This window comes from Providencia sp. NPDC089933, assembly GCF_049545585.1.
GTDB lineage: Bacteria > Pseudomonadota > Gammaproteobacteria > Enterobacterales > Enterobacteriaceae > Providencia > Providencia huashanensis.
Genome location: NZ_JBMWDT010000013.1, coordinates 1 through 57671, shown reverse-complemented (window position 1 = coordinate 57671; position 57671 = coordinate 1). Strand labels below are relative to the sequence as shown.

General features: G+C 37.9%; 57 protein-coding genes and 2 pseudogenes (1 of these 59 running past the window's edge). 37 read left to right on the top strand and 22 right to left on the bottom strand.

What is annotated here, in order from left to right:
- Positions 1–129 carry the 5' portion of a YjjW family glycine radical enzyme activase gene (locus ACPEH5_RS17520; RefSeq protein WP_210814381.1) on the bottom strand. Its footprint begins 738 nt before the window's first position, so 129 of the gene's 867 nt are visible here — the first part of the coding sequence; its start codon is at positions 127–129; the stop codon falls past the left edge of the window.
- Complete coding sequence (locus ACPEH5_RS17515; protein WP_094301208.1) at positions 101–1657, bottom strand: YjjI family glycine radical enzyme; 1557 nt, start codon at positions 1655–1657, stop codon at positions 101–103. Before ACPEH5_RS17515 ends, ACPEH5_RS17520 begins: the two co-directional genes overlap by 29 nt.
- Before the next feature lie 690 nt (positions 1658–2347).
- Between ACPEH5_RS17515 and pagP the strand changes: the two genes are divergently transcribed.
- The gene (gene pagP / locus ACPEH5_RS17510; protein WP_042843516.1) at positions 2348–2923 is read left to right on the top strand and encodes a lipid IV(A) palmitoyltransferase PagP; all 576 of its coding nucleotides are present in this window, start codon (positions 2348–2350) and stop codon (positions 2921–2923) included.
- Between the two features lie 86 nt (positions 2924–3009).
- Here the strand turns inward: pagP and ACPEH5_RS17505 are convergent, their stop codons facing one another.
- Both ACPEH5_RS17505 and mgrB read right to left on the bottom strand, forming a co-directional pair.
- Positions 3010–4392 carry an amino acid permease gene (locus tag ACPEH5_RS17505; protein WP_042843515.1) on the bottom strand — a complete coding sequence of 461 codons (1383 nt, stop codon included), beginning with the start codon at positions 4390–4392 and terminating at the stop codon, positions 3010–3012.
- A gap of 230 nt (positions 4393–4622) precedes the next feature.
- Positions 4623–4754, bottom strand: coding sequence for a PhoP/PhoQ regulator MgrB (gene mgrB, locus ACPEH5_RS17500; protein ID WP_370661207.1), 132 nt, complete (start codon positions 4752–4754; stop codon positions 4623–4625).
- A gap of 348 nt (positions 4755–5102) precedes the next feature.
- Here mgrB and ACPEH5_RS17495 point away from each other — a divergent pair, with 348 nt between their 5' ends.
- Both ACPEH5_RS17495 and yidA read left to right on the top strand, forming a co-directional pair.
- On the top strand, positions 5103–5486 hold the full coding sequence (locus ACPEH5_RS17495; protein WP_042843512.1) for a helix-turn-helix domain-containing protein: 384 nt from the start codon (positions 5103–5105) through the stop codon (positions 5484–5486).
- A 235-nt stretch (positions 5487–5721) separates the two neighbouring features.
- Entirely contained in the window at positions 5722–6534 is an 813-nt protein-coding gene (gene yidA / locus ACPEH5_RS17490) for a sugar-phosphatase (protein WP_166686898.1), read from the top strand.
- Positions 6535–6597: 63 nt separating this feature from the next.
- Here yidA and yddG read toward each other — a convergent pair whose 3' ends face one another.
- Positions 6598–7491 carry an aromatic amino acid DMT transporter YddG gene (gene yddG / locus ACPEH5_RS17485; RefSeq protein ID WP_129465996.1) on the bottom strand — a complete coding sequence of 298 codons (894 nt, stop codon included), beginning with the start codon at positions 7489–7491 and terminating at the stop codon, positions 6598–6600.
- A 183-nt stretch (positions 7492–7674) separates the two neighbouring features.
- Positions 7675–9135 (bottom strand): alanine/glycine:cation symporter family protein, encoded by a 1461-nt coding sequence (locus tag ACPEH5_RS17480; RefSeq protein WP_042843507.1) that lies wholly within the window; start codon positions 9133–9135, stop codon positions 7675–7677.
- A 584-nt stretch (positions 9136–9719) separates the two neighbouring features.
- On the opposite strand from ACPEH5_RS17480, the gene ACPEH5_RS17475 reads away from it, so the two are divergent.
- Both ACPEH5_RS17475 and ACPEH5_RS17470 read left to right on the top strand, forming a co-directional pair.
- Positions 9720–9968, top strand: coding sequence for a DinI-like family protein (locus ACPEH5_RS17475; RefSeq protein ID WP_042843506.1), 249 nt, complete (start codon positions 9720–9722; stop codon positions 9966–9968).
- Between the two features lie 387 nt (positions 9969–10355).
- Entirely contained in the window at positions 10356–10727 is a 372-nt protein-coding gene (locus ACPEH5_RS17470; protein WP_042843505.1) for a hypothetical protein, read from the top strand.
- 50 nt (positions 10728–10777) lie between these two features.
- Here ACPEH5_RS17470 and ACPEH5_RS17465 read toward each other — a convergent pair whose 3' ends face one another.
- Positions 10778–11155 carry a hypothetical protein gene (locus tag ACPEH5_RS17465; RefSeq protein ID WP_272663681.1) on the bottom strand — a complete coding sequence of 126 codons (378 nt, stop codon included), beginning with the start codon at positions 11153–11155 and terminating at the stop codon, positions 10778–10780.
- A gap of 293 nt (positions 11156–11448) precedes the next feature.
- On the opposite strand from ACPEH5_RS17465, the gene ACPEH5_RS17460 reads away from it, so the two are divergent.
- The 3 genes from ACPEH5_RS17460 to ACPEH5_RS17450 all read left to right on the top strand — a co-directional run bounded on the left by ACPEH5_RS17460 (position 11449) and on the right by ACPEH5_RS17450 (position 13673).
- Positions 11449–11673, top strand: a complete 225-nt coding sequence (locus ACPEH5_RS17460; RefSeq protein ID WP_042844310.1) for a HEAT repeat domain-containing protein — start codon at positions 11449–11451, stop codon at positions 11671–11673.
- A 197-nt stretch (positions 11674–11870) separates the two neighbouring features.
- On the top strand, positions 11871–12215 hold the full coding sequence (locus tag ACPEH5_RS17455; RefSeq protein WP_042843503.1) for a hypothetical protein: 345 nt from the start codon (positions 11871–11873) through the stop codon (positions 12213–12215).
- A 306-nt stretch (positions 12216–12521) separates the two neighbouring features.
- A complete protein-coding gene (locus ACPEH5_RS17450) occupies positions 12522–13673 on the top strand; it encodes a pyridoxal phosphate-dependent aminotransferase (RefSeq protein ID WP_048607374.1) in 1152 nt (383 codons plus the stop codon).
- A gap of 48 nt (positions 13674–13721) precedes the next feature.
- Here ACPEH5_RS17450 and ACPEH5_RS17445 read toward each other — a convergent pair whose 3' ends face one another.
- Positions 13722–14066, bottom strand: a complete 345-nt coding sequence (locus tag ACPEH5_RS17445) for a DMT family protein (protein WP_042843501.1) — start codon at positions 14064–14066, stop codon at positions 13722–13724.
- 127 nt (positions 14067–14193) lie between these two features.
- Between ACPEH5_RS17445 and ACPEH5_RS17440 the strand changes: the two genes are divergently transcribed.
- Positions 14194–14685, top strand: coding sequence for a hypothetical protein (locus ACPEH5_RS17440; protein ID WP_042843500.1), 492 nt, complete (start codon positions 14194–14196; stop codon positions 14683–14685).
- 87 nt (positions 14686–14772) lie between these two features.
- Positions 14773–15555, top strand: a complete 783-nt coding sequence (locus ACPEH5_RS17435) for a class I SAM-dependent methyltransferase (RefSeq protein ID WP_129465998.1) — start codon at positions 14773–14775, stop codon at positions 15553–15555.
- A 44-nt stretch (positions 15556–15599) separates the two neighbouring features.
- Here the strand turns inward: ACPEH5_RS17435 and ACPEH5_RS17430 are convergent, their stop codons facing one another.
- Both ACPEH5_RS17430 and ACPEH5_RS17425 read right to left on the bottom strand, forming a co-directional pair.
- Positions 15600–15998, bottom strand: a complete 399-nt coding sequence (locus ACPEH5_RS17430) for a hypothetical protein (RefSeq protein ID WP_042843498.1) — start codon at positions 15996–15998, stop codon at positions 15600–15602.
- A gap of 163 nt (positions 15999–16161) precedes the next feature.
- On the bottom strand, positions 16162–16500 hold the full coding sequence (locus tag ACPEH5_RS17425) for a GlpM family protein (protein ID WP_129465999.1): 339 nt from the start codon (positions 16498–16500) through the stop codon (positions 16162–16164).
- 366 nt (positions 16501–16866) lie between these two features.
- On the opposite strand from ACPEH5_RS17425, the gene ACPEH5_RS17420 reads away from it, so the two are divergent.
- Positions 16867–18519, top strand: coding sequence for a methyl-accepting chemotaxis protein (locus ACPEH5_RS17420; protein WP_042843496.1), 1653 nt, complete (start codon positions 16867–16869; stop codon positions 18517–18519).
- A 201-nt stretch (positions 18520–18720) separates the two neighbouring features.
- Positions 18721–19564: pseudogene (locus ACPEH5_RS17415) on the top strand (MBL fold metallo-hydrolase).
- A 68-nt stretch (positions 19565–19632) separates the two neighbouring features.
- On the opposite strand, the gene ACPEH5_RS17410 reads toward ACPEH5_RS17415, so the two are convergent.
- Positions 19633–20022 (bottom strand): limonene-1,2-epoxide hydrolase family protein, encoded by a 390-nt coding sequence (locus ACPEH5_RS17410; protein ID WP_042843492.1) that lies wholly within the window; start codon positions 20020–20022, stop codon positions 19633–19635.
- A 928-nt stretch (positions 20023–20950) separates the two neighbouring features.
- On the opposite strand from ACPEH5_RS17410, the gene ACPEH5_RS17405 reads away from it, so the two are divergent.
- Entirely contained in the window at positions 20951–21160 is a 210-nt protein-coding gene (locus ACPEH5_RS17405) for a hypothetical protein (RefSeq protein WP_042843491.1), read from the top strand.
- Positions 21161–21406: 246 nt separating this feature from the next.
- Positions 21407–21721, top strand: a complete 315-nt coding sequence (locus ACPEH5_RS17400) for a BON domain-containing protein (RefSeq protein WP_042843490.1) — start codon at positions 21407–21409, stop codon at positions 21719–21721.
- A 743-nt stretch (positions 21722–22464) separates the two neighbouring features.
- Here ACPEH5_RS17400 and ACPEH5_RS17395 read toward each other — a convergent pair.
- The gene (locus ACPEH5_RS17395; protein ID WP_042843488.1) at positions 22465–22881 is read right to left on the bottom strand and encodes a hypothetical protein; all 417 of its coding nucleotides are present in this window, start codon (positions 22879–22881) and stop codon (positions 22465–22467) included.
- A gap of 750 nt (positions 22882–23631) precedes the next feature.
- On the opposite strand from ACPEH5_RS17395, the gene ACPEH5_RS17390 reads away from it, so the two are divergent.
- The 6 genes from ACPEH5_RS17390 (at position 23632) to ACPEH5_RS17365 (ending at position 29367) form a co-directional block, all read left to right on the top strand.
- Positions 23632–24330: an N-acetylmannosamine-6-phosphate 2-epimerase gene (locus ACPEH5_RS17390; protein ID WP_042843486.1), complete on the top strand. Its 699-nt coding sequence runs from the start codon at positions 23632–23634 to the stop codon at positions 24328–24330.
- Positions 24327–25196: an N-acetylmannosamine kinase gene (nanK, locus tag ACPEH5_RS17385; protein ID WP_042843485.1), complete on the top strand. Its 870-nt coding sequence runs from the start codon at positions 24327–24329 to the stop codon at positions 25194–25196. Before ACPEH5_RS17390 ends, nanK begins: the two co-directional genes overlap by 4 nt.
- 51 nt (positions 25197–25247) lie before the next feature.
- Positions 25248–26738 (top strand): sodium:solute symporter, encoded by a 1491-nt coding sequence (locus ACPEH5_RS17380; protein ID WP_281111192.1) that lies wholly within the window; start codon positions 25248–25250, stop codon positions 26736–26738.
- A 12-nt stretch (positions 26739–26750) separates the two neighbouring features.
- A complete protein-coding gene (gene nanQ / locus ACPEH5_RS17375; RefSeq protein ID WP_206227017.1) occupies positions 26751–27224 on the top strand; it encodes an N-acetylneuraminate anomerase in 474 nt (157 codons plus the stop codon).
- 192 nt (positions 27225–27416) lie between these two features.
- Positions 27417–28304 (top strand): MurR/RpiR family transcriptional regulator, encoded by an 888-nt coding sequence (locus tag ACPEH5_RS17370; protein WP_042843482.1) that lies wholly within the window; start codon positions 27417–27419, stop codon positions 28302–28304.
- Positions 28305–28476: 172 nt separating this feature from the next.
- A complete protein-coding gene (locus ACPEH5_RS17365) occupies positions 28477–29367 on the top strand; it encodes a dihydrodipicolinate synthase family protein (protein ID WP_281111191.1) in 891 nt (296 codons plus the stop codon).
- 112 nt (positions 29368–29479) lie between these two features.
- Here the strand turns inward: ACPEH5_RS17365 and ACPEH5_RS17360 are convergent, their stop codons facing one another.
- Positions 29480–29938 carry an Hsp20 family protein gene (locus ACPEH5_RS17360; RefSeq protein WP_042843480.1) on the bottom strand — a complete coding sequence of 153 codons (459 nt, stop codon included), beginning with the start codon at positions 29936–29938 and terminating at the stop codon, positions 29480–29482.
- Positions 29939–31096: 1158 nt separating this feature from the next.
- Here ACPEH5_RS17360 and ACPEH5_RS17355 point away from each other — a divergent pair.
- A complete protein-coding gene (locus ACPEH5_RS17355) occupies positions 31097–32089 on the top strand; it encodes an acetyltransferase (RefSeq protein ID WP_230233500.1) in 993 nt (330 codons plus the stop codon).
- 168 nt (positions 32090–32257) lie between these two features.
- On the opposite strand, the gene ACPEH5_RS17350 is transcribed toward ACPEH5_RS17355, so the two are convergent.
- Positions 32258–32473 carry a hypothetical protein gene (locus ACPEH5_RS17350; protein ID WP_166686884.1) on the bottom strand — a complete coding sequence of 72 codons (216 nt, stop codon included), beginning with the start codon at positions 32471–32473 and terminating at the stop codon, positions 32258–32260.
- Positions 32474–32871: 398 nt separating this feature from the next.
- On the opposite strand from ACPEH5_RS17350, the gene ACPEH5_RS17345 reads away from it, so the two are divergent.
- Together ACPEH5_RS17345 and ACPEH5_RS17340 are read left to right on the top strand one after the other, a co-directional pair.
- Positions 32872–33000 carry a hypothetical protein gene (locus ACPEH5_RS17345; protein ID WP_259672072.1) on the top strand — a complete coding sequence of 43 codons (129 nt, stop codon included), beginning with the start codon at positions 32872–32874 and terminating at the stop codon, positions 32998–33000.
- 4 nt (positions 33001–33004) lie between these two features.
- Positions 33005–33253: a tetratricopeptide repeat protein gene (locus ACPEH5_RS17340; protein ID WP_165568286.1), complete on the top strand. Its 249-nt coding sequence runs from the start codon at positions 33005–33007 to the stop codon at positions 33251–33253.
- 80 nt (positions 33254–33333) lie between these two features.
- On the opposite strand, the gene ACPEH5_RS17335 is transcribed toward ACPEH5_RS17340, so the two are convergent.
- Positions 33334–33495: an antitermination protein gene (locus tag ACPEH5_RS17335; RefSeq protein ID WP_307862899.1), complete on the bottom strand. Its 162-nt coding sequence runs from the start codon at positions 33493–33495 to the stop codon at positions 33334–33336.
- A gap of 6 nt (positions 33496–33501) precedes the next feature.
- Here ACPEH5_RS17335 and ACPEH5_RS17330 point away from each other — a divergent pair.
- Positions 33502–33630, top strand: a pseudogene (locus ACPEH5_RS17330) (integrase); the annotation flags it as partial.
- A 182-nt stretch (positions 33631–33812) separates the two neighbouring features.
- On the opposite strand, the gene icd reads toward ACPEH5_RS17330, so the two are convergent.
- On the bottom strand, positions 33813–35066 hold the full coding sequence (gene icd, locus ACPEH5_RS17325) for an NADP-dependent isocitrate dehydrogenase (RefSeq protein ID WP_105881093.1): 1254 nt from the start codon (positions 35064–35066) through the stop codon (positions 33813–33815).
- A 543-nt stretch (positions 35067–35609) separates the two neighbouring features.
- Between icd and rluE the strand changes: the two genes are divergently transcribed.
- The 9 genes from rluE (at position 35610) to ACPEH5_RS17280 (ending at position 44686) form a co-directional block, all read left to right on the top strand.
- Positions 35610–36269 (top strand): 23S rRNA pseudouridine(2457) synthase RluE, encoded by a 660-nt coding sequence (gene rluE, locus ACPEH5_RS17320; RefSeq protein WP_181468562.1) that lies wholly within the window; start codon positions 35610–35612, stop codon positions 36267–36269.
- Positions 36262–36711, top strand: coding sequence for an NUDIX domain-containing protein (locus ACPEH5_RS17315; RefSeq protein WP_042844307.1), 450 nt, complete (start codon positions 36262–36264; stop codon positions 36709–36711). Before rluE ends, ACPEH5_RS17315 begins: the two co-directional genes overlap by 8 nt.
- Positions 36712–36851: 140 nt before the next feature.
- Entirely contained in the window at positions 36852–37955 is a 1104-nt protein-coding gene (gene mnmA / locus ACPEH5_RS17310; RefSeq protein WP_042844306.1) for a tRNA 2-thiouridine(34) synthase MnmA, read from the top strand.
- 2 nt (positions 37956–37957) lie between these two features.
- Positions 37958–38584, top strand: a complete 627-nt coding sequence (gene hflD, locus ACPEH5_RS17305; RefSeq protein WP_042843472.1) for a high frequency lysogenization protein HflD — start codon at positions 37958–37960, stop codon at positions 38582–38584.
- Between the two features lie 17 nt (positions 38585–38601).
- Positions 38602–39972, top strand: coding sequence for an adenylosuccinate lyase (gene purB, locus ACPEH5_RS17300; RefSeq protein WP_042843471.1), 1371 nt, complete (start codon positions 38602–38604; stop codon positions 39970–39972).
- Positions 39973–40223: 251 nt separating this feature from the next.
- The gene (phoP, locus tag ACPEH5_RS17295) at positions 40224–40898 is read left to right on the top strand and encodes a two-component system response regulator PhoP (RefSeq protein WP_048607402.1); all 675 of its coding nucleotides are present in this window, start codon (positions 40224–40226) and stop codon (positions 40896–40898) included.
- A 1-nt stretch (position 40899) separates the two neighbouring features.
- The gene (gene phoQ / locus ACPEH5_RS17290; protein WP_173424794.1) at positions 40900–42357 is read left to right on the top strand and encodes a two-component system sensor histidine kinase PhoQ; all 1458 of its coding nucleotides are present in this window, start codon (positions 40900–40902) and stop codon (positions 42355–42357) included.
- Positions 42358–42619: 262 nt separating this feature from the next.
- Positions 42620–43744, top strand: a complete 1125-nt coding sequence (locus tag ACPEH5_RS17285) for a cupin domain-containing protein (RefSeq protein WP_166686903.1) — start codon at positions 42620–42622, stop codon at positions 43742–43744.
- A gap of 342 nt (positions 43745–44086) precedes the next feature.
- A complete protein-coding gene (locus ACPEH5_RS17280) occupies positions 44087–44686 on the top strand; it encodes a LysE family translocator (protein ID WP_042843467.1) in 600 nt (199 codons plus the stop codon).
- 93 nt (positions 44687–44779) lie between these two features.
- On the opposite strand, the gene pepT is transcribed toward ACPEH5_RS17280, so the two are convergent.
- Positions 44780–46015 (bottom strand): peptidase T, encoded by a 1236-nt coding sequence (gene pepT / locus ACPEH5_RS17275; RefSeq protein WP_042843466.1) that lies wholly within the window; start codon positions 46013–46015, stop codon positions 44780–44782.
- A 386-nt stretch (positions 46016–46401) separates the two neighbouring features.
- On the opposite strand from pepT, the gene ACPEH5_RS17270 reads away from it, so the two are divergent.
- Positions 46402–47112 (top strand): SDR family oxidoreductase, encoded by a 711-nt coding sequence (locus tag ACPEH5_RS17270; protein WP_281111337.1) that lies wholly within the window; start codon positions 46402–46404, stop codon positions 47110–47112.
- Between the two features lie 48 nt (positions 47113–47160).
- Here ACPEH5_RS17270 and cobB read toward each other — a convergent pair whose 3' ends face one another.
- Positions 47161–47994 carry a Sir2 family NAD+-dependent deacetylase gene (gene cobB / locus ACPEH5_RS17265; protein ID WP_042844305.1) on the bottom strand — a complete coding sequence of 278 codons (834 nt, stop codon included), beginning with the start codon at positions 47992–47994 and terminating at the stop codon, positions 47161–47163.
- Between the two features lie 411 nt (positions 47995–48405).
- Here cobB and ACPEH5_RS17260 point away from each other — a divergent pair, with 411 nt between their 5' ends.
- Both ACPEH5_RS17260 and ACPEH5_RS17255 read left to right on the top strand, forming a co-directional pair.
- Positions 48406–48894 (top strand): TIGR00645 family protein, encoded by a 489-nt coding sequence (locus ACPEH5_RS17260; protein WP_042843464.1) that lies wholly within the window; start codon positions 48406–48408, stop codon positions 48892–48894.
- 168 nt (positions 48895–49062) lie between these two features.
- The gene (locus tag ACPEH5_RS17255) at positions 49063–49614 is read left to right on the top strand and encodes a class IV adenylate cyclase (protein ID WP_281111336.1); all 552 of its coding nucleotides are present in this window, start codon (positions 49063–49065) and stop codon (positions 49612–49614) included.
- Between the two features lie 55 nt (positions 49615–49669).
- Here the strand turns inward: ACPEH5_RS17255 and lolE are convergent, their stop codons facing one another.
- The 3 genes from lolE to lolC are packed head-to-tail and all read right to left on the bottom strand — an operon-like array spanning position 49670 to position 52813.
- Positions 49670–50917 carry a lipoprotein-releasing ABC transporter permease subunit LolE gene (gene lolE / locus ACPEH5_RS17250; protein ID WP_042843462.1) on the bottom strand — a complete coding sequence of 416 codons (1248 nt, stop codon included), beginning with the start codon at positions 50915–50917 and terminating at the stop codon, positions 49670–49672.
- On the bottom strand, positions 50917–51618 hold the full coding sequence (lolD, locus tag ACPEH5_RS17245; protein ID WP_042843461.1) for a lipoprotein-releasing ABC transporter ATP-binding protein LolD: 702 nt from the start codon (positions 51616–51618) through the stop codon (positions 50917–50919). The genes lolE and lolD overlap by 1 nt, the downstream gene beginning before the upstream one ends.
- The gene (lolC, locus tag ACPEH5_RS17240; RefSeq protein ID WP_071548157.1) at positions 51611–52813 is read right to left on the bottom strand and encodes a lipoprotein-releasing ABC transporter permease subunit LolC; all 1203 of its coding nucleotides are present in this window, start codon (positions 52811–52813) and stop codon (positions 51611–51613) included. Before lolC ends, lolD begins: the two co-directional genes overlap by 8 nt.
- 277 nt (positions 52814–53090) lie before the next feature.
- Here lolC and mfd point away from each other — a divergent pair, with 277 nt between their 5' ends.
- Positions 53091–56534: a transcription-repair coupling factor gene (gene mfd / locus ACPEH5_RS17235; protein WP_048607409.1), complete on the top strand. Its 3444-nt coding sequence runs from the start codon at positions 53091–53093 to the stop codon at positions 56532–56534.
- A gap of 74 nt (positions 56535–56608) precedes the next feature.
- Here mfd and umoD read toward each other — a convergent pair whose 3' ends face one another.
- The gene (gene umoD / locus ACPEH5_RS17230) at positions 56609–57205 is read right to left on the bottom strand and encodes a UmoD family flagellar biogenesis regulator (protein WP_042843457.1); all 597 of its coding nucleotides are present in this window, start codon (positions 57203–57205) and stop codon (positions 56609–56611) included.
- Positions 57206–57671: the final 466 nt, after the last annotated feature.

The window sequence follows — 57671 nt, the reverse complement described above, 5'->3', positions numbered from 1 at the left end:
GGTATAGGGGTTATGGCAGTTTAAGCACCGTAAATTACACCCTTGCAAAAATATGACTTGCCGATTACCGGGGCCATCCACGCAAGAAAAAGGAATAACCTTATTCAGTATAGCGCATCGATTGTTCATGGCTAATCACTCGTTGCTGACGGGCGGTAATATTACAATTCTTAGTCGCTTCTTCCCCTAACCACGTTGTATTACTTCTAGAGCCTTCCGTTTTATACTTTTCAATATCAGATAAACGCACCATGTACCCGGTGACACGGACTAAATCATTACTTGCTACGTTTGCGGTAAATTCACGCATTCCGCAGCTAAATGCCCCTTTGCATAGTTGTAATAGTGCTTGTGGATTTTGTTTGATAGTTTCATCGATAGTCAAAATATCGCTGATGCCAGATAAATAGTATTTGTGATGAGGTGCCACCGTTTGGATATGTGAAACTGGGTCTGGCTCTTCCCCATATGGAATACGCGCCCCAGGTGTGGTTCCAGTATCAGAGCTAATCCCTGATTGCGCATGCAGCATTGCTCGGTTTTTATAACCATATTTTACGGGGGTCGTTTCAACGAAATCCGCCAGTTGCTCACTAATTTGATAAGCTAGCGGTAATGCAGGGGAATCTGGTGCGTAATGCCCTTGAATTCCGTCTTTTTCCATCAAAATATTAACGGCTTCTGCTAATCCATAAATCCCAAACATCGGGGTAAAACGCTGCGGCTCAATTAACCCTTCATGCACAAGAAAACTGGTTTGGAAGAAATTAGATCCTTCAAATAAAAATGCACTACGCGTTTCGATTAACTCCATTTGCAATTCACAGTACTTTTTCAACTGGACAGTTAAAAAATCTGCCGCATTTTGGCTACGTAATGCAACTTCCCGTAAATTTAGCCGTACTAAAGTGCTACCACCACCCGCTATCGGTAGTGAGTTATAACAACTGACAATACCATAACCTAGGCCATCAAATGCCGCACTATGAATAATATCATTCGCAATATGTGGCTTACTACATTCACAAATATTTTCAATTACTTGAAGGAAAAGTGGTTCAGGGGTGCGCTGCGGGTGGTACACAAATGTTAAGTTCGGTGCAACTTGTTTTAACTCTGCGTCAATACGTAGAATCAAACGACAAATTAGGTTGTCATCTGGCCCAATATTCGCATGCATAAACGCATCCGGCAAAGTCCGGTCTAGCTGTATCCAAAATCGTTTTAATTTTGGATACAGCTGTTCCTCAGTAAGCTCGCCAACATAAGGCATCAATAGTTGGTCTAAATACCCAAGAAATACAGGGAAATTTGTTACCGACGGGACGTGATGATACACAATCATCAAGTGGTTTAATGCATCATCAAAATCCGCAGCAGGAGGAAGCTCTAAATAATCGGAACCTTGCTTAAGGTACTTAGCGTAATCAGGTAATACATAGCGAGGTTTATACGGCGCATTCCCTTCATACATATCGCAAATCACACCATTTTCTAATGCATCAGCTAAGGCTTGGCTGGTTGCTAGGTAAGGAATATGGCTATCCGCTTCTATCGCTAAAAAATTCGATTTTTGTTTAGGTGATAATATTTTATCCGTCGTAATCGCCAAACATTTGGCTTGATATTCAGTAAGTTGTTTCTGGCGCTTCATCATAGTGATGGTCCTCATTATTTAAGGCACTGATGGTTTTCCCTGCTACGTTCCAGAAATGATTACCACTAAAATGGTTAAAAATTACTATTTTATGAGACTCATCATCTGAAAAATCAAAGGAAAATCAGCCCTATCATCATTCACCTATTTGGCAGTTTGTATTTCCTATTTATAACTTCCATTTCATCCCATTGCGCCTACTGATTATTTGACATTCATCATGCTTTTTTGATTTGTTTACATCGTTTTTTCTATAAATGTCTACGCCATCTACATTATTAGCTGTATTCACTTATTTTCTTGAGATTACAAGTTGTTACTCACTCGCATTACGGGTGTCTCCTGCATTTTTTATCCCGTTTTCTACCACTTCTATCACTTGATACTTCGTCAATAGAATATCTATACTTAGTATTGATGCTTTTTTTAGGAAAATTGGACTCTTGGAATGGTTGTTTTATAAGCTAGAATTATACTTCATGTTAAATACCTATGGTTTTGGACCTTCAAAATTAAACCGTTTTGATATGGCTATTGAGTTATTCCCCTTAACAAGGCAATAAATACTATGATATTGCGTATATCTTAATTAAAATAATTAGGCTCAAAATTATTATAATAATGCTAGTTTTATGATTATTAGCGAGCTAATTGTCATTATTATATCTGCGATACAAAACTGGATTTACAATGAGAGTTTATAAAAATATACAATTTATGGTAAGCGCATCATTCGTTATAGGCGCTGCAATCAGCATACCATCGCCCGCGATTGCCGACGGTCAATCAACAAACTTATGGAACAAGTTTACCAACAACGTGAGTAACACATGGGACTCCGATAAATATGAACTCTATGTTCCTGCTGTCACGTGGCATAACCGTGCAATGTATGACAAAAAGAAAACAGACGAATACAACGAAAGGCCTTGGGGGTTTGGTCTGGGTAAGTATCGTTATGATGAGGATAATGATTGGCATGCTCTCTACGCAATGGCATTCAAAGATTCACATAATGACTGGGAACCGATTGCTGGATATGCATTTCAAAAAATGTGGGTTCCTGGAGACATAGATGGTTTTCGCATGGGGGCTGGTTTTACCTTGAGTGTCACTGCGCGTCGGGACATGTTTTATATTCCCATCCCAGCGCCACTTCCCTTAGTGTCAGTGGAATATGACAAGCTCTCACTGCAAGCTACTTATATCCCAGGGACCTATAATAACGGGAACGTCTTATTTGCTTGGTTACGTTGGCAATGGTAATTAACCCTTTTTAGTGACCTGATGAGATACCATAAAAAATGGCCGGAGATTTTTATCTGCCGGCCATTTATATATAAATCAATTAACTAAGCTTGCTCTGTTTGTTGTTTTTTAGCAAGCCCCTGCTTTTTAGCCCCAGAGAATTGGTAACCGACCCATAGAACGGCTATCCACAACGGAATAATTAATACCGAAATACGTAAGCCATCCATCGTCAAAATAATCCCTAGAATCAACAGCAAAAAGGCTAGGCACAGGTAATTACCAAATGGATACCAAATACTTTTGAACTTCGTTTCAATGCCCTGTTTATTCATTGCAGCTCTAAACTTCAAGTTTGACACACAAATCATAATCCAGTTAAGAACCAATGTGGTTACCACCAGAGACATCAATAATTCAAAAGCCTTACCTTCCATCAGGAAGTTAATTAAGATCCCACCTGAAGTTGCAATACCAGAAACAAGTAGAGCCATAACAGGGACACCACCCTTATTCACTTTTGAAAGGAATTTTGGCGCATTGTTTTGCTGCGCTAAGCCATACAACATACGGCTAGTCGCATATGCTCCACTGTTATACACGGAGAGTGCAGCTATTAAAATAACGACATTCAACGAGTTTGCGACCAGTAAATCACCTAACTCGTGGAAAATTAACACAAATGGGCTAGTCTTTCCGTCAAGGTCAACCCAAGGGTATAACGCTAACAACACCGCTAATGACCCAATATAGAAAATCAATATACGGTAAACCACTTGATTGATCGCTTTGGGTATACTTTTATCTGGGTTTTCTGCTTCAGCAGCCGTAATACCCACCAATTCCAAGCCACCAAACGAAAACATGATAATCGCAAGAGCCATAATTAGCCCATTAAAGCCATTCGCGAAGAAACCACCGTACTCCCACAAGTTACTGACTTTCGCCTGTGGCCCACCATGACCGCTTAATAATAAATAACAACCAAAGATGATCATGGCAATAACAGCAATAACTTTAATTAACGCAAACCAGAACTCTGTTTCACCATAAGAACGCACATTCACTAAATTGATGGCATTTACTGCGATAAAAAATACTGCGGCTGACACCCAAATAGGTAATTCAGGCCACCAATGTTGCATATATTTCCCTGCGGCAGTCAGTTCAGTCATCCCAACGAGGATAAACATCACCCAATAATTCCACCCAGACAGAAAGCCTGCAAAACCGCCCCAATATTTAAATGCGAAATGACTAAATGAACCTGCCACAGGCTCCTGAACTATCATTTCGCCCAACTGACGCATAATGAGAAAAGCAATAAACCCACATAATGCATAACCAAGTAAAACAGATGGCCCTGCCATTTGAATTGTTGTTGCAATCCCGAGGAATAACCCTGTACCAACAGCGCCTCCCAAAGCAATCAACTGGATATGCCTATTTTTTAATCCCCGCTTTAGCGTCTGTTGCTGTTGCGCCATAACTTTACCCTTTCGTCCTATTACTTGCTTTTTATCGTCCAAAATTATGATAATCGTACAAGTTTATTTGAATTTTCTTATTAACACTACATTCTTCTGGCTCTGTTTCACATTAATACAGCCCATCAGGAGGTGTTATTAGTTGTTTTTATTTTTCATCGTATTACATAACGATACTGGCAGAAAATTATCCCGACTCAATATCAAGTATTGTGCATTAAAAAGCAAATTCAAAATGGTAACAAGTCAGTTACACCGCAAATACCAAAAATAAAGTTTTCTCCCCCTTGATCGCAAAGGCTGTCCATCGCTAAAAGATAGAGAAAAAGGCAACTTAAGATGACGATAATAGCAATAAATATTTTACGACCAAACACCTAACATTCCTTCAAATATCAATGATGATTTTATTTTTCAAATGATTACAATGGTAAGGCGCGGTCGCTTTATCATTGACTGTGCTAATTACATTAGCTGCAATACATTCGCAGAATGAATACTACTCTAATTTGCGGTCACAAATTTGAGGAAAATAAGCAATTAACCTGTTTTTACAAAAATCTTGCTCATTTTAAGTACTATTGCCCGTTAACTTATTCTGATTGTGCTTTTTTTGCCCAAAAAATGAGAAATACCGCACAAGCAGCCTTTGTCATGGTGAAATGAAGTTGTGTATACTTCTGCTACCGTAAAACTAGAAATAATATAAGATGCCACAAGATAACCACTTAGCTCTTGTTTATGCTTTGAGTAAATGGATAGAAGAACACTTAGGACGCGTGATCCACTTAGAAGAACTCGCGGCTTACTCTGGCTATTCACTTTGGCATATGCAAAAAATTTTCAAAGAAGTCACCGGGATTTCACTAGGTAAATACATACGCCAACGCCGCCTTGCTGGTGCGGTTAACTTACTACGTAACAGCAACCAATCAATCTTCGATATCGCTTTGGATTTCGGTTTTGGTTCACAATCCCATTTTACGTACATGTTCCGTAAAGAGTATGGCATTACGCCGTTTGATTTCAGGCAAAATGAACAAATTCAGCTTGATGTCAAACAACCGTTGCACTTAACTGGTGATTATGAGTGAGTATGTTTTTATCGCATTAATTAAAAGCTTATTACTATTTTTAGTTTTAATGCCATAAAACATTGTCATTTCAATCGGTTTTCTGAACAGTCACATTGTCTTGTGTTCTGTTCGCCAGTATCTTCTTGCGGTCTTATACTCTTTATCACACCTGTTACATCGAGTTAGGTAATTTACATTCTAAATAATTGGAGTAAGGTACTGGGAGAAAAGTACTAATTTTAGGAGGCATTGGATGTCAATCAAACTGGTCGCCATTGATTTAGATGGCACGTTACTTAATTCCCAGCACCAAATATCTCCCGCAGTAAAAGACGCTATCAAGCAAGCACAACAAAAGGGTGTTCATATTGTCTTAGCATCAGGCCGCCCTTTCTCTGGCATATTCCCATACTTAAAAGAATTAGGTTTAAATAGCTCTGACAATTATTGTATTAGTAATAATGGTAGTGTTATCCATCAAGCAAATGATGGCAGCCACCTCATTGAAAACCTGCTAGATTTTGATGACTTCCAATATTTTGAAGAGCTGGCTAGAAATATCGGCGTTCACATGCATGCCCTCGCAGATAACTGTATGTTTACCACAAACCGTCATATTAGCCATTACACGGTTGCCGATGCTTATTTAACCAACACACCGCTGATATATAGCCCTGTTAATGAGATGGATAACTCGCTCGCTTTTACCAAGTTTATGATCATCGACCACCCAGAAAAACTGGAAGTCGGCATTAGCTATATCCCTGAGAATGTGTTTGATAGTTATTCATTAATCCGAACCAGCCCTTACTTTCTTGAAATATCGACAAAAACCTCAAGTAAAGGTGCCGCCTTACAATGTATTTGCGAAAAATTAGGAATCACACCCGACAAAGTGATGAGTATTGGCGATCAAAATAATGATATCCAAATGCTACAATATGCAAGTGTTTCAGTTGCGATGGCTAATGCTTTAGAGCCTATCCAGAAAATGGTAAAATTTGTCACAAATACAAATGATGAAGACGGTGTTGCTATCGCTATTAATAAGTTTATTAATGTCTAACTAGCTTAGAATTCATTGGCTTTACCAGCGCTCGCACGTCGCAAGCGCTGCGGTCTACTGCTCCTATACGCGCTTTTGTCGAGTCGCCCAAAAACAGACAATCGAACCAACTGTGACCATAAAAACACCCTGCCAAAAACTGAATGTCAATGCAGTACTCAATAATACTGAAGCGAAAGCTGTTGAAATAACAGGAGTAAAGTAAGAAAGTGTTCCTAAAAATGCCACATTGCCTTTAATCACAGCCAGTGTCCACAAGGCATTAGCTCCCCCTGTTGCAATAGCGGCAACGACTAAAAGCGAAATACTTTGGCTAGTAATAATAAATGGTGTTGGTGAGCTAAAAAAATAAAGCACCCATAAGCCGATTGAGGTCAAAATAAAAAATAGCACCATGCCATTATTGCCCCCCGAAATGCGCTTAGTCACATTACTATAAAAAGACCAAATAATCGCCCCGCTAAAGGCTAAAAAGTAACAAAGGGGGTTACTTTGAATATTTGCAAGAACAGCATTAATTGAAAGCGGTTGGTCCCCTGAAATAACCCAAACAAGCCCCATACAGGCTAAAATTAGCCCAATCGCTAATAATAGAGTGAAACGTTGCCGATTAAAAAAAACTGCGAGAGCAATTGTAAAACTTGGCCATAAATAATTCACCATACCCAGCTCAATCGCTTGTTGTCGACTGTTTGCTAACCCCAACGCTAAAACAAAACAAAGCTCATAGCATACAAATAGTATCGTTCCCCAAAATAAGTAGCGTTTAGGGTACTGCTTTATTTTTGGTACCCCCATTACAAGAACTAACACTATTGAGCCAATCGTATAAACGAGTGCAACACCACCAACAGGACCAAAGTTTTCACTTACACTGCGGATCAGCCCAACCATCGTACTCCATAATAAGATAGAAATGACCCCGTAAAACGTTGCAGCATACTGATTTAACTTCATAATATTCCCAGCTATTTAGTTCTAAAAATGTTTTATACCAAAAATGGTGGCGCTTAATATTTTAAAAAACCTTATAGCTCAAAGAATTATAATGCAAGATCTTTTACTGGTATTACGTTCTAATCGTACATAAAAAAATTCTTAGGATTCTCACCTAAGAATTTCATAATAAAGCTTTAACCACTAACGCGAAGATTCTTTTTCAACCCATTTATCAACCTGTTCTTTTTCCCAAATTCCTTCTTCAAATTGTTTTTTCAACTCAGGGTGCTGATTAATGTCAAAAGTGGGTATTTTCCCCGCCGCTAATTGCTGCTTATAATCTTTTGCTAATTTAAATGCGATACCCGATAACAAAAGAATAGCGATCAAATTTGTGATTGCCATCAGCCCCATTGACAAATCGGCTAATTTCCAAATAAATGGCATTTCTGCAAGAGCACCAAACATCACCATCCCCAATGCCGCCAAACGGAAAATAAACAATCCAGCCGTATGGTTATTCTCTAGAAAAATCATGTTACTTTCTGCATAAGCATAATTTGCAATTATCGAAGTAAAGGCGAAAAAGAAGATAGCAATCGCGATAAATGTGCTTCCCCAACTCCCGACTGCTGAAGATAGCGCTAACTGTGTCAATTCGATGCCATTAATTTTTTCGACACCACCATCGAGAACCCCTGAAGAAAGGATAATAATCGCAGTCGCGCTGCAAATCACTATCGTATCCATGAAAACACCGAGCATCTGTACATAGCCCTGCGAAGCAGGATGAGGGGGATAAGGTGACGCCGATGCAGCTGCATTTGGTGCTGACCCCATCCCTGCCTCATTCGAAAATAACCCACGTTGAATACCTTGAGTCATAGCCTGAGCAACACCATACCCAATCGCCCCACCAGCCGCCTCTTGTAGACCAAATGCATTTCTAATAATCAACATAAATACTTCAGGTAACCGCTCTATGTGGTGCCCCACAACCCAAAATGCCAATAATAAATAAGCTGTAGCCATAACAGGAACAACTAATTCAGCGACCTTAGCAATAGATTTTAACCCACCAAAAATAATAACGCCGCTTAATAAAACTAAACCAATTCCGACATAAACAGGATTAAAATCGAAAGCAACAGCCGTTGCTTGTGCAATAGAATTGGCTTGGACTGCATTAAAAACTAAACCAAATGCAATAATGAGGAAAATTGAAAACAATACCCCCATCCAACGCTGATTTAGCCCTTTTTGCATGTAATAAGAAGGCCCCCCACGGTAATTACCTTGGTCATCTTTAGTTTTATATAGTTGAGCTAAAGTACATTCAACAAATGAAGTTGCCATCCCCAGCAATGCGACAACCCACATCCAAAAAATAGCACCTGGTCCACCAGCGGTTAGCGCGATTGCTACTCCAGTTAAATTGCCCGTTCCGACTCTGGCTGCTAGGCTGGTACACAATGCTTGAAATGATGAAATACCTGCACTATCCGTCTGTTTACTATTTTTTAACACCCCAAACATATGCCTAAAATGCCTAATTTGGATAAAACCTGAGCGAATAGTAAAGTACAACCCTGCTCCCAACAGTAAATAAATGAGTAAATAACCCCAAATAAAATTAGTTAATGTGTTTATATGTTCTATCAAATCGCTCTCCTTTTTATTAAATTAACTAATAAAGAATTAGCTGCTAATTAGCACGCATCTACTCTTTATAATTATTAAAGAATAGAAAACAAAAAATAAAATAAAATATTTCTTTTTGTTTTTTGAAATTATATTTTTTTATCTTTAATGTAAATTTTTTTTCGATTTATTATTCATTCATTTTCTATTAATGGAGATTCCGAACTCATTTCTTTAGAGAAAATAGCAACAAAATTCTTTTAAAACAGACAGATAAAACACCCCTCCTCTATTTGACTTACAGAAAATCAAACGTTTGATTTTTAGCTTTTTTTTTAATCGCATAACTAATGAGATTAATAACTCCCGCTAACTTATTAGCAAGAAATGAATTTAAATACAATAACAGCTAACACGATTGCTTATAATTAAACGAGTCTGTTAAGCTATATTTATTTTTAATCTAAAATCAAAATTTAATAAATCATATCAACCAACCAATGAACAACCAGACCAATTCGTATCATCTAAATAAGATAGTTGATTATACTTTGTGTTAACAATAAACTGATTGAAATTTCGCTTTTTAGACAAGAGGTTAACATATGGAAATTACGATAAAGCTATCTGATGACTCTACATCTCAACTCTCAGAAAAATCATACCAAGCTTTTACAGATGAGCTAAAAGCCCGAGTTTTGGAAGTATATCCTGGTAGTTATTTGCTGATCACCCACGACAGTGGGCCAACAACTTTCCAAACTAATGGATTTCACGATGATAATAAAGTCCATATAGTGCTGCATGAACTTGTTGAAGATGTCTTAAAGCATGGGCACTGGTTACAGCAATAATTGATCAATAAGCCTTTTATTACATAGCCAGCTGTAACCTTAACAAAAGTGTTCAGCTGGTTAATTTTTTGATTTCAATTTGTGTAGCCTCAACTCACCCCTACCCTGATCGCAGTTTAAAGTCTGATCAAGGTCATACTTCTCCTTAACTTTTTTAAAATTATGGTAAATCGCTTTATTTTTTATCGTTATATGCTAAAGTATATAACGTAATTTTCATTTACATTGCTTTTGCTGATTATAGCGGCCAGTATTTATACTGGCTCTTTTTTATGAAATCATGCTATAAAGTTATCAATACCCCCCGTTTTAGGTCTAATCTGCTATAGTATTTCGCTGATACTGTATAGAGTTACTATTCATCGTGTGCAAAATAGAGGTATGATTATGAAGCGTTTATTACTGGCTTTTTGCCTGACTCCAGTCCTTGCTATGGCAGAAAATGCCCCTTTAAATATAAGCGAATTAGCCAATGATTATTGCGAAATCACCGGTCAAACGCTAAGTGAAGCATACAGCACTAACAAAACCAATAGTGAATTAACCCAAGCAACTATTGCTAAATTGAAAAGTGAGAATGTAGATCTGAAGCAATTAGAAACTCTTGAATCCGATCTTCGTCAAAACCTAGCCACTGCCATTGATGCTATACGCAGTAACAAATCTAATTTTGCTAACGAAGCAGATTTTCAAAAATCACTGAACGATTCAATCTCAGCTTGTAAACTACAAACTGAGCTATTATTAAATAAGTCTTAATTACTAGGCTAAAGTCAAAGAGCTCAAATTTCGCTTTGAGCTCTTTTTTGTTAATCTGTTTCTTTTTTAGAACACAATCTTTCTATTGAAAGTTGTAATTCCTGCGTTTCACTTATAATCAACTGTTCATGTTCAGAAAAACGCCCATCCTTGATGATAACATTTGCGACAAACGGCAAAGGGTTTTCTTGTGAAGGTAAATGATATTTCCCACACACACGGTAGTTTTCTCCCTCTTTAAACTCACCTTTTTGCATTATTTCAACATCATTAAACTCAATATTGTTTGCATTACCCAGCTTCGCTTCAACCAAACGTTGCGCCTCATTCTTAACATCAGAATCCCCGATACTGGTATAAGAATGGTAGCCAAACACACCAAGTGCTAACAACAGAACAATCAACAATTTTGTTTTTATACGTTTCAACGTACTACCCTTCTTCATTTATGACATTTGAGAATATTATAAATGCATCATATCAATTTTTGTGAACAATTTGAGCCTTTGATATTCACTGCCCTCAATACCGTTAAAAGTATGATAAAACCTGAAAGATAATGACAAAAACTCCTCACTTTTCAGATACACCAAAATTAATCGACAGAACTAATATTTTTCATATTAATATTTTTATATTTAGTATTGATAAAAAAAACATTTTATATTTTTTTTATCAGTTTTATACTGGTTACCCCTACTTATTATTTTCTAAGTCATTTATGAAAGAAAAAATTGTAAAAAATCTAGTTGATTTAACCTACGGTAACAACAATGATGTTAAAATAGCAGCAATTACCGCATTAGGTGATTATAAATGTTCAATTGAACAACAAGATGCAATCGATAGGTTATTAGTTTTATGTGATGATTATAATAAAGATATTGCTGTCGCCTCTATTATATCACTCAGCAAGCTAGCAAAATTTTTCTATGAAAAACAATAGAATAAAAAAACCAGAAATTACCCGATGAAAACATTAACTTTAACTTAATTGTTTTAACAATATATTTTCATTGTGAATAAATAATGGAAAAATATTGTCACAATAGTGATTTATTCATTTAGATAAGTAAATCCGATTGAACTAATTAAATATATTGGCAGAATGATAATTAATAAATATTCCAAAGGAGATAAGCCATGAATATATTAAAACCATTAATTATCAGTGCAAGTTTAATCGCTGTTAGTTTTTCTACATTTGCGTACCCTGGGGATGGCTACGGAAATGGTTCTTGGCACCGTGGTGGGTATCAAAATCAACAACAATATAATAATAGACCATGTGATAACTTTCGCCAATTTAACAATACCGGTCGTTATCAAGGAATGATGCAATATTCAACTGCTATCCAAACAACTCAGCCAGATGAAGCACTGAAAAAAATTGCAGTTGATGCCCCTAAAGGAGAAAACGGGAAACAATATATGGTCAAAGTCGCCGTTATTGAAATCACACCCAATACACCAGTCCAAGGCCAATAATGTTTTATATCAAGCCACCCCTTGATATAACTCGACTAGAAATATTTGCGGTGGTTCACACCGCATTTTTATCACTATGAGGGCCAATTTGTAACTACATAATTAATTATATTTGCATTACCAACATGAGCCCCTAAAAGCCAGCCATAATGCTATACACTTAAGTGCGTTATCAATATAGATAAAACCTGATCATTCCCTCAATCGCTAGGTGAATAAAAAATCAAAAAAAGCAAATAATTATTTACTTTAATGCGATTTTAAGTAACCTAACAGATTCAAAAATAATAATTTCAGGGAATAATCATGGATCGTCGTTCATTTCTTAAATCAACTTCATTGATTGCAGGTAGCATTGCAATTAATGCTTTTTCAAATCAATCTATTGCACAAACAAATAGCCCTGTTTTGCCTGACGAACAACATCCACTATTGCTTAATTTTAATGAAAATTCGTTAGGTATGTCAGTAAAAGCTAGAGAGGCAGTTATTAACGCACTACCGGGTGCATTTCGTTATCCAGATGCCGCACGTGCTGAACTCTTAACTAATATTGCAGAACTTTACCGTTTATCTGACAAGCACATCAGTATTGGTAACGGCTCATCAGAAATTATCCAAGCTGCTGTCGCAATGTTAGCAAACCGAGCCAACCAACGTGGAATAAAAATTCAATTAGTGACGCCGGACCCAACCTTTAATTATGCAGAACTTTACTCTCTTTCACTGGGTGTGAAAGTTACGAAAATCCCGCTAACCGCAGAGCTTGCTTTTGACTTAGCGAAAATGGAGCAAGCCACAAAAGATTTTGAAGGATTATCTATAGTTTATATTTGCAATCCCAATAACCCTACTGCGATGATTACACCTCACAATCAACTCGAAAAGTGGATGAATAGTCAGTCTGATAATTTATTTTTTATTGTCGATGAAGCTTATGCAGAATATGTTGAAGACCCTAATTTTACTAGCGCGATAGAATTAGTAAAAAAAGGTCAAAATAATTTAATTGTCACTCGTACATTTTCAAAAATATTCGCCTTAGCAGGCTTAAGAATTGGTTATGGTGTCGCTTCCCCAGCGACCATTGCTGCTGTTGATGAGTTTTTATCCATCGATAATACCAATACGGCAGGGGCTGTTGCTGCTATAGCGTCGTTAAAAGATAAACCATTTATCGCACATAGTCTTAAATCTAATAACACATCTCGCATTATAGTAGAAAAAGCGTTCAATGAATTAGGTTTGGAATATGCGCCTTCACAAGCCAATTTCATTTTTCATAAGGTTAACGGTGATGTGAAAACTTATCAACAACGTATGGCTGATGCTCATGTGATGGTTGGCCGCGAATTTCCTCCAATTATTGGGTGGAACAGGCTCACTCTAGGAACGCCAGAAGAAATGCTGCAATTTGTTGTTATATTAAAGCAATTTCATAAGAAAGGATGGGTTTAAATACTAAGCACCTATCGGATTCATGGGGCCTTTCGATTACTTTATTAATTAAAATGGCCCCTTAAAAATAAAAAAAGCTCCTGCAAAAATAAGAATAAAACCAATCACATGGTTAACCGTAAAACTTTCTCCCAAATACAATACTGAGAATAGAACGAAAACACAGAGCGTTATTACCTCTTGCATCGTTTTCAATTCAGCCGCAGTATAATATTGATGCCCTAGCCGATTGGCTGGTACGGCGAAACAATATTCTACCAATGCAATTAACCAACTAAAAAAAATGACTATATACAACGGCTTCGTTGTAAATTTCAAATGACCATACCAAGCAAACATCATAAATACATTTGAAATTACGAGTAAAAATACGGGGTAAAGTTTAGTTAGCATTCTATTTTAATAAGCCAGAAATTTGAGGCCGCTATTATGAGTTGAATAACATCACATTACAATCTTATCCCACCCAAAGCGTTTTATTCCATCTGCCCAAACCTATTTTCCCCTGTTAGAGGTAATAATGAAGATTAAATATGAATTAATGACACAAGCAGATTGCCCTGAAGTTGCAATATTATTACAAGCTAATGCCGAATCTCAGCAAGGTGGTCTTTTAGGGGAGTACCCATTACCCAAAGTGGGTGCAATGTATGCCAATAGCTTATCAACATTTGTTGCACGTGACGCTGAAAAAATTATTGGCGTTGTATTTAGCTTTGCCAGCACATCTACCGCATTACCCCCTATCGCCCATTTAATTCTTGAACAAAACAGTGGGCTAATGAATGGCAATTGGTTCTATGGCCCTGTATGTATTGATATTAATTATAGAGGAAACAATATTCTCAAATCTCTTTACGACAACATATGTGCTTTCAATACCGGAAAACCTGTGGCTTTCATCAATGCGGCTAACCACAGGTCTCTTGCCGCACATTTAAAAATAGGTATGCATAACGTTGCCAGTTTTGACTTTCAGGGGACGCACTATTATCTCGTAATAGGAAATTAAATTGTACTAATTGGTACACTTTTTTGTTTCAGTTTTTCCGTCTATCTATTACACTAGAACAAATTATTGTATTTTGGAGTACACTTTATGATTGATATCATAACTACAAACCAACAAGCTTGGGATAAACAAGCAGAATTACAATTAGCTTGGTCAACTCCTGTTGACTCACAGACTATTAATGACGCTAAACAAGGGAAATGGAAAGTCTATCTTACACCTAGCCCCGTTGATGAAACTTGGTTAGGCAATATTAAAGGTCAGAAGATCCTGTGTTTAGCCTCCGCAGGGGGGCAACAGGCCCCTGTATTAGCAGCTGCTGGGGCAGATGTCACTGTTTTCGATTTATCTCAAAAGCAACTTGAAAAAGACCAAAAAGTCGCCGAAAGAGATAACTTAACATTGAAAACAGTTCAAGGGGATATGCGCTCATTAGATATTTTTGCGAATGAAACATTTGATATAATATTCCATCCCATCTCTAATCTGTATATTCCGGACGTTACACCTGTTTGGCAGGAGTGTTATCGCATTTTAAAACCTAATGGCCGGTTATTATCCAGTTTCTTTAATCCAATAGTTTTTGTTGGAGAACGAAATAAACATTACGATGAACAAGGTATTATTAAACCATCCTATAAGATGCCATTTTCTGAGCTAGCCACCTTATCCTCCGAACAAATAGCACAAAAACAAGCTAACCAAGACGCTTTTGTCTTTGGTCACTCATTAACTGATTTAATTGGCGGGCAACTGAAAGTAGGTTTTCATATTGTGGGCTTTGAAGAAGACTGGCAACCCAACCCACGGTTTGTTATTGATAATTATTTGCCAACTTTTTTAGCCACTATGGCCATCAAAACAAATTAGCTTTACAAGAACTCGTTAACTTACCGTTAACGAGCAATAGGATGCTAAGCTCTATGGCAGTATCTATCCCATACTGCCTCAAATTGTTCAGGGGGGATTATATCATCTGTTTTTTCTACGAAAGGAATAGATACCATCACCTTCCCAGCTCTATTTTTATGTAAGCGTATAATAAATCTTTTATACCCATGAGGTAGCTCATTCTCAAAGCCAAAAACCTCACCGCAGTAATAACCTGTTTCGTCCCCTTCATCACTTTTTGTTAATACATAGTACTGAACATTTTTATAATTTGCCGCTGATGGGTAAGCAAGAAAATCCTCGACAGAGCTTTTTACTCGACTTTCAGTATCTAATTCAGGATCTAATGCGAGTTCTGTCATAATACCCGCAATATACGCACAACCAGCGACTAATAGTAAAACTAAGGATCTTAATAACATTTTTATCTTAAAGCTCTATGGAGAACACTGCATATCATTATAGTTTAGCCTTAATATTTTGCGACTCTTAAAATCATGGAATTCTTTTTTTCACATAATACACTAAATATAGGAACCTTATGTCAATATATTTAAATAACCTAGTGGCTATTTTTAATATAATTCACTGAGCAAGTTGCCATATATAAACTAATATTATCGCTGTAATTACCCATACAACCGTAGCAAGACTTAAGCTTGCCAAGGCCGTCATTTTAGTTGCAAACAAATACACGGTTAATAAGTACATTGCATAAGGGATGAGAGACCATAAGCCAAATAAAGCTATTTTTTTTAGCGCTTCCGTTCCTTGTTCTTGTACCACAATAACATGAGCTATTAAGGCAAATGTAGGAAATAAAGGAACTAATCCAGCAATATAATAAATTTTACTACGAGATAATAACGCAATAATTAGCACCGCTAAAGCACCTAAAATGCATTTAAAAAATAATGACAACATAAGACACTCAAAAGTTAAATTAAGCTTAGAATGTGATTATCTTCGATTAAAAGAATGATAACTACATTCTAGCTACCAATAATGCACAAATTATTTGCCTTTTGTAACACCACTCCTCCTGCATGCGTAAAAACACTTATTTTTTATTCAATTTTATGAGCTAAGTCAAATTGTTGAATATAAAGTATCCGGAATTGGTGCCGATACATTCAATTAGTCCCTACGCCTGATGCTTTCGCGTGACTACATATAACTTTTTAGCTATCGGACTGCTTGAATATGCTCGAGGTTAACAACGTTATGTTTAGAAGTCGGAATTTGTATGTGTGCAAACATACTACTCGATGGTATGAAAGGAAATAATTAATGATGTCTGATACTTCAAAAATAACTAAATTTAGCTCAGCTAAATTTGCTTTATCCGGTTTTAAAACAACTACCCTTGTTTGGTTAATCTCAGGGCTTCTTATTGTTCTATTGCTTTCAACTTGCTGGTTTTTCTTTAGTTCTTTAAAGCAGTATCAAACCACATTAACTAAACTCGATACTATTTATAATGAACAAACAGAATTAAACAACACATGGCAATCGTTATTACAAGCTAGAAACACCTTAAACCGCGCCAGTTCTCGACATTTACTTATCATCAACAAGATGAAAACATCCAATACTGATATTGATAGTCTTATTGAGTTTTATCATAAAAAAATGGTAGAGACTGATAGTTACTGGAAAGCATTTTCCTCATCTTCTCTCTATAAAAATAGTGAAGCATATTCTGAATTAGAAAAGGCTTATAAAGAACTCTATGCCGCCTTAAATGAGCTCTCGGTCTTTTTAGTACAAGGTAAAACGTATGATTTTTTAAATCAGCCCACCCAAGGGTTCCAAGATACGTTCGAAAAAAACTACATTAATTACCATCAGCAATTAAATGCAAACTATCACGATATTGCTGTAGCGAGTGAACAGCTGTATAAACAAAGCATCATAGGGCTAATAGTCATCATGACGATAATTACCCTTGTAACCTTGTTTATCCGGTTTATTTTACAGTTTTTCTTTATTCGACCATTAAACCAAGTTATTGATGGTATTGAAAAAGTAAGTCAGGGTATTCTCTACCATAGTTTTGATAATCGGGGCTTATTTGAAATAAAACTATTAAAGCAGCATGTTTCTAACATGCAAAGTAAGCTAGTCGATATTGTAACAAATATTTATGACAACACTCACCACATCAAAGTTGAACTGAGTGATATTACTCAAATGAATCACGACCTTTCCATTCGTGCAGACCAACAAGCAGCTGCGATTGTGGAAACTGCGGCGAGTGTAGAAGAGCTGGACTCCTCATTTAAATTAAATACGGCTAATACCAACCAGTCATGCCAGCTCATGTCGGCGACGAGTGTCACAATTGAAAAAAGTAATGAACTGATTTCTGATGTCGTAGAAAATATGGATGATATCGTCGATTTCTCTAAAGAGATTAGCAAAATCACTTCCACCATCGATAATATTGCCTTTCAAACTAATTTATTAGCCTTGAATGCTGCAGTTGAAGCTGCTCGAGTAGGTGAACATGGTAAAGGGTTTGCTGTAGTTGCTAATGAAGTGCGTGAGTTATCCATTAGTTGTACTCAAGCTTCAAAAGAAATTAAGCTCTTGATTAATAACTCAAATGATAAAATTAATCATTGTTTCCAACTAGCTGCCGATGCAAATGACAATATCGTTTCGATTGCCCAAGATACATCGAACATTAATGAAATGATCCAAAGCGTTGCTCTCGCCTCCAACGAGCAAACTCACGGTGTTAGCCAAATTCATTTAGCTATTAACGAGCTAGATAGTACAACACAAGCTAATGCTTCAATGACCCGTGAATTACAGTCATCATTAAAAGCCTTAGAATCTCAATCTGATTTACTGGAAGAAATTATTTCTATTTTCCATACTGAGCCTAAAGATGGGGAAGAATTAGAAACTAGTGATGTTAGTGAGGTAAAAGACTAATCTAAACTTAACCATTTACAATAGCAGCCATCAAGGAAATTGCTCTTTATAGGGCAATTTCCTTGACAATACCTATCCATAGTTCCTCCTCTTTAATACTTTACTTTCTAAGCGTCAATTTAGTAGTCATTGAATATTTTTTACTTTTTATCTGATATAACATATCCCGATGACTTCTGAACTAATAAAAATGAGCTAATGATGACAATAAAAATTACTGTCCTTGTCGACAACAATACCTTAATCGATAGTTATTTTTGCGGGGAGCCCGGCGTTTGTTACCATATCGAAGCCGATGGAAAAAAAATATTATTCGACACTGGCTATTCCAACATCTTTATTGATAATGCACACATTTTAAATATCGACCTTGCTAATATTACTGATCTTGTACTTTCCCATGGGCATAATGACCATACATGGGGATTAGGGCACCTAATCCAACATTTTGACCGCCGTAATATTGAAGCACAGCAAACAAAAAAGCTTATTTACCATCCTGATGCACTTATACAAAAAAAAATTTCAGTCCAAAGTGATTGGAGCGAATACTCCAAAAGATATTTTATCTGCCTATTTTGATTGTATTGAAACGACTGAACCTTATTACCTTTCAAACAATATCGTGTTTTTAGGGCAAATCCCCCGAGAAAATAACTTTGAAGGGCAAGAGCCCATTGGAACCACCCTCGATAATGATAACAACGAGGTTGATGACTATGTCCTTGATGACTCTGCACTTGCTATCAAAACAACTGAAGGACTGATTGTGATAACAGGCTGTTCCCACTCAGGAATTTGTAATATTACAGAGTACGCTAAAAAGGTAACAGGGATTAATAAAATAGTTACTGTAATCGGAGGGTTCCATCTACAACAAGCCTCGAAAGAAGTTTTAGAATGCACCGGAAATTACTTTAATCAGCAAGATTTAATGCACATTCACCCATGCCACTGCACTGACCTCAATGCAAAAATACACCTAGCCCAATATGCTGCTGTTCAAGAAGTTGGCGCAGGGTTACAACTAACCTACCCTAGTTAATCGCATACATAGAATTTATAAAGCTCAGTTTTTAAACTGAGCTTTATTTTGTATTTAAATAATCAATGTTAAGTTCTTGAGCCTAAATCTTGGTCTGCACCGGCACCTTTTAGCATTCTTGTTAATTCTTCACAACGTATGATCTTATTATTTGCAATCTGGAAACAGGCAAATACTTCGAACTCGCTAACTGAACCATCTTTTTTAATCGCTTTTGCTAAATGCTGGGTATGTACACAACTTTCCCCTTCCGCTATCGATTTAATGGTTATAGTTATAGACTGAGTTGCCTGTTTCAGTACCTGTAAATGCGCGATAAACTCATTAAAATTAATTTTTTTACCATCAACAATTTGGATATATTCATCTGAAAAGTATTTTTGAGCAACAGACCTTGAACCAATATCTTCTCCCAATACTGCATTCAATGCTTGTTTTACTAGTTGCATATTATTCATTATTTTTCCTTAGTGACAAAAGCTATTCCCTAATTGTTATGGGTCTTTTATTTTTCATTTCAAGCCAAAGTCTGAGTTATTAACTTTCATACTGACATATGTAATATTTTAACCACAATCTTCATGTTAACAATCGTTCTGCTATTACTCACCTATTGTAACAATAGCACGGTAATCATCATTAAAATAACGGCCAATTTGTCGCATTTATTGTTGACTGCACAGCACAATACGGGTTTTTGCAACATTAATCTCCCTAAATTATCCCCCAAAAATTTTTTCTATCTAAACACATACTCTAATTTGGTTTAAAACATAATCACTGGTATCATCTTGTAGTTGCCCATTTAAACTATAGGCAGCTATAACAATAACTATAAATCTACATTTCCATTAGATACCCCTGCTTGCAGGGGCTTTTTTTCACTCCTTATCCCCCCTTTAGTCTCATTTTGTATCTAGTTAATTAGTAACTATTTTTAGCTAACGCCCTCAGCGTAAGCAAGCTAGGTACTCCGCAATTTAATATTAGATATCTCGGATATGCCATTGTTCTTGGTAAGTTAGATAACTTACCAACGCGTTAAATGCAAAAATCATCAAGGAGGAATATTATCCATAGATAGTTTCCAAGCTCTATTGCTTGCACCATTAAAAGTAACGCAACAGCCGATAAAACCTAATTTACGTTTATATGCTCTTTATAATCAAAATAGCCAATAGTAACCGTTACCAAAAAATTGGTATTCAGCCACCCGTAAATGGTGTTATCCATACAGTGTAAAACTTGTTTTTCGTACTTATTTTAATTCTCCCCTCCTTTTTGTTACAATATCTAACCCTTTGTTAAGGAAATACAAGTTTACTTAACGTAGATTATTTAAGTAATTATTAAATAATCAAGCTATATTATAAAAAAGGTGAACTCATGCGTTTTAACCTAACACAAATAAATATTTGTGGAGAAAACACAAAAATTGTTGGTTTAAACATAACGTTAATTGGGGATGACAACTCAACTCATAGTTTCAAAATAGATATCAAGGGGTTGGATACCATGAATTTAACATTAAGGGATATAGAAAAACATGCTATTAAACAGGCTAAGCATAGTTTTGAACACTGCTCCAATGGTTAGCTTACTCCTTGACATTGATAACTATAAACTGATCAACAAATATAAAATATTAATATATTAGTTTACTGTAATCAAAAACATAAAAAATTCTCATGAAATTTTGCCATAATTATAGTCATCAATTATATTTAACAATGTTATCTGTGTTCTTAGTTTTAACAAAAGTATAAAGTGTTGTACATTTACTCTGTATCACATCAAAACCAATGCAAAACTGATGTTACTTACTGATAAGGGGAAGTTGATATGAAAGCCTTCAAAGCAATATCATCTATACTGGTCGTTATCTTTATGGGCATTACATTAACAGCTTGTGCACCATCGTCTAAAAGTGAAGGCACTGGCGGCTATATTGATGATACGGTCATAACCACAAAGGTAAAATCAGCTTTACTTGCTGAAAAAAACTTAAAGTCAACGCAAATTAGTGTAGAAACATTTAAAGGGCAAGTCCAACTCAGTGGTTTTGTTAACTCTCAAGCAGATGTCAATAAAGCGATTGAAACAACAAGAAAAGTTGCTGGGGTACAATCTGTTATTAACTCTATGAAAATTCGCTAATTACAAACAATAAATGCCTCTTTTAAAGAGGCATTTATTGATATCGTATTCATGTTTAATGAGCAAATATGAGAGACACAAAGATAAAACCTATATTTATTATCGCTAATTTTTATGTATTATCACCTAAACTTTAGAACTATCTCATTAATAAAACCACTATCCTTCATATGAAGGAACCCCAGCAAACTCATTCAATATCTAAGTCTAAGTCTATTTTGCTAAGACCTTCCCCCTCAATGGGGGCAAAAATAGGCAGGTAAATTATATTCTTAATATAAATAGGGTATAAACCTATTCTAACATTACAAAAAAAACCAATTTTGTATTAGTAATGCGGATAGTGAAATAACGACAGCAGTCAAAGAATACTGCAGTACAACCATAAAACTAAGAAATTTACCAACATTTTTCACTAAACTGCATCCATTATAAAAAATATATCTAGATATTATAATGCAAATTTAAGATTGTTCATAACGATTATAAGCTTATTTTCGCCCTATTTCATTGGTTCAATAGCCCCATTCCATCCTAGGGAACCATTTTTAGTTTGTAATATACCGGTTTCTCATCTTTTCCAGAGAGTTTCTCTCCCCCAGCCTACAAATGAGCCTTGTTATATTTTTGCTTGAATGATAAACAATAAATAGACGCTAAATTTAACAAGATACGACTTTTTCTCAGGACTTAGAACCATAAGCTGTCTCCTACCCCCTAAATTAAGAGGTAAAATGGCGCATTTACGCATGGCAAAATAGTTTCCAGACATCATCAATTCGTTCAGATAGTAAGGCATTATCACCACCCTCTATAATAGGAAAAGATAGAAGAATTAACCCCTTAGGTGGCTCATATACTTTGACAACGAAACGTTTAAACCCATCTGGTAGATCATCATTATTAAACATAAAAACCTCACCACAGATATAGCCTAAACGCCCCCCGTTTTGTGTTTTTTTACTGAAAAAATATTCCATATTCCTAAAGTTAGCGGCATCTGGATATGCTAATACGTTAGCAACATTGATTTTAGACTGTTCAATAGGGTCAAAATTTATCGTTTTAGTCATTGATATACCAAAAATAAATGATATCACCATTAGAAAAATAATAATGATTGCCCTTAATATAGATACCTTACCAAGCTTAAATTTCATCCTACTTTCCTAACTTCTAATTAAATAACAGTGAGAATATGAATAGAATAGCAAAACTTTTATTTTAAGCTAGGTTTCACTGACTATATTGACGCCCCAATATCCATATTAAATGTAACAATTATTGTTAAATATAATAATTAATTAAAAACCAATACTATTATGAGTAGTATTGGTTTTTCTTCAAATGTTATAACTGTTCGACATCCTGTTAAACTTGTCATAAAGCTAGGTTATTTATTATACCTTTCAAAAATACAGCATGTGTTGTGAGTGAAAATTGAGCTATTAAATCGCTGTATTCTAGGAACCTAAGCGATGACTAGAACTGTTGGTTTAACCCCAGCCCTAGTTTCACGCAAGCTATAAGTGAAGTTATTTTTCTTATCTAAACAACTAAAATTTCGTCAATGTTTAACGCTTTCAATTGATATTCGTGAGCATACATTACGTTATTAACCTCAATTCTCACGTTATATCGCTACCTAGAAGCCACCTACCGAATACAACTGTGTATTATTTCAATTTAAAATACGCAATGGTAAAGGGTTGTTGTATTGCCTTAACACATAAAACATATTGAAATATAAGCCAAATAATGTATTTCTCATTTATTGGGTTATTTATCTTGAGCTTATTATTCCGGATTAATATTTGATCTTATTCACAGATTACGACTCTTTCATTTGAGAAACTTAACTCCATAAAATAACATAAATCGGAGTTAAACTTCATGAAGGTGAGCTCAATATGGTCTTAATTGAAAAAATGACTAAAGATATTCAAGAAAAAGGTGGGCTAATTGTATCTTGTCAGCCTGTTGATAATAGCCCAATGAACAAGCCTGAAATTGTGGCCGCAATGGCTCAAGCTGCAGTAAATGCCGGTGCTATCGCAGTACGAATCGAAGGTATAGAAAACCTAAAAGCCACTCGCCCGCTTATTGATGTTCCAATTATAGGTATTGTAAAACGTGATTTACTGGATAGCCCTATAAGGATCACCCCGTGGTTAAGTGATGTCGATGCCTTAGCGCTAGAAGGTGCTGATATCATTGCTTTTGATGGCACCGACCGTCTACGACCAGTCCCTGTCAATGAATTACTCGCTCGCATACATCACTTAGGTAAATTAGCGATGGCCGATTGCTCAAATTTCAATGAAGGGATGTATTGCCATGCATTAGGTACAGAATTTATCGGTTCAACTATGTCAGGCTACACTGGCGGAGAACCTCCCAAATTACCTGACTTACAGTTAGTCACAGCCTTAGCTGAAAACGGCTGCCGTGTCATTGCTGAAGGCCGCTATAACACGCCAATTATTGCAGCGAGAGGCATGCATGCTGGAGCTTGGGCTGTCACTGTCGGTTCGGCATTAACTCGCCTTGAGCACGTCTGTAGTTGGTTTACTCAGGCATTAAAGTTACAGCAGGAGTTGGTGAAATGAATATATTAGCGATTGATATTGGAGGAACAAAAATTTCGGCTGCATTAATTAACCCAAATAACCAACTCACACAACACACTCAAATAACGACTCCTGCTAGCGCTTCACCACGACAACTATATGAAGCATTAAAGCTCATAACCTCACCACTTAAAGCGCATGCTGATGCTGTTGCTGTAGCTTCAACAGGGATCATTTGTGGCGGTATATTGACCGCATTGAATCCTGCTAATTTAGGTGGCTTAAAAGATTTTCATTTGAAACAAACACTTTCCACATTAACTGGTTTACCCTGCTGGATACTAAATGATGCTCAAGCTGCTGCATGGGCTGAATATCATTATCGTCATGAAACCATCTCCGATATGGCATTTATTACCGTATCAACCGGTGTTGGTGGTGGGCTTATTCAACAAGGGAAACTTCAACTCGGAAAGCGAGGTGTTGCAGGCCACCTAGGCCATACCATTGCAGACCCCTACGGACCTATTTGTGGGTGTGGGCGTTATGGGTGTGTTGAAGCCATCGCTTCTGGTCGTGCAATCGCTTCACAAGCTATCGATGAACTTGCTGGTCATGATGCCAAAGCTATTTTTACTGCCTATCACCAGGGAAATAAACAAGCAAAAGAAATTATTCAACGTTCAGCAAATACCATCGCTAATTTAATTGTAGATATTAAAGCAATAACAGATGCCGACTGCGTTGTTCTTGGCGGTAGTGTTGGGTTAGCTAATGGCTATATTGAACTGATTCAAACAACTATTGCACAGCAACCTTCTGCGCTACAAGTACCGGTTTTACCAGCCCACTATCATCATAATGCAGGGCTTTGGGGCGCAGCTCTCTGGGCTAGAGAACAATAAAAAAACTGTCGTACATTTTACCTACTACCTTACATATGGCAGGACTAAAAAATGCAATTACATGATTTTGGTTTCGTTAATTATGCAGTACTGCTTGGTTATTTAGCAGCAATGCTACTTGTTGGTGTTTATTTTTCAAAACGCCAAAAAACAGCAGATGATTATTTCCGTGCAGGTGGCCGAGTTCCAGGTTGGGCTGCTGGGGTTTCTGTTTTTGCAACCACTCTGAGTTCAATTACCTTTATGTCAATTCCAGCAAAAGCTTATACCTCAGACTGGACTTTTATTATTGGTCAATATTTAGCAATCGCCATCTTGCCCTTAGTATTTTATTTTTATATTCCTTTTTTTCGGAAATTAAAAATAACTTCTGCTTATGAATATTTAGAAGCACGTTTTGATATACGCAGTCGTTTATTTGCTAGTTTATCCTTTATGTTATTCCATATAGGTCGAATTGCAATTATCACTTATTTAACTGTACTTGCACTACGTCCTTTTATTGGGATTGACCCTATTATATTAGTTGTCCTTATTAGCCTATTATGTATTATTTATACATGGATGGGCGGCATAGAAGGTGTTATTTGGACTGATGTTATCCAAGGGCTATTACTCTCTGCCGGTGCTGTTTTAATCTTTATTGTGATCTGTTTTAAAGTCGATGGTGGGATAAGTGAAATATATACTGCAACTGCTCAAGCCGATAAATTTTTCCCTGATGCACAATTACGATGGAGCTGGACTGACAGTACTATTCCAGTTTTAATGATAGGTTTTTTATTTGCAAATATTCAACAATTTACTGCAAGTCAGGATGTAGTCCAACGCTACATTGTTACTGATTCTATTGAGCAAACAAAACGCACTTTAATTACTAATGCTAAATTAGTTGCTATTGTTCCTATTTTTTTCTTTGCCATTGGCTCAGCCCTATTTGTCTATTACAAACAAAACCCAAGCTTATTACCTGAAGGTTTTAATACTGGTGGAATTTTGCCCTTATTTATTGTCACAGAGATGCCTATCGGTATTTCAGGGCTAATTATCGCAGCTATCTTTGCCGCCGCACAATCGAGTATATCCAGTAGCTTAAATAGTATTTCAAGTTGTTTTAATTCCGATATTTATATTCGCCTAAGTAAAGTTGAGCGCCTTGCTGAACAGAAAATGAAAATTGCTAGGTTGGTAATTATTATTGCAGGTGTATTTAGCAGCTTAGCGACTATTTGGTTAGTTTTATCTGATGAGTCTGAAATATGGGATGCATTTAATAGTCTAATTGGGTTAATGGGTGGTCCCATGACAGGGCTGTTTATGCTAGGTATTTTTATTAAAAGAGCGAATGCAGGCAGTGCAGTTGCAGGTATTATTGTAAGTATCATTGCGGTATTGGCGACACGTTATGCTAGTGACCTTAACTTTTTCTTCTATGGCGTGATCGGTGCAATGTCAGTGGTTATTGTGGGGGCGGTTACGGCGCCATTTTTCTCAGCTGCGAAACAAGTGTCACTAGATGATAGTGAAATTCACGAAAATTAATAGGAGTTACTTATGTTGTTTGGTCATGTATCCGATGTGGCAACAATGACTGAAATAAACTCAGTCCTACGCAACCTAATCGAAAAAACATTAGCACTCAATCCTGCATCTTTAGAACCGGGAAGCTACCCTATTGATGGTGATAATGCATTTGTCAATGTAATGACATTCGAAACCCAAGGCCGTGAACAAAAGAGTGCTGAATTACATCATCATTATATTGACGTGCAAATATTACTATCCGGTGACGAAGTAATAGATTATGGAATACGAAATTCCGCTAAAAATGTAACACCTTATAATGATGCGGATGACTATCAACTGGCTGATACAATCGAATATTGCCAAACAGTATCGTTAGTACCAAATATGTTTGTCATTTTTATGCCTTATGAACCACATAAACCGGGTATTACTTCAAAAAGAGGAAAAAGCACCGTAAAGAAAGCAGTTATCAAAGTACGCTTAAATACATTAGCAAACTAATTTAGTCTGCTTTTAACGAAAACACTTTATTTCTAATGTATCAATCAGTTGTCTATTAATACTCTTAGAGTAAAGTGTTTTTATCATCATCACATAATTGTAAACTAAGGGCTTTTTTTAACTGATTATAATTGGTACTCTTATTCGCAGAATTTGTCTCACCTCTCTCTTCTGCAACCAAGGGTAATTTACATGACAACACAGGCAGCTTCCAAACTGAAACCGGGTAAAATACTCGATACGTTAGGGGCGATGAAAAATAGCCTGACGCGTGTTTCTCAGCGCATTGCTGATTACATCTTGTCTCACCCTGTTGAAACGACACAATTTTCCATAGCTCAACTTTCCCAAGCGACAAAAGCAGGTGAAGCCACTGTTGTACGTTTTTGTCGTGCTCTTGGTTATAAAGGCTTCCAAGACTTTAAAATGGACTTAGCGATAGAAATGGCGACATCAGACAGTGAAGAATCGCCAATTTTGGATGCAGAAGTGAGTGAGCAAGATGACATCCACACTATTGGTTTAAAATTACAAGCAACTATCAACAACGTGCTGTCAGAGACCTTGAATTTACTTGATATAAAACAAGTACAGGGGGCAGTAAATGCATTGCTTTCGTCAAATTATATTTTTATTTGTGGTGTCGGCTCCTCGGGGATCACCGCAGAAGATCTGAAAAACAAGCTAATGCGTATTGGCTATCGTGTTGATGCAGCTACCAATAACCATTTTATGTATATGCAAGCGTCCCTCTTAAAACCAGGTGATATCGCCATTGGTATTAGCCATTCGGGTAATTCTCCAGAAACCGTTCATGCATTAAAACTTGCACAACAAGCAGGAGCATGCACAATTGCACTAACACATAATTTAGGATCACAAATTATGGAATATGCTGATTACCATTTGATTAATGGTAATCGCCAAGGGAAATTACAAGGTGACTCCATTGGTACAAAAACGGCGCAATTGTTTGTTTTAGATTTATTGTATACCCTACTTGTTCAAGCTCAGCCTGATATGGTAAAAGAACAAAAACTACGGACACTCAATGCATTAAAGAGCATTAATTCCGCCTAAATTCAATATGCATTTTTATCGGTTTTCAACAGAAATCAGCTAAAGATCACACTTTCATTTTTATCTTCCTTCAACGCGAATTTCGTTATTGCGTTCACAGCTAATGCTCCCTAATATAGAGCTAAACTCCAAATTCAAAAAAATTAAGAAGCTAACCTCCAAAGGACTTATTATGAACAAACTCTCTGGATTAATTGCTGCGCCTCATACACCTTTTACCGCCGATGGTAGTGTAAACTACCCTGTCATTGATAAAATCGCAGAACATCTTATTGCAAGTGGTGTAAGCGGTGCTTATGTATTAGGAACAACGGGGGAAGGTATTCATTGTTCTGTTGAAGAGCGTAAAAAAGTGGCTGAGCGCTGGGCTAAGGCTAGCCAAGGAGGATTAGAGTTAATTATTCATACTGGTGCATTAAGTATCGCTGACACCATAGACTTGGCTCGTCATGCAGATACATTAGATATTCGTGCCACATCCGTCATTGGTCCTTGCTTCTTTAAACCCAGTAATGTGGATGATTTAGTCGAATATTGTCGTTTAGCCGCTGAGAATGCCCCATCTAAAGGTTTTTATTACTATCACTCTACAATGTCTGGTTTAAACATTGATATGGAGAGTTTTTTACAAGTCGCGGGTACAACTATCCCAAATTTATCTGGTATGAAATTCAACTCTCCTGATATGTATGAATTCCAACGCTGTATACGCGTTAATGAGGGTAAATATGATATCCCATTTGGAGTCGATGAATTCATACCTGCTGGGTTAGCATGTGGCGCATTAAGTGCAGTTGGAAGTACCTATAATTATGCTGCACCCCTCTATCTTGAAATCATTGAAAAATTTAACATAGGTGATTACCAAGGTGTCGCCGCATGTATGGATAAAGTCATTGCAATTATTCGTGTATTAGTGGAATACGGTGGTGTGGCTGCCGGAAAAGTTGCCATGCAATTACATGGTATTGATGTAGGTAACCCGCGTCGCCCGCTACGCCCATTAACTGTAGAACAAAAGGCTAAAGTATTAGAGAAGTTTAAAGCCGCTGATTTCTTATAGTCAGTTTGGTATAAATCAGTGTTGATAAAATAGCCTATACCTTAACATGTTATCAATTAATGAGGGCTACACATAACGTGCAGCCCTGTTGCATCAACATAACTAAGATTGATTATTTATTATCTTTATTCTCAATCGCTATCATTTGTGGTTTCTCTTCTTCTGGCAGTTCATATTCAATATTAATAGCCAGTAACCCACTGGATAGATTAGCTTTCTCTATTTTTACATTTTTACCAAGATCGAATTGCAAAGTGAATTGCCCTTGTGATATTCCACGATGGAGCCATTTTTCATTATCCTCCTGTATTTTTTCCTCTTTTTTCCCCTCTACCAGTAAGCGCCCTCCTTTCAATGATACCGTTAAATCACTTTCCTGATATCCGGGAACGCTAACCGTCAACTCATAATGGTTATCATCAATTTGTTTTAGATTATAAGTCTGGGCTGGTACTGATACAGGCTTACTTCCGGTTAATTGGCTAAATAAGCGATCTATCTGATCAAACCGATTCGACAACATATTGTCAGAAATTGCTGGAAATAGTGAAAAAGGTCTAATGTTAGTCATAATTCCTCCTCCAATATTAATTGAACTAGGGTAAAGGTGACTTACCCACAATATAGATAAGAACGAATTGTCATTTTTCAACCCCATGACATGATTTTTACCTATTTTTATATTATAGAGATGTGAATTCAGGTGAGCCTACCCCGCCTAACGGTATAACTTATATTGAAAGAGAAAGCGCTAAGGGGAATAAGTCTCAAAAAATAACTGATAAATATCATGATGGCAGAGGTAAACAATGGCAAATTCTTACGATTTAAAGCGCCTGTTTTTAGATATCGAGCAGTAAATATCTTTAACCACCCAGACCAAGGACAGGCTAGATTAACTATTGAACAATATAATCAGCAGTCAATATCATTATATTTCCACCATGTCCGTTGCAATCAATCCTGACTACATGTTTTGGTGTCCATGTTGTTAATGTGTACGTGTATTTAAGGTTACTTATTGATGTTAATTTATGCTCCATTGCACCAGACGTATAAATAGCCTCTACTGATAGCTTACATAAGTCATAGTTCATTTTTTCAGCATAAATAAAATCCCAATCACCATAATTAGACCTTTTTGTATCTGCTACTAATGAGTCAATGCTATTGCTCGAATGTGCATTAAAACCAAAGCTAGTAATCATTAGCAAGGTAGTAACTATGTATCCTTTCATCTCACCATCCCATCAATTAGTTTCAATGATATTAGCTTAGAGGGAGTGCAAATTGAAGTTAATTAGTTGGTGGCACATAGTGTGGGAATACAGTAAAAGTGCAATACGTTATTAGAAATATGATGACAATTAACACTGTCACCCCAAGCCAAGAACCCCATGTTTCCTAGGGCAAACATCAACCCGGGAAGTTGGCATTTGGAGCTATAGTCATAGAGCATTTTGCTATAGCAAATATAATAGAGAAATAGATTAAGTACCCAAGCCAATTACGCATATCAATCCCCCTCAGCGTGTAGAGGGTAAATATTAGGATAGATGTAGATTTCAGGCAATAAAAAATTATAAATTACAGTAGCTTAGGTTTAAATTCATAGAGCTAATATTTATTCAAGATAAATTGAAACTGTTTCTGAATTAACCCAATGAATTCATTTTAAATAAGTATATCAATGCAGTATAATGAACTAATTTCTATTAAGAGCGCCCATATGAAACAACAAATCAAGCCAGAGTCAAATGACATTACCCAACCACATTGGCCTACTTTGAAGCTCATATTGAGTTCTTTTATTGTTTTTAGTTTCTACTTAAATTTAGCTGATAAAAGTAAGGTTTCATTTCTTATTGATATTTTCGACTTAACATTAATTCCTATGTTTGTATTTATAGTTGCATTCGTAACGAAAAATACTACGTGGAAATCTTTGAAGTTTAGCTTACTTTCATCCTTTATAATTTACTTAACATTTCAAACAGTTGATGCAATTCCATTGTACTTTTCAGGCGAATTAAGTTTGAAAGTTTATATCCTTGAGCCTCAAAATGGAGTATGGTTTTTTTTAGCCACTCCTGTTTGGCAAGCTTTTTTTTTATTATTACCACCAAGATTAAAATCTAACATTTCAATATTATCTTGTATTTTGATGGTATCATTGGTTCTTTCTTATTTAGCCAACAATTATTTAATTAACTTATCAAAATTTTTCTCTATTATTATATACTTCCCATTCTTTATCATCGCTTATTTTATTAATAATGAAAAAGTATCCTCACTTAGAAAAAAACCTTACTTGATAATTGTAATCAGCACAACCTTGGCTATAGCCGCACTTTATTATGAGGAAAGTATCAATAGATTAATCATAAACAGTACTCACGCTGATTTTTTATCATCTTTTTTTGTTGTTTATATTTTAAAATTCTGTATAAGTATAGTTTTAGGTTCTAGTATTATTTATTTCGCTTCATCAACAGATAAATATGCTAAACTATCAAACAATGCTTTAGGTGTTTATTTAATTCATCCTATTATTTGTTTTATTTTTTTACAAACCCTAACTTATTTCCATGTGGAATATAGCTCATTAGTCGTCATACTACTAACGCTATCAACTATCAGCATCGCTCTTTTATTAACCTTTAACTCAACCATTCACTGGTTTATTGAACCTAAGTTAGGTTTCAACAAGTTAACACATTAGTGCTACTTACCCCTTAAAATTCACTAAATTGATAGACAGTATCAATGTAGCCAACCGCAATTTCATTAAAGTGACTATGTGATTTGATGATTTGCGGTGGCTATATACAAAAAAGACCGTGCAGTGCGTAGCCCTTGGAATATTTTGTTGTTTGAAATGGCGTTATGACTAATTGAGTTCAAGCATTGCATTTGTTTTAATAGATAACTGACCATTTTTAACAAAGAGCGGGCTCGCAACAAACCCACCACTTGCTGGCTGTTTTAATCCCGTGCTAACCATCAGCCCTTCAATGCGCTTTAGTTGCGCTTCCAACTTGTCTAAGTCAGCGCTATCGACTGAGATCTTTATAGATAGGGTGGCTATTTCTTTTTTATCTGACATGACTGTCTCCATAAATGAAAAAGCCACCAGTAATTAGTATATGATTACTTTTGAAGTCATTTTATGGACTGCTGGTATCTTGGTAATTTCAGCGGTTGCATTCCTTGTGTGGGTAACAATGATAATACTGAGTAACAAAGCTAAGGCAGATGCTCAACGCGAAAACACTAAAAATAAAGTAGAAAATGGTGACTAAATAAAACTAACGCCAGCCATGTCTTCATATTCGTACTCTCTTTCCGCATTTGCTTACACTTAATTCATATGAAGACTTTGCTAATTATCTATGCTTATAGTGTGTTCAAATAGTTTTGATCATTAGCTATTATTTGGCTTTAGTTACATTTATTTTATTCGTTTTTTAAATAGAGGCCTTAAAGACCTTACACGGAAAATTTATGATAAAAATAAAGTATTTGCCAATTATGATGTTTGCTTACTCTTTATTTGCAGCAGGTTCGGATCATGATTGCGCTAAGCTATCCCCTGAACTCAATATACAAAAAGTATGCGAACAAGCCAAGTGACCCTATGGCACAATTCTATTTGGCAGAAATGTATTTTGAAGGAAAAGGTGTTAGTAAAAATTACTCTAGGGCTATTGAGTGGTATATCAAGTCTGCCAATCAAGGCTATGCAGATGCTCAGCTAGAATTAGGATACCTTTACTATTATGGCGATGTGATTAAACAAGATAAAGACAAAGCTTCTGAATTATTTAAAAAAGCGTGCTTAAACGGCATTGAAGATTATGATGAATTATGCGCCGAATGGCGGTAATACTCATTCTGGTGCTAATTCTGCTTCTGCTGATTCGATATTTTCATTTAAAATAGCCCCTGAGTTAGCACCATAATAATTTATTTCGTTACTTTGCTAAACGCATATTCAGCTACACCCTCTTCAATAAAATATTTGCTCGTTAATTTTTCATAGAACGGCTTCCAGTTTCTGCGCCATGTCCTTTCGTTAAGATCAGGCACTAAATGTCTAATTACACTAAACGCCGCAGATGACGGCACCCGCTTAGGGATCAGACAGATTTGAAGAGGGAAGATGGAACTCCGCCAAGTTTTTATGGGCAGCGTTCTTTATTAGAAAGGTTATATAGAGATCAAGGCATCGGTACTAAAACTTTATTGGGCCATAAGAGCTAGGTAATGACAGATAAATATCATGATGATCGAGGATAAAATTGGCAGGTTTTAGCTATAAAATAACGATTATTTTGTAGCCTGTTTTGCAGAAGAGTTTTGCTGGAGTTTTGTAGAGGAATTTTTCAAGGCAAAATAAAACGGGAGTTTTTAGGCTCCCGTTGTTAATCACACCACGTAATAAATTACATGTGTTTAATGATTGCGTCACCGAATTCGCTACATTTCAGTAATTTAGCGCCTTCTAATTGACGTTCGAAATCGTAAGTTACAGTCTTAGCCGCGATTGCGCCTTCCATACCTTTAACGATTAAGTCAGCGGCTTCAGTCCAACCCATGTGGCGCAGCATCATTTCAGCAGAAAGAATGATAGACCCTGGGTTTACTTTATCTTGACCTGCATATTTTGGTGCAGTACCGTGTGTTGCTTCGAATAATGCACATTCAGAACCAATGTTTGCTCCTGGCGCGATCCCGATACCACCAACTTGAGCAGCTAATGCATCAGAAATATAGTCACCATTCAGGTTCATACAAGCAATAACATCATATTCTGCTGGACGCAGTAAGATTTGCTGCAAGAAAGCATCTGCAATCACATCTTTAACGATAATATCTTTACCGTTTTTAGGGTTTTTAATTTTAACCCATGGGCCGCCATCTAATAATTCACCGCCGAATTCTTCTAGTGCTAATTGGTAACCCCAATCTTTAAATGCACCTTCAGTGAACTTCATAATGTTACCTTTATGAACTAAGGTCACTGAATCACGGTCATTATCAATTGCATATTCAATCGCTGCACGCACTAAACGTTTTGTTCCTTCTTCTGAACAAGGTTTGATGCCAATACCGCAGTCTTGTGGGAAACGGATTTTCGTTACACCCATTTCATCTTTTAGGAATTTGATAACTTTATCAGCTTCTGCTGAACCTGCTTTCCACTCAATACCTGCATAGATATCTTCGGAGTTTTCACGGAAGATAACCATATCAGTCAGTTCAGGTTGCTTAACAGGGCTAGGCGTTCCTTTGTAATAACGAACTGGACGCAAACAGATATACAGATCAAGTTGCTGACGTAGAGCAACGTTCAGTGAACGAATACCACCACCAACTGGAGTTGTTAAAGGACCTTTAATTGAAACACGGTAATCACGGATTAAATCGAGGGTTTCTTCTGGTAACCAAACATCTTTACCATAAATTTGTGTAGATTTTTCACCGGTGTAAATTTCCATCCACGAAATTTTGCGCTCACCGTTGTAGGCTTTTTTAACTGCCGCATCAACCACTTTTAACATTGCGGGTGTCACATCAACACCAATACCATCACCTTCAATGTAAGGGATAATTGGATTGTTCGGAACGTTCAGTTTGCCTTTTGCATCAATGGTAATTTTAGCGCCTTCTGCCGGAACTACTACTTTGCTTTCCATTAACCTCTCCTTTCACTTGCGTATTTTGCTTGTTAATTTTTTGTAAGAGACGTGTCAATACTACTTCAATCTGCGTCGAACGCCAATGATTACTCATCTAAGCTTCAATGCGGATCGCATTTAACGTACTGCTCAATCCTATAAGTTGAAGGGATACATATTTATAACTACTTTGAAATCAATTAATTAGTTTTATTATCCCTATTTAAAGAAAAAATTGATTATGATAAAAGTTCTTTTAAGGTAACTAATTCTAATAGCTTAATATGCTATAAACGCTTTCTTTAACCTAATTAATACTAACAAATTAACCGAAATTAAAAACACGCTCTCATCACACAATTGCCACCTTAATTATATCATAGGTGTTTATTTTTAAATGGAAAATTGGCTTTATCGTTTTAAATGATTTTAAAGTTGTTAATTAAATATTGCATTAAAACGTAAAATCCATCCCTAGGCTTTTACGGGTAAATCCCCTACACTAATGTTAATCAATATCCATTGAACCAATTCATGCCAATAAACTGCCATAAAGCCATTATGAATAAGCCAAATAATAAATCAGCGACCAACAAGTATAAATACAATCAACGCCCAACTGATTTAAGGCATAAACGAAAATCAACTTCAGTTAACGCATTTTCCCATCAGTCTCCTCGTAAAGTTATTTTATTTAATAAACCCTTTGATGTTTTGCCTCAATTTACTGATGAACAAGGTCGAGACACATTAAAAAACTATATTCCTATTACTGGCATTTATGCTGCGGGCCGCTTAGATAGGGATAGCGAAGGGTTATTAATTTTAACTAACGATGGCAAATTACAAGCACGCTTAACACAGCCTGAGAAAAAAACAGGGAAAATATACTATGCTCAAGTCGAAGGTATCCCCGAGGAAACCGCATTAATCAAATTTCGCCAAGGTTTACAGTTAAATGATGGGCTAACTCAGCCTGCGGGGGTCGAACTCGTCAACGAACCAGATTGGTTATGGCCAAGAAACCCACCAATCAGAGAACGAAAAAACATCCCAACAAGTTGGCTAAAAATCACTTTATATGAAGGACGAAATCGACAAGTCCGCCGAATGACAGCAAATATTGGTTACCCTACATTACGACTGATCCGCTACCAAGTGGGTGAATTCAGTTTGGGGAACCTTTCTGTTGGTGAATGGAAGGAGGTAAATGTTGTTTAAACCTAATGTCACTGTTGCAACTATCGTACATGCTCAAGGCAAATATTTAGTCGTTGAAGAATGGGTAAATGAAAAGCCAACGTGGAACCAACCCGCTGGGCACTTAGAAGCAAATGAAACACTTTTGCAAGCCGCAAAACGTGAGTTATATGAAGAAACAGGAATTGACGCTTGCCCCTCACAGTTAATTAAAATCCACCAATGGATTGCACCTGATAAGACTCAGTTTATCCGTGTTTTATTTGCTGTCGAGCTAGAGTCCATATGTGAAACACAACCACAAGATAGCGATATTAGCGCTTGTCACTGGGTTAGTGCTCAGGAAATATTAGAAAGCCAATATCTGCGTTCGCCCTTAGTTGCAGAAAGTCTACGCTGTTTCTTGACAGGAACCCACTACCCCCTTGATATCTTGGCTGCATATGGTGAGGACTACCTTTAACGCCCCACATATTGCTTGGTGAAATCTTCATCAAGCAATAATATTCCCCTCAAACGCTGGTGCAACAAGGTCACAACATGCTAAAGTATGGGGCTTGATTTTTCCGCATTGAGACTATTTCCATGTCAAATAACAGTACCATGTCAGACAACAGCCTAAAAAAAGTCATCGTCGGTATGTCCGGTGGTGTTGACTCCTCTGTATCCGCCTATTTGCTGCAACAGCAAGGGTATCAGGTTGAAGGGTTGTTTATGAAGAACTGGGAAGAAGATGACGACACGGAATATTGTTCTGCCGCAGCCGACCTCGCCGATGCCCAAGCCGTTTGTGACAAATTAGGCATTGAATTACATACCATCAATTTTGCAGCAGAATATTGGGATAACGTATTCGAACATTTTTTGACTGAATATAAAGCTGGTCGTACACCAAACCCAGATATCTTATGTAATAAAGAAATCAAATTTAAAGCATTTCTAGAATTTGCCGCTGAAGATTTAGGGGCAGATTACATCGCTACGGGCCATTATGTCCGTCGTCGTGATATTGCAGGCAAAAGCCAGTTATTACGTGGTTTAGATGGCAATAAAGACCAAAGTTATTTTTTATATACCTTAAGTCACCAACAAGTTGCTAAAAGCTTGTTCCCAGTAGGTGAACTTGAAAAGCCTGAAGTACGTCGCATCGCAGAGGAAATTGGTTTAATTACTGCAAAGAAAAAAGACTCCACAGGGATCTGCTTTATTGGTGAACGCAAATTCCGTGATTTCCTAGGCCGCTACCTGCCCGCACAGCCTGGCCCTATCGTTACAGTAGATGGTGAAACCATAGGTCAGCATGAAGGCTTGATGTATCATACATTAGGGCAACGTAAAGGCTTAGGCATTGGTGGGACTAAAGAAGGTTCTGAAGAACCTTGGTATGTCGTCGATAAAGACGTTCAAAATAATGTCCTTATCGTTGCACAAGGGCATGAACACCCTCGTCTAATGTCCGTCGGGTTAATCGCCCAACAATTGCATTGGGTTGACAGAGAAACATTAACCCAGCCTTTACGCTGTGTAGTAAAAACCCGTTATCGCCAAGCGGATATCCCTTGTACTATTACACCATTAAGCGAAGACCGCATAGAGGTTATATTTGAAGCCCCTGTAGCAGCCGTTACGCCAGGGCAATCTGCTGTCTTTTACCTAAATGAAGTTTGTCTCGGCGGCGGCATCATTGAAGCCCGTATTCAGGAGTAAATGTGGCTAAAAACTACTATGATATCACGCTTGCGTTAGCGGGTATCTGCCAAGCAAGCGCAATGGTTCAGAAGCTTGCTCACGAAGGCATTAGTCAAGACCAAGACACCGAAACCATGGTCAATTGCCTCACCAATATGAATCCAAAATCAACATTGGATGTATTTGGTAATGATGAAGCAAACTTAAAAACTGGTCTAAATGCTATGTTGGGCATGTTAACGGGTGGAAATAGTGGTTTATCTGCTGAAATGACCCGCTATATGTTGAGCATTATGGTGCTTGAACGCCGTCTCAATAAAAACCAGGAAGCGATGAATCAACTGGGTCAACGTATTGAGCAATTTGAACGGCAAGCTAGCTATTTTGAGCCTCTATCAGAAGGTGTATTTAATGCGCTTGCTGGTATTTATGTCGATGTTGTCAGCCCTGCTGGCCCACGAATTCAAGTTACAGGCTCCCCTGACATCCTGAAAAATACCTTAGTACAGGCTAAAGTTAGAGCCACTTTACTCGCGGGTATTCGTTGCGCAGTACTTTGGCAGCAAGTAGGTGGAAGCCGTATCCAACTAATGTTCTCTCGCAATCGTCTGGCTAATCAGGCGAAAGATATTTTGTCTCACCTTTAAATCTGGAGTTGCTACCAATGGAATTATCCTCACTGACCGCTGTATCCCCGATTGACGGCCGTTACGGTGATAAAGTCAGCGCTTTACGCACTATATTTAGTGAGTTTGGCTTACTGAAATTTCGTGTGCAAGTTGAAGTTCGTTGGCTACAAAAACTGGCTGCAACCGCTGAAATCAAAGAAGTTCCTTCATTTGATAATGACGCAATCGCTTACTTAGATGAAATTGTCGCGAACTTCTGTGAAAAAGACGCAATGCGCATTAAAGAGATTGAGCGTACAACTAACCATGACGTTAAAGCAGTAGAATATTTCCTAAAAGAAAAAGTGGCAAATATCCCTGCACTACACGCCGTCTCTGAATTTATTCACTTTGCTTGTACATCAGAAGATATCAATAACCTTTCTCATGCTTTAATGTTAAAAACAGCGCGTGAAGAAGTCTTATTACCACAATGGCGCCAAATAATTGATAAAGTTAAAGCGATGGCACATGAGTACCGCAACTTGCCGTTGCTATCTCGCACCCATGGCCAGCCAGCAACACCATCGACTATTGGTAAAGAATTCGCCAACGTCGCCTATCGTTTAGAGCGCCAATATCGTCAGTTACAACAGGTTGAGATTTTAGGTAAAATTAACGGTGCTGTCGGTAACTATAATGCCCATATGGTCGCTTACCCTGAAGTTAACTGGCACGAGTTTAGTGAAACCTTCGTAACCTCTTTAGGTATCCAGTGGAACCCATTCACCACACAAATCGAACCTCATGACTATATTGCGGAACTATTTGATTGTGTCGCACGTTTTAACACGATTGTGTTAGATTTCGACCGTGACATTTGGGGTTACATCGCATTAAACCATTTCAAACAAAAAACAGTAGCTGGTGAAATCGGTTCTTCTACAATGCCACATAAAGTCAACCCTATCGATTTCGAAAATTCTGAAGGTAACTTAGGTTTAGCTAATGCTGTATTAGGTCACCTAGCCAGTAAACTGCCAGTTTCTCGTTGGCAACGTGACTTAACAGACTCCACAGTATTACGTAACTTAGGTGTAGGTTTAGGCTATGCTTTAATAGCCTATCAATCGACCATGAAAGGTTTAAACAAACTGGAAGTGAACGAACAGCACCTGTTGGATGAATTAAACCAAAATTGGGAAGTCTTAGCCGAGCCAATTCAAACCGTTATGCGCCGCTATGGCATTGAAAAACCTTATGAAAAACTGAAAGAACTTACCCGAGGTAAGCGTGTTACCGCTGAGGGGATGAAACAGTTTATTGATGGTTTAGAACTGCCAGAGCATGAAAAAGCGCGCCTCAAAGAAATGACACCTGCTAACTATATTGGTTACGCTGTCACTTTTATTGATGAGCTTAAATAAAACTGATTTAGACTATTTCGGCGGCCTCTGTGCCGCCTTTTTTTACTGATTTGTCTTACCTCTTAATTCCAAAAGCCAACTTCGTCGATAACCTACGTCAAAAACGCGCTGACTTACTAAGAATACGCTATTTTTAGGGTTTGTTTGACTTATATTTACTTAAACGCTTGTTGTTATTCAGAACTCTTTTTACCATAGTGCTACTATTATCATTAATAGCAACTATCATTTCCTTACTGTGAGGGTTTCAGATGCGTATTTTAATCGTCGAAGACAATGCATTACTTCGCCACCATCTAACGGTTCAGCTGAAAGAGCTTGGTCATCAAGTTGATTCCGCTGAAGACGCAAAAGAAGCGGATTACTTTTTGCATGAAAGTTGCCCTGATATTGCAGTTGTCGACTTAGGTTTACCTGAAGAAGACGGCCTTTCAATGATCAAACGCTGGCGCGGTGCGCATGTAAATATCCCAATTTTAGTTCTCACTGCACGTGAAAGCTGGCAAGAAAAAGTTCAAGCTTTAAACAGCGGCGCTGATGATTACGTCACTAAACCTTTCCAACTAGAAGAACTCGTCGCAAGAATGCAGGCACTGATGCGAAGAAATAGCGGCCTAGCCTCACAGGTATTAGAACTAGGTAATTTTGTTATTGATTTATCACGCAAAGAATTCACCGTTAACGGTGAAGCCGTCAAATTAACCGCATTTGAATATACCATCATTGAAACCTTACTACGCAACAATGGCAAAGTCGTCAGCAAAGATTCATTAATGCGCCAACTTTACCCCGATGCTGAACTAAGAGAAAGCCATACAATCGATGTGTTAATGGGGCGATTAAGAAAAAAAATACAGCAATTTCATAGTGATGATGTAATTGTCACCGTTCGTGGTCAAGGCTATCGTTTTGATGTGAATGGCTAATATGCAGTTAGGTAAATTTAAATTTAAGCCCCTTTCGCTTCGAGCACGTTTTTTATGTGCAACCTCTGCGGTCATTTTGGCACTCACTTTGTCTTACGGTATCGTTGCCATATTGGGCTATTTAATTAGCTTTGATAAAACAACTTACACCCTTTTGCGTAGTCAAAGTAACTTAATTTATAGCTTGGCACAGTGGCAAAATAATAAAATTGATATCCGTGTTCCCCCTAACTTCACGTTAAATAACCCCACATTAGTGATTATTTATGATGATCAAGGGCAAGTATTATGGCGTCAACGCGATGTGCCTAGCGTTGAAAGGCTGATCCGAAATGATTGGCTAAAAAAGGAAGGGTTATATGAGATTGATACTGACATCCGTGAAACCCGTCAACTGCTTAATGATAACCCTGAGCTAAATAATAAACTGGATGATATGGACAATGATGATGAGCCACTCACCCATTCTGTATCAGTCAGCCAATATGCCGCCAGCGAAAACCTACCAAACCTAACCATTGTCGTGGTGGATACACTTCCACAAGACTTGCAAAATACAGGTCTAGTCTGGGAATGGTTTGGCTATGTGTTACTTGCTAATTTAATTTTAGTTATCCCATTATTATGGCTAGCGGCTTATTGGAGCTTACGCCCAATTAAATCATTAGTTTCACAGCTTGGTAGCTTAGAAAAGGGGGAACGAGATACACTCGATGAAAACCCGCCTTCAGAACTTCGAGGGTTAGTCCGTAACCTCAATATTTTATTAACTAACGAGCGGAAACGTTATAGTAAATACCGAACCACGCTTTCTGACCTGACCCATAGCCTTAAAACCCCATTGGCAGTATTACAATCGACCCTACGCTTGTTACGTTCGGGTAAACAGATGAATATTGACCAAGCAGAACCTATTATGCTTGAACAAATTGGCAGGATCTCACAACAGGTCGGCTACTATTTGCACCGCGCTTCCACACAAGGTGATGAAAACATGATGTTGCGTGAAATTTCATCTGTTCCATCAATATTAGATAGCTTAGCGAGCGCCTTGCATAAAGTTTACCAGCACAAAGGAGTTGCTATCACAGTAGAAGTTTCTCCAGAAATCACTTGGCTCGGTCAGCCTAATGACTTTATGGAAGTCATGGGTAATATTATGGAAAATGCATGCAAATATTGCCTAGAATTTGTCGAAGTCACTGCGGTGACTGGGCCTGATAGCCTAACGTTAATTGTTGATGATGACGGCCCTGGCGTCCCGGAAAGCAAACGCAGTTTAATTTTCGTTCGAGGCCAACGTGCCGATACCCTTCGTCCAGGCCAAGGTCTCGGCTTATCCATCGCAGTCGACATTATTGACCAATATGATGGGGAGATCACAATTAGTGATAGCCCGCTCGGTGGTGCTCGCTTAGCCGTCACATTTAGGCAGCAATCTATGATCGAAGATAGTTAATCTGTGATATTAACCCACTTATTCCCTATTTTATGATACGTTTCCGGTATACTATTTAGGGAGTCTTATTACTAGGGGCTGCTCCAATACTGCTATCTATATTCATATAAATAGCAGCCCTCAATAATTATGGCTAACCTAATTTATTTAAAAGAAGTACTAAGTGACTTACTTCATATATAAAGGTCATTTCGTACCATTATGGCCTGTGGTATTGCCGTAACACCATCAGCAATATTCAACAGCTCCAAGGGACAATAAGATGGATTACAAACTAAATCTAGACTGGCAAAGTTTTCTGGATAGCCACTGGCAGAAGCGCCCACTGCTTATCAAAAAAGGGTTTGCAAATTTTATTGATCCTATCTCACCTGATGAACTTGCAGGTTTGGCGATGGAAGATGAGGTTGATAGCCGTTTAGTCAGCCATAAAGAAGGAATTTGGCAAGTAAGCCATGGCCCATTTGAGAGTTATGATCATCTCGGTGAGAAAAATTGGTCTATTTTAGTCCAAGCCGTTGACCATTGGCACTATCCAAGTTCCGCTCTAATGAAGCCATTTCGTGTTCTCTCTGATTGGCGAATGGATGACTTAATGATCTCCTATTCGGTTCCTGGTGGTGGAGTAGGCCCTCATCTTGACCAATACGATGTATTTATTATTCAAGGTGAAGGTCGTCGTCGTTGGCGTGTTGGGGAAAAAATCCCGATGAAACAACATTGCCCTCACCCTGACTTACTACAAGTTCAACCTTTTGATGCCATCATTGATGAAGAAATGGAGCCCGGTGATATTTTGTATATCCCACCAGGGTTCCCGCATGAAGGCTATGCAATTGAGCCATCATTAAACTATTCAGTAGGCTTTCGAGCCCCTAATACGCGTGAGTTAATCAGTAGTTTTGCCGACCATTTAATTTCGAATGATTTAGGCAGCTACCGTTACAGCGACCCTGATTTATCATTCCGTGATAACCCTGCGGAAATTTTACAAGGGGAACAAATTAAATTACGCGAAATGATGGAGTCTCTGATTAATGACCCTGACCTGTTCCGTAAATGGCTTGGTGAATTCATTTCACAATCTCGCCATGAACTAGACATTGCACCACCAGAACCGCCTTATGAGCATGACGAAATCTATGACTTGCTAAAAACACAACAGGAAACCCTATACAAACTAAACGGGCTCCGAGCATTGCGTGTTGGTGACCAATTTTTTGTTAATGGTGAATGTTTAGAGACCCAGTGCTATGAAGCTGCTGATAGCCTATGTCGTTATGATGCGGTAAACAGCAAAATTTTAGCTGATGCTATCGATGACGTTAACTTTATCGCGCTCATTACCGCATTAGTGAATAATGGTTATTGGTATTTTGATGATTAGTCCATTTTATAAACATTAAATTTACCGAAAACACCCCCAATATTGGTAAAACAATTATTGGGGGTTAAATTTTATTCATTACATTCTAGTTAGCATATAACTTTTATTATCATTCCCAGTTAAACCGAAGCCACCCCTTTCCCTTTAGATATCTTTATAAATATCTATAAAGTTTGCTTTCCTGTTTATTTTACTTCCGTATCAATAACATTGATAAAAAATTAAGCCTCACAAATAGGCACTCAAAGATAAAGTGTTTTTAAAATTTAATTCTAGAATATTTTTGCTTAGACCGATTAAGCTTGGGCGAATAATTAATAACCTTTCAATGATTATAACTTTATGAATATAGAAACTTTTTTAGCTTTATCCCTGTTTTCATTTGTAACATCCATTACCCCAGGCCCTAATAATATTATGTTACTTGCTTCAGGGGTCAACTTTGGTTTTCAAAAAACGTTACCACATTCGCTTGGTGTTTCAATTGGCTTTTTCATCATGCTTATTGCTGTTGGCTTAGGTGTTGGTGCACTCATTCAATCATTACCACTTGTTTATTCAACATTAAAATACATTGGTATTATTTATTTATTTTGGCTCGCATGGAAAACAACCATCAGCCATTCTATTGCTCAAGTAAATCAGCAAGACATAAAGCCATTAACATTACTTGAGGCTTCATTATTTCAATGGATTAACCCTAAAGCATGGATGATGGCGATATCAGGGATGGCAATGTATACCAATACGATAGAACCTTATATCTCAATATTATTAGTTGCCATCATATTTGCTTTGATAAACTGGCCATGTGTGGCTATTTGGGCAATGTTTGGTAGTAAATTAAGAGAAAAACTGAAGCAACCTAGTACATTAAAACGTTTTAACTTAGTGATGGGTATTTTACTCGCACTAAGTGGTATATCCGTGCTATTGCAATGAAATACCCATAACATAAAACGGAAATTATCCCGCTTGCTCAATAACCTCAGCTCAGTACTTATTGTACTGAGCTTAACAGGTTCATTAAGCCCCTCATGACTGGCGGGCGTGTATTGCGGTAAGTTCAGCAATACGCATAATGACACTAACGGCCTGCTCCATCCCTTCTTGGGTGATAAACTCATGTTTACTATGAAAATTATACCCCCCAGTAAAAATATTTGGGCACGGCAAGCCACGATGTGAAAGCTGAGCACCATCAGTTCCACCGCGGATAGGTTGAATAATAGGGTTAATATCACAATCAATCATGGCCTGTTTTGCTAATTCAACCACATGTGGGTATTTCATTACTTCTTTGTGCATATTGTAGTAGGTATCGTCCAATGTCAGCTCGATATAACAGCTCGGGTGTAAGCCTTCCCCTACTTTTTCAGCAATTCGAATAATATTTTTCTTTCTTGCTTCGAAGCTTACCAAGTCAAAGTCACGAATAATATAGTTCAGTTCTGCTTTTTCTACCGTTCCCTTCATCGATGTTAAATGATAGAAACCTTCATATCCATCCGTCTTTTCGGGAGTTTCATCTGCGGGTAACATCGAATGAATACGGTTAGCTAGCCCTAAAGCATTTACCATCACCCCTTTAGCATTTCCAGGGTGTGTATTGTTCCCGACTATTTTGATTGATACATTCGCCGCATTGAAGTTTTCATATTCTAATTCACCAACACCACCGCCATCGACAGTATAAGCCCACAATGCATCAAATTGCTTGAAATCAATATGGCGAGCGCCACGCCCAATTTCTTCATCTGGGGTAAATGCTAAACAAATTTTACCATGTGGAATATTGTTACCTTTTAGGCGCACTAATGCTGTAATAATCTCCGCAATACCCGCCTTATCATCAGCACCAAGTAGCGTCTTACCATCAGTCATAATTAATGTTTTCCCAATCATTTCATGTAAAACTGGGAACATGACAGGGGATAACACTTCATCACCAATCCCAAGGGCAATATCACCACCTCGGTAATTTTCGAGTACTTGTGGGCAAACATTTTTCCCCGAAAAATCAGGTGCCGTATCTAAGTGTGAAATAAAACCAATAGTTGGAACATCCCAATCAACGTTTGACGGCAAATAGGCCATCAAGCAACCTTGATCACTGAGTGTTACCTTTTCGAAACCTAAGTCAATCAGTTCTTTCATTAATGCGCGTGCAAACTTTAGCTGACCGGCACTACTAGGCACTGTTTTAGCATTCAATTTTGATTGCGTATCAAAAGCCGTATATTCAAAAAACCGCTCCAAGAGTTTGTCCATACCCTTCCCCCTCAAATATCAATGTCTGTATTATGGGAAAGATCACAGATTCAATTATTGTCTCAAATCAGCTTTGCTGTTAATGCTTGCAGGTTTTCGCAATAAATCTTTAATGAAATTTATTTTTTACACACTATTTTGATTTTCTCTTACAACTAACCATTTTTAATACCTAAGACTAGTTAGGGGAATAATTAAATTGTATTATTTTATTACCCCCCTATATTTGTTAGTTAAAACAGTGAATTAAGTTAAATATCATTTATCAATTGCACTAATTACCTATTATTATTTATTAATACTGTGCTATATCTGACGCATTATTATTTCGTTTATTATTTTTTATAATAATTAATGTAATTTTTATTCAAGTTATCGGGGCGTTTATGTCAAAAACATATTTGATTTATGGTGTGAGTAAAGGATTGGGCAAAGCACTTGTTGAAGGTATTCCCACAAATGAAGAGCTGGTTTACGGTGTCTCTCGTTCCAAACCCCCGTTTGAGCAAAGTAATTTTACTTGGCTCCCCGCTGACCTAAATGATAGCCAGTCTGCTAATATCATTAAAGATAAGGTTAAAGAACAACCGATTAACACCTTAATTTACAATGTAGGAATTTGGGAAAACTTGGCTTTTAGTGACGATTACCAGTTTGAAACAACTGATGACCTTGAATTACTCAATATTATCCAGACGAATATCAGCGCCTGTTTATTAAATTTAAAAATGCTATTACCTAATTTACGCTCAGCTGAAAACAGTAAAATAATTTTAATTGGCTCTACATGGGGGCTAGATAATCATAATGGTAAAGAAGTTGCATTTTCCGCCACAAAATATGCCTTAAGGGGAATAGTGCAATCGCTAAGGGAAACATTACGTGAAGATAAAATTGGCATTTCTATCATAAACTTAGGTTATCTTGCTACAGAATACCCATTGTCTGTCCCTGTGGCTGAGGTTATTGAGAAGAGTCACGGGCAATTGATCCCATTACATGATGTTGTCAATGCAGTACGTTTTATCCTAAGCACCAGTAATGCTACCTGTGTTAAGGAAATCACAATGCCGGCGATGATGGATTTAAATGTATAAAGAGGAATAGCTAAGGGAAATGACCGTTTCCCTTAGCCTGAAGTTGACTTATTTCGTTGTGCTTTTTACCTGTAATTCTGTAATAAGCTTATTAATATATTCCACTACAATTTTACTGGCTAAGCCGTAGTGCTTTTCATCAAACTCACTTTCTACCTGACTCGGTTCTAAATTTAATTCAACTGTATGTGCACCATGTAACTTCGCTTCATGAACAAAGCCCGCTGCCGGATACACATGGCCTGATGTACCAATTGAAATAAAAATAGTCGCTGATTCAATAGATTGATAAATATAATCCATGCCAATAGGCATTTCACCAAACCAAACAATATGTGGACGTAATGGCTGTGGAAACTGACAGCAGTGGCAACGGTCTTCCACTGATAAATCCCCTTTCCACTCGACAACCTGATTTGACCAGTTACAACGTACCTTTAATAATTCACCATGCATATGGATGATACGCTGACTCCCGGCTCTTTCATGTAAATTATCAATATTTTGAGTGATCAATAAAAAGCGATCGCCAAGTAACTCTTCAAGCTGAGCTAAAGCATAATGCGCCGCATTAGGCTTGATATTTTCTTGCTGTAATTGCCGACGACGCTCATTATAAAAACGTTGAACCAGTTTAGGGTTACGTTCGAAACCTTCCGGCGTTGCAACGTCTTCAACGCGGTGCTCTTCCCATAAACCATCCGCAGAACGAAATGTTTGGATCCCTGACTCAGCTGAAATCCCCGCACCAGTCAATACGACAATATTCACATTTTTCATATTATTTAATCTGTTATCTATATAAAAAGACCGGTTGCGAAGTCGCTGACGACGTACACATTTATTTTTACGAGCTTTTTTTAATCTATAACGAAATCGCAACATCAAAAACTTCCTTTCATCCATGTAACTGATAAACTTGACATCTAGACGAGGCCGAGTACTTGTTTAACGCTGTATTTAGCGGCTCTACTCTCTGATTTATCATTAGTGTACAAATAAATATGCTTCTATATATTTTTATTAGTATATCTCACATTTACATATTCAACTTTGCACTATCTTAATGTTAACACACTAGAACTCATCACAATGACGAATGCAAATAAAAATATCGAGGGCATCGAACTTGTCACTTTTTCTTCATAAAACTGACATCTTTCTTTCATATTAATCCCCAATATCCCTAGAACTGTAAAACAATAAAAAAAACCTTCTTGATATGACTACCTACGGTTAATATACCGCTCGTCGATTTTGCTGTAATGATTATTCACCATTAAAAGGGATTGCATGGAAAAGTTTTTCGAAAAAACAATGTATGCTTCACGCTGGATTTTAGCGCCAATTTATTTCGGGCTTTCACTGACACTGTTGGCATTAACTATTAAGTTCTTTCAAGAACTGTTCCATATTTTGCCGAATATTTTAGCAATACCAGAGGCAGATCTCATCCTCACATTGCTCTCATTAATTGATATGGCATTAGTCGGTGGGTTATTAGTGATGGTGATGTTTTCAGGATATGAAAACTTTGTCTCCCAAATGGATATCCCAGAAGAAAGTGAAAAGTTAGGTTGGCTAGGTAAAATGGATGCCTCGTCACTGAAGAATAAAGTGGCTGCATCTATTGTCGCAATTTCATCAATTCACTTATTGAAAATTTTTATGGACTTAAAAAGCGTTTCGAACGATAAACTAATGTGGTATGTGATCATTCATTTAACCTTTGTTTTATCTGCTTTTGTCATGGGCTATTTAGATAAAATGACTAAAAAATAGCAACATGACCGCCTATAGCTACAGCTCTGATTAAAACTAATTTAATAGCCTATTTTATCAATAATAGGCTATTAAACGCCCCCTCTAACGCATCTTTAACACACTGAATACTCGCCATTTATGCTATCCTAACCACCTACTTGCCTATTGATTATAAGGAATATTTTAATGAGCGAGCACTTTGTCGGTAAATATGAAGCTGAAATTAAATTTCGGTTACCAAACCCTGAGAGTTTTCTACAAAAAATAAAAACCGACCAAGCTGAGCCATTTACTGAAAATAATTCAGAAACTGATTATTTCTATGACAGTGAAAATTCGCCACTTGCAGCGAATAATATTAGCATGTGTGTTCGTGAGATGGTTCCGTCAGGGATTAAGTTATGGATAGTCAAGGGCCCAGGTTCTTCCGAATGTAAAGCAATTAATATTGATGACTGCCAACATGTGCAAAATATGTTAGTAACACTAGGTTATCACTGTAGTTTGGTGACAACAAAAGTTCGTAGTATTTACTTCCTGAATGATGTTCATATCACCATAGACCATCTTGCTGGCATCGGTTGGTTTGCCGAATTCGCTATCATGACGGACGATAGTCGTTTACTCAAACACTTATATAACAAATTATTAAGTGTTGCGATGACATATGGTTTCACGGAAGCGATGATTGAAAAGCGTAGCTATAAACAAATGTTCTTAGAAACACAAACCCAATAAAGAAGCCAATCACCTTAAAGCCTATTGCTAAGGTGATTGGCTGAGTGTGCACTGATTATTGACCACTAAGGATGCGAGCTGGGTCTAATTTGCTTGCTCGGCGAGCTGGGTACCAACTTGCCACCAAACTTAAAATAATCGTTGTGATTAAAACATAGACCACATCCATCATATGCAATTCAGAAGGCAGAAAATCGATAAAGTAAACATCTCCAGATAGAATTGGGTGACCGACTACTTTTTCTATCCCTTTGATTATAGTTGTTAAATTTAAGGATATCGTTATACCTAATACAACACCAATCAAAGAGCCAACTAAGCCACCTAATAACCCATACCATAAGAAAATAGCACGGATTTGCCCATCCTTAGCCCCTAGCGTCCGTAGTACAGCAATATCACTGCTTTTATCTTTAACTGCCATCACAAGAGTCGATACAATATTAAAGCATGCAACGCCAATCACTAGGATCATAGCTAAGTACATAATACTTCTAACCATTTGAATATCATTGTACATATAGCCGTAATCACCAATCCAGCTTTTAACGATGACATGATGCATTGTCTTTAACCCAGCATCATAAACCACCTTATCGGCGATAAAAGGATCTGTTGCTTTAATTTCGAAACCTGTCACGCCATCACCGTAATCAAGGTATTCTTGAGCATCCGCAAGCGGCACTAAAGCAAGTTGGTGATCCAATAAACCACTAAGCTTAAACACCCCCGTTACCTGAACACGAATACGTTTAGGCTGTTGGATTTTCAAACTTTCATCCGTATTGGGGATCATGATTGTAACCCAGTCCCCTTCCTTAACATTCAATGCATTAGCAACGCCTTGCCCCAAAATAATGGATTGTTTCCCTGCTTCAAAATGCTCCCATGCATCGTTAAGGATAAACTGTGGCAATGCACTAACTTGCGATTGCGTTTCGCGAGAAACTCCCATCACTTGGATTGCTTTTAAATTCGCCCCCCGCTCAAGCAACCCTGTAAAATTGATGTATGGGCTCACGGCTTCCACACCTGGGGTTTTGCGAATGACTTGTTCGGCAAAATCTAAATCTTTATAAGGGGGCTTTACTGCATATATCTGACCATGTGGGACCACAGATAGCACGCGGTTATTTAATTCGCGCTCAAAACCATTCATGGCACTCAAGCCGATGACTAAAACAGCAACGCCAAGCACAATACCCAATGTCGACACTATCGACACCAAAGAAACCAACCCCGTCCGACGGCGACCACGACTAAAGCGTAACGCTGTTAATAATGTAAGAGGCATTTTAAACATTACCGAGCCCCCAAGGTAACTTCCTGTTGTAAGTGCCCGTCACGCATTTCCAATTGGCGGGATAAACGGCGCGCCAATGTCATATCATGAGTGACAACTAAAAAAGCAGTACGTTGTGTACGATTTAGCTCCCCCAATAACTCAAAAATGGCATCTGCGTTACGTAAATCAAGATTCCCCGTTGGTTCATCAGCTAATACTAAAGCGGGCTCATTAACCAACGCTCTGGCGATTGCCACCCGTTGACGCTCCCCCCCTGATAACTCAGAAGGCCTATGCCCTGCACGATGTGCCAAACCTACCGCTTCTAACATTTCTGTCGCTTTAGTCAATGCCAATTCTTTTGCAGCACCACCAATTAACAGTGGCATAGCCACATTTTCAAGAGCCGTAAAGTCAGGTAGTAGGTGGTGGAACTGATAAATAAAGCCTAAATCCTTATTTCGAATAGCAGCACGTTCATCAGAAGACAATTGATTAATATGCTGCCCGCGAAAAATTACATTCCCTTCAGATGGCGTATCTAAACCACCAAGTAAATGTAATAAGGTACTTTTACCAGACCCGGAGCTCCCCACAATGGCCATCATTTCGCCAAGCCCCATAGAAAAGCTGACATTTTTTAGCACTTGCGTAGACAATGCCCCTTCTTGATAGGTTTTATTTAAATTTTCACAGACAAGAAGTGGTTGTTTATTCATAACGTAAAGCCTCAGCAGGTTGGACCGCTGCTGCACGCCAAGAAGGATAAAGCGTCGCAAGCAGTGAAATCAGCATCGCACTTAGTGCAATAATTAAAATACCTGAGTAATCAAGTACAATCGGTAGAGATACACCTTTTGGTAATAAACCAATCAGTGGCATGATAAAATTTAACTGACTAGACAATAGTGTACCAAGTACCGTCCCCACTAGTGAGCCAATCACCCCTGCGCCTGCGCCTTGGATCATAAAGATGGCTAAAATACGCCAGCGTTTTAGACCGAGGGTTTTTAATATTGCAACTTCACCTTGTTTTTCCATCACCAGAAGTGATAACGAAGTGATAATATTAAAAGCTGCCACCGCAATAATTAGGCTAAGTAGTAAACCCATCATATTTTTTTCCATGCGTACAGCTTGAAAAAACTCCCCTTTGCGTTCTCGCCAATCCGTCCATACCAACCCGCTAGGCAATGCTTGCTTACTTAGTTCATCCACTTTTAAAGGTTCATCTAAATACAAACGCCACCCAGTAATACGACCAGCTGGATAACGCAACATACGTGCTGCATCTTGCTGCGCAACAATCAATTCACTGGTATCCGCTTCGCCATTGGTTTGGAAAATACCTGCGACGTTAAACAAACGCTGACTTGGAATACGCCCCATTGGCGTTAACTGGCTCACACCCGGAATGATTAAACGGACTTCATCCCCCCGCTTAACTCCTAAATTTTCCGCCAGTTTATTCCCCAAAAACACATTGTAGCTACCTGCTTTTAGGTCCTCTCGTTGGCCACTAATCAGTTTGTCTAATAGCAAAGAAGGTTCTGTTGGTTCGATTCCCCCCATCATTCCAACACCAACATTGGTGCGGCTTTGTAGTACGACATCAGATTGTACAATGGGAGCTATGTGGTTAACCCCTTTTAAATTCTGTAAGGCCTTTATGGGGTGTTGGGCTGGGTCGATATTTCCAGATGCTGAGGTTAAAATTGCCTGCGGCATATAAGCAAGTATGCTATCTTGTAGCGATCGCTCGAAACCATTCATCACTGATGTAACCGTAATTAATGCCGTAACGCCCAGTGTGATGCCGATTGCTGACAAACTGGAAACAAAGCGCCCGAATTTATCGGCAGCGCGTCCACGTAAATAGCGTAGACCTATAAATAATGAGACAGATTGGTGCATGAAGTCTATGATGCCCCTGTTGCCAAAGCGAAGTGTTCAGCGATAATAAAGGGTACGATTGATGAATGGAACCACTCACGGGTATTTTTTCTTATTTGAGTGCCTTTTTGTCTGACTTTCAGACAAATTACGAGTTAAAACCGATTGTATTATTGTGAATTTTATTGTTTAACTATCTATTGGTTAATTTAAGTATTAATCATAAAAAAACTGGCTATCATTATATTGAATTTTGTTTAATTGCTTAACTAATCGCTGTGAGATACCAAAGATTTCTATGTCGTCAAAATTTCGTTATGAACTCCCTAGTCGTAGTGGCGATGTCCGCCATTTAGGTTGCCTTATCGGGGCGGCTGGTGCGCTTGAATGTGGAGAAATGATCCAACGTCATCAAGGGCCTGTTGTTATTGTCACTCGTGATATGCAAAATACTTTGCGCTTACGTGATGAAATTCAACAATTTACACATCACCCTATTGAAACCCTTTCTGATTGGGAAACATTGCCTTATGACAATTTCTCCCCACATCAAGAAATCATTTCTCATCGTTTATCAACACTATACCGCTTACCATCTATGCAAAAAGGCGCATTAATCCTTCCGGTTAATACGCTTATGCAGAAAGTTTGTCCCCCTGATTTTTTAACTAGCCATGCATTGGTCATGGCAAAAGGCGATAAACTTTCCCGTGATAATTTACGTGCCGAATTAGACAAAGCAGGCTATCGCCATGTTGAGCAAGTTCTAGAGCATGGCGAGTATGCAACCCGTGGGGCGTTATTAGATTTATTCCCAATGGGCAGTACATTACCATTTCGTATTGATTTCTTTGATGATGAAATTGATAGTTTGCGAACTTTTGACGTTGACTCACAACGAACACTTGAGGAAGTTAGCCATATCAATCTCCTCCCTGCTCACGAGTTTCCAACAGATAAAGACGCAATTGAACGTTTCCGTAGCCAGTGGCGGGAACGCTTTGACGTTCGCCGTGACCCAGAGCACATTTACCAGCAAGTCAGTAAAAATACGTTACCAACTGGTATCGAATATTGGCAGCCTTTATTTTTTTCACAGCCTCTGCCCTCGTTATTTGATTATTTACCGTCATCTAGTTTATTGGTTTCACAAAATCTACAAGAAGCCGCAGAACGCTTTCAACTCGATACGTTGCAACGTTATGATAGCCGTAGGGTTGACCCAATGCGGCCATTACTCCCCCCTACAGACTTATGGTTAACCGTTGAACAGCTCAACCAATCATTAAAACAATGGCCTCGTGTTCAATTATCCGCTGAATCTTTAGCTCCCAAAGCCGCTAATACGAATTTAGACTATTTACCGCTACCGGACATCAGTACTCAAGGCCAAAGCAAGACCCCTTTAGACAAACTTCGTCAATTCACGGAACAGTTTGATGGCAAGATCATCTTTTCTGTGGAAAGTGAAGGTCGCCGTGAAACAGTCACGGAACTGTTAGCTCGCTTGAAAATTCGCCCTGAAATTATTGAGCATTACGCAAGTCACATTGATAGCCGTTTTGCTATTACTATCGGCGCAGCTGAGCATGGTTTTATTCAAGTCGATGCCCATAAAGCGTTGATATGCGAAAGCGACCTGTTAGGTGAACGCGTTGTTCGTCGTCGTACTGATAACCGCCGAACAATTAATACCGATACACTGATCCGTAACTTAGCTGAATTACGTCCGGGGCAACCCGTCGTCCATATTGAACACGGCGTTGGTCGCTATCAAGGGTTAATCACCCTAGAAGCCGGTGGCATTAAAGCAGAATACTTAATCTTAACTTATGCAGGTGAAGATAAACTCTATGTTCCGGTCTCGTCACTGCATTTAATTAGCCGCTATGCGGGTGGTGCGGATGAAAATGCGCCATTACATAAGCTAGGCAGTGATAGCTGGGGACGTGCCCGCCAAAAAGCGGCTGAAAAAGTACGTGATGTTGCAGCAGAGCTGCTGGATATTTACGCACAGCGTGCAGCCAAAGCGGGCTTTGCTTTCAAACATGATAAAGAACAGTACCAAGAGTTTTGCCAAGGTTTTCCTTTCGAAACAACCCCTGACCAAGAGATGGCAATTAATGCTGTACTCAGTGATATGTGCCAACCATTAGCTATGGATAGGTTGGTATGCGGTGATGTTGGGTTCGGTAAAACCGAGGTGGCTATGCGTGCAGCATTCCTAGCTATCAACAATGATAAGCAGGTGGCTGTTTTAGTTCCAACCACCTTACTTGCACAACAGCATTATGATAATTTCAAAGACCGATTCGCCAATTGGCCTGTGCGTATAGAAATGTTGTCTCGCTTTAAAACGGCGAAAGAGCAGCAACAGATTATTGCTGAGACTGCAGAAGGCAAAGTTGATATTTTAATTGGCACTCATAAACTGCTACAAAGTGATTTAGTATGGAAAGATTTGGGCTTATTGGTAGTAGATGAAGAGCACCGCTTTGGCGTCCGTCATAAAGAACGAATAAAAGCTATGCGTGCAGACGTTGATATTTTAACACTTACAGCAACCCCTATTCCTCGGACACTGAATATGGCAATGAGTGGTATGCGCGATCTATCCATTATCGCCACGCCGCCAGCACGCCGTTTAGCTGTAAAAACCTTTGTTCGCCAATATGACGAGCTCGTGGTACGTGAAGCCATTTTACGTGAAACACTACGTGGGGGCCAAGTTTACTACTTATACAATGATGTTGAAAATATTGAAAAAGCCAAAGCGCGCCTTGAAGAACTAGTCCCTGAGGCTCGTTTCGTTGTTGGTCATGGCCAAATGCGGGAGCGGGAATTAGAACGGGTGATGACCGACTTCCATCATCAACGTTTTAATGTCTTGATATGTACGACTATTATCGAAACGGGTATCGATATTCCTACTGCAAATACCATTATCATTGAACGAGCTGACCATTTTGGGTTAGCACAATTGCATCAATTACGTGGTCGAGTCGGCCGGTCACACCACCAAGCTTATGCTTACTTACTCACACCGCATCCTAAAGCAATGACAACAGATGCCCACAAGCGTCTCGAAGCCATTTCTTCACTTGAAGATTTAGGGGCTGGGTTCGCACTTGCGACTCATGATTTAGAAATTCGAGGTGCAGGAGAATTACTTGGCGAAGACCAAAGCGGGCAGATGACAACTGTTGGCTTTACCTTATATATGGAACTGTTAGAAAGCGCGGTCGAGGCCCTAAAAGAAGGGCGTGAACCTTCACTGGAAGACTTAACTAGCCAACAAACTGAAGTTGAGCTACGGATGCCGGTTCTTTTGCCTGACGATTATATACACGATGTAAATATGCGACTGTCTTTTTATAAACGGATAGCCAGTGCAAAAGATAATCAAGAATTAAACGAATTACGTACCGAGTTAATTGACCGTTTTGGCACCCTCCCTGATGCAGGCAAGTTCCTTTTAACGTCTGCTGCAATTCGTTTGCAAGCTCAAGCTTTAGGTATTAAGCGCATTGAAGCCCATGAGAAAGGGGGTTTTATTGAGTTTAGTGAGAAAAATAAAGTCGAACCGGGCTTCTTGATCAGCTTGTTACAAAATCAACCACAAACTTATCGCTTAGAGGGTCCCGTCCGACTGAAGTTTTTCCATGATTTAGCGGAAAGGACAACTCGGCTTGAGTTTATAAAACAACTATTAACCAGTTTTGAAGAACACCAATTAACCTAAAAAACTCAAGGTGTAAAAATGTTACAGGCAATCAATTAAGATTGCCTGTAATAGAATATTCAAATTGGTTAAACCTATTCCATAAAACCAAAAGTATTTTGGTTTGGTTGCAATTCTAATATTGCAGACGGGTTTCCAGTAATTGGTAAATTATTTGGTTGTAAACAATAAAATGGCAATAAGCTTTTGACATCACTGCGGATTGTTTCGCATACAGAAGCTGATGATGTCAAAACCAAACGCCCCTCCTCATTTAACGGAATAAACATAGAAGGTGCATAGGAAGTTCTCACTTTCCCCACTGTTTTACCAATTTGGTAGACAACATCATAGCCAACCACAACTAATTCCATTTTTTGCGCTGATACACAGGTTGGGTCACGCTCATAAAACAAGGATGGGAACCCCTTACCTTGTAGCGCTTCTATCATAAAGACCATTTTACATTCGCTTTGCGCAGGGTGAAAACGAGAAAGTGATTGTTGGTCAAAAGTACCTAAAACCCCAGTTACCGTACAATTTTGGTACTCAACAAGCCGGTTAGATTTGATAGGCTCAACCGATAATACGGTTGCTAATTTAATTTCAGGCTCACGCGTGAAGATAACAACTAACAATACAATAAGGCATGCCACTATAGCTGCTAATAACAACTTAAATTTTAGCTTCATAGTACAATCCTTATTAAATTAATACTGACCTATTGTAACGGCTACTCAAGATAATTCGATGCATTACATGCATTAGATATATTTTTTAGATTTATCCGAAATTATAATTGTTAAATTTTACTTAATATAAGATTTAAATTAATTAAATGTGAGGTTTAATATCCATGATATGACTCAGCGATAAATAAAATAGGTTAAATTAACTATATTAATCAATATATTATAGTTTATTGATTTCTAAATTTTCTGAGTTATACCAATATATTTACAACATACATCTTTCATCAATAAAAAATGTTACCGTAACTGATTATAATATGAGCTCAATATATGGTTTTAAACTCATCTTTATTATCCGTATAAAGTAACTTGGTCATGTATTCAATCCGGTGATTAACCTGTAATATAGGGTAATTTATCGGAGAATATTCATGGCTAAAGTCGATGTAAGGTGCCCATTTTGTCA

What these genes read in the sequence shown, in the direction of transcription:
- ACPEH5_RS17515 (WP_094301208.1), bottom strand. Translation starts at nt 1,657, where the DNA reads ATGATGAAGCGCCAGAAACAACTTACTGAATATCAAGCCAAATGTTTG.
- pagP (WP_042843516.1), top strand. Translation starts at nt 2,348, where the DNA reads ATGAGAGTTTATAAAAATATACAATTTATGGTAAGCGCATCATTCGTT.
- ACPEH5_RS17505 (WP_042843515.1), bottom strand. Translation starts at nt 4,392, where the DNA reads ATGGCGCAACAGCAACAGACGCTAAAGCGGGGATTAAAAAATAGGCAT.
- ACPEH5_RS17495 (WP_042843512.1), top strand. Translation starts at nt 5,103, where the DNA reads ATGCCACAAGATAACCACTTAGCTCTTGTTTATGCTTTGAGTAAATGG.
- yidA (WP_166686898.1), top strand. Translation starts at nt 5,722, where the DNA reads ATGTCAATCAAACTGGTCGCCATTGATTTAGATGGCACGTTACTTAAT.
- yddG (WP_129465996.1), bottom strand. Translation starts at nt 7,491, where the DNA reads ATGAAGTTAAATCAGTATGCTGCAACGTTTTACGGGGTCATTTCTATC.
- ACPEH5_RS17475 (WP_042843506.1), top strand. Translation starts at nt 9,720, where the DNA reads ATGGAAATTACGATAAAGCTATCTGATGACTCTACATCTCAACTCTCA.
- ACPEH5_RS17470 (WP_042843505.1), top strand. Translation starts at nt 10,356, where the DNA reads ATGAAGCGTTTATTACTGGCTTTTTGCCTGACTCCAGTCCTTGCTATG.
- ACPEH5_RS17460 (WP_042844310.1), top strand. Translation starts at nt 11,449, where the DNA reads ATGAAAGAAAAAATTGTAAAAAATCTAGTTGATTTAACCTACGGTAAC.
- ACPEH5_RS17455 (WP_042843503.1), top strand. Translation starts at nt 11,871, where the DNA reads ATGAATATATTAAAACCATTAATTATCAGTGCAAGTTTAATCGCTGTT.
- ACPEH5_RS17450 (WP_048607374.1), top strand. Translation starts at nt 12,522, where the DNA reads ATGGATCGTCGTTCATTTCTTAAATCAACTTCATTGATTGCAGGTAGC.
- ACPEH5_RS17445 (WP_042843501.1), bottom strand. Translation starts at nt 14,066, where the DNA reads ATGCTAACTAAACTTTACCCCGTATTTTTACTCGTAATTTCAAATGTA.
- ACPEH5_RS17440 (WP_042843500.1), top strand. Translation starts at nt 14,194, where the DNA reads ATGAAGATTAAATATGAATTAATGACACAAGCAGATTGCCCTGAAGTT.
- ACPEH5_RS17435 (WP_129465998.1), top strand. Translation starts at nt 14,773, where the DNA reads ATGATTGATATCATAACTACAAACCAACAAGCTTGGGATAAACAAGCA.
- ACPEH5_RS17430 (WP_042843498.1), bottom strand. Translation starts at nt 15,998, where the DNA reads ATGTTATTAAGATCCTTAGTTTTACTATTAGTCGCTGGTTGTGCGTAT.
- ACPEH5_RS17425 (WP_129465999.1), bottom strand. Translation starts at nt 16,500, where the DNA reads ATGTTGTCATTATTTTTTAAATGCATTTTAGGTGCTTTAGCGGTGCTA.
- ACPEH5_RS17420 (WP_042843496.1), top strand. Translation starts at nt 16,867, where the DNA reads ATGATGTCTGATACTTCAAAAATAACTAAATTTAGCTCAGCTAAATTT.
- ACPEH5_RS17410 (WP_042843492.1), bottom strand. Translation starts at nt 20,022, where the DNA reads ATGAATAATATGCAACTAGTAAAACAAGCATTGAATGCAGTATTGGGA.
- ACPEH5_RS17405 (WP_042843491.1), top strand. Translation starts at nt 20,951, where the DNA reads ATGCGTTTTAACCTAACACAAATAAATATTTGTGGAGAAAACACAAAA.
- ACPEH5_RS17400 (WP_042843490.1), top strand. Translation starts at nt 21,407, where the DNA reads ATGAAAGCCTTCAAAGCAATATCATCTATACTGGTCGTTATCTTTATG.
- ACPEH5_RS17395 (WP_042843488.1), bottom strand. Translation starts at nt 22,881, where the DNA reads ATGAAATTTAAGCTTGGTAAGGTATCTATATTAAGGGCAATCATTATT.
- ACPEH5_RS17390 (WP_042843486.1), top strand. Translation starts at nt 23,632, where the DNA reads ATGGTCTTAATTGAAAAAATGACTAAAGATATTCAAGAAAAAGGTGGG.
- nanK (WP_042843485.1), top strand. Translation starts at nt 24,327, where the DNA reads ATGAATATATTAGCGATTGATATTGGAGGAACAAAAATTTCGGCTGCA.
- ACPEH5_RS17380 (WP_281111192.1), top strand. Translation starts at nt 25,248, where the DNA reads ATGCAATTACATGATTTTGGTTTCGTTAATTATGCAGTACTGCTTGGT.
- nanQ (WP_206227017.1), top strand. Translation starts at nt 26,751, where the DNA reads ATGTTGTTTGGTCATGTATCCGATGTGGCAACAATGACTGAAATAAAC.
- ACPEH5_RS17370 (WP_042843482.1), top strand. Translation starts at nt 27,417, where the DNA reads ATGACAACACAGGCAGCTTCCAAACTGAAACCGGGTAAAATACTCGAT.
- ACPEH5_RS17365 (WP_281111191.1), top strand. Translation starts at nt 28,477, where the DNA reads ATGAACAAACTCTCTGGATTAATTGCTGCGCCTCATACACCTTTTACC.
- ACPEH5_RS17360 (WP_042843480.1), bottom strand. Translation starts at nt 29,938, where the DNA reads ATGACTAACATTAGACCTTTTTCACTATTTCCAGCAATTTCTGACAAT.
- ACPEH5_RS17355 (WP_230233500.1), top strand. Translation starts at nt 31,097, where the DNA reads ATGAAACAACAAATCAAGCCAGAGTCAAATGACATTACCCAACCACAT.
- ACPEH5_RS17350 (WP_166686884.1), bottom strand. Translation starts at nt 32,473, where the DNA reads ATGTCAGATAAAAAAGAAATAGCCACCCTATCTATAAAGATCTCAGTC.
- ACPEH5_RS17345 (WP_259672072.1), top strand. Translation starts at nt 32,872, where the DNA reads ATGATAAAAATAAAGTATTTGCCAATTATGATGTTTGCTTACTCTTTA.
- ACPEH5_RS17340 (WP_165568286.1), top strand. Translation starts at nt 33,005, where the DNA reads ATGGCACAATTCTATTTGGCAGAAATGTATTTTGAAGGAAAAGGTGTT.
- icd (WP_105881093.1), bottom strand. Translation starts at nt 35,066, where the DNA reads ATGGAAAGCAAAGTAGTAGTTCCGGCAGAAGGCGCTAAAATTACCATT.
- rluE (WP_181468562.1), top strand. Translation starts at nt 35,610, where the DNA reads ATGAATAAGCCAAATAATAAATCAGCGACCAACAAGTATAAATACAAT.
- mnmA (WP_042844306.1), top strand. Translation starts at nt 36,852, where the DNA reads ATGTCAGACAACAGCCTAAAAAAAGTCATCGTCGGTATGTCCGGTGGT.
- purB (WP_042843471.1), top strand. Translation starts at nt 38,602, where the DNA reads ATGGAATTATCCTCACTGACCGCTGTATCCCCGATTGACGGCCGTTAC.
- phoP (WP_048607402.1), top strand. Translation starts at nt 40,224, where the DNA reads ATGCGTATTTTAATCGTCGAAGACAATGCATTACTTCGCCACCATCTA.
- phoQ (WP_173424794.1), top strand. Translation starts at nt 40,900, where the DNA reads ATGCAGTTAGGTAAATTTAAATTTAAGCCCCTTTCGCTTCGAGCACGT.
- ACPEH5_RS17285 (WP_166686903.1), top strand. Translation starts at nt 42,620, where the DNA reads ATGGATTACAAACTAAATCTAGACTGGCAAAGTTTTCTGGATAGCCAC.
- ACPEH5_RS17280 (WP_042843467.1), top strand. Translation starts at nt 44,087, where the DNA reads ATGAATATAGAAACTTTTTTAGCTTTATCCCTGTTTTCATTTGTAACA.
- pepT (WP_042843466.1), bottom strand. Translation starts at nt 46,015, where the DNA reads ATGGACAAACTCTTGGAGCGGTTTTTTGAATATACGGCTTTTGATACG.
- ACPEH5_RS17270 (WP_281111337.1), top strand. Translation starts at nt 46,402, where the DNA reads ATGTCAAAAACATATTTGATTTATGGTGTGAGTAAAGGATTGGGCAAA.
- ACPEH5_RS17260 (WP_042843464.1), top strand. Translation starts at nt 48,406, where the DNA reads ATGGAAAAGTTTTTCGAAAAAACAATGTATGCTTCACGCTGGATTTTA.
- ACPEH5_RS17255 (WP_281111336.1), top strand. Translation starts at nt 49,063, where the DNA reads ATGAGCGAGCACTTTGTCGGTAAATATGAAGCTGAAATTAAATTTCGG.
- lolE (WP_042843462.1), bottom strand. Translation starts at nt 50,917, where the DNA reads ATGTTTAAAATGCCTCTTACATTATTAACAGCGTTACGCTTTAGTCGT.
- lolD (WP_042843461.1), bottom strand. Translation starts at nt 51,618, where the DNA reads ATGAATAAACAACCACTTCTTGTCTGTGAAAATTTAAATAAAACCTAT.
- lolC (WP_071548157.1), bottom strand. Translation starts at nt 52,813, where the DNA reads ATGCACCAATCTGTCTCATTATTTATAGGTCTACGCTATTTACGTGGA.
- mfd (WP_048607409.1), top strand. Translation starts at nt 53,091, where the DNA reads ATGTCGTCAAAATTTCGTTATGAACTCCCTAGTCGTAGTGGCGATGTC.
- umoD (WP_042843457.1), bottom strand. Translation starts at nt 57,205, where the DNA reads ATGAAGCTAAAATTTAAGTTGTTATTAGCAGCTATAGTGGCATGCCTT.